Here is a 57,671-nt window from a genome sequence, read left to right on the forward strand (position 1 = left end):
AAGGGAAACAAGATGAAGGTGAAGACTTGCCAACTTGTGCATTGCGTGAAGTACAAGAAGAAACCGGTTTGCACAATGTAAAAATCGAAGATTTCCTCATGGAAACCTTCCACACCTACATGCACAAAGGCAAACGTACCCTTAAACATTCTTATTGGTACAAGATGTTGTTCACCGGTACTGAACTAACGGTGGCACAAATCGAAGAGGATATTATTGATATCCAATGGGTGCGGAAAGAAAATGTATCGAAGTATATCCCTTATTCGTTCCGTAATATCGGGGCTGTGTTAACGAAGGGATTGGGTTTATAAGAAGAGCAACGAATGCGTATAAAAGGAAAAGGATGCTTTTGCAAGCATCCTTTTTTTATGACTGTTGTTCAGCAAATACTTTCTTTAATATAGCTACCGTTAACCTGCTTACGCACACTAACTTGTGTTCATCGTCGGTAATACGGATATCCCACACGTGCGTAGTACCACCAATGTGCAAAGGTTTTGCAATGGCATGTACATACCCTTCTTTCACGCCGCGAATATGGTTGGCATTAATTTCTAAGCCTACACATATTTGCTTTTCCGGGTTAATAATTAAGGCCGAGGCTACGCTGCCAATGGTTTCAGCCAAGGCTGCCGATGCGCCACCGTGTAATAACCCGTAAGGCTGCTTCGTACGTTTGTCTACCGGCATCATGGCGCGCAAGTAATCGGCGCCGATTTCCGTAAACTCAATGCCAATGTGCTCGCCCATGGTGTTAGCGCCATACTCATTCAACTGATCGATCGATATATCCTTCGAGTACCATATTGGTTTCATACGAGGTAATTTTATTTGTTATCACGTTAACGCCTATACGTTCTTATTTGTTTTGCAAGTCCATCGTTTTAATGGCTGCGGCCACTTCCTTTGGTAAGAATTGGGTAGCATCGCCACCATTCCGAATCACATCTCTCACCAAGGTAGAAGCAATGGTACTAAACTCGGGTGAGCAGGTAAGGAAAATTGTTTCTACGGTAGGGTCAATTTTTCTATTCATATCCGCAATCCCTTTCTCATACTCAAAATCGGCTACATAGCGGATGCCGCGCAAGATAAATTGTGCATTTACTTTCTTACAAAAGTTCACCGTTAATCCTTCATAGGCAGATACCTTGATTTTCGGCTGATGCTTATAAATTTCTTGCAACCATGCTACCCTTTGTTCTACTGTAAACATGGGTACTTTGGTTGAATTCACACCGATTCCAATGATTAATTCGTCGAAAAGATCTACGGCCCGGTCGATAATATCTGTATGTCCTAATGTTACAGGATCGAATGTGCCTGGAAATAAGCAAATGCGTTGCATGAATTAGCTTTTGTGTAATGTAACCTGTTACTTCTTCAGCGATTCCCGGTTGATGAATATGGAGAATATTGTAGTACCATAATTCCGCTCATCGCGGTAATAGCTAAATTCTTTATAGTTATTGCGCGGTGTATGTTCTAATACGAACCAACCTTCCGGCTTCAATAAGTTCTTCTCGAATACTATGCGTGGTAAATCATCTATTTCGGCCAAGGCGTAAGGTGGGCCGGCGAAGATGAAATCAAATTGTTCCTTGCATTGGTGCAAGAATTTGAATACATCCATGCGCACCAATTTCAAATGGTTGATACCCAGTGATGCGGCTGTTTTTTGTATAAAATCTGCCATCTGCGGGTCGCGCTCAACAATCGTTTGATCTGTTGCGCCGCGGGATGCCAATTCATAACTAATAGCACCGGTACCCCCGAAAATATCGAGTACTTTCAGGGTGTCGATTTCTAAGTTATTCTCTATAATGTTGAACAATCCGCTCTTAGCAATGTCCGTAGTAGGTCGCGTATGCGGCATGTTCGACGGCGGGTTGATCCGCCTTCCTCCTAACTCTCCTCCTATTATACGCATAATGCGAGTGCATAAAGGTTTTGAAAATGATGTGATGGTAATTCCTGCATTTTGGGTAGGTATAAAATGCCCGATGGGCGATCTATCCATTCCATCTGCGGAATAAACTTATTTAACTCTGTATAAATCACTGAATCGTTCGACAATGCGCCGCCCAGTTTCACTTTTACTTGTTGCTCGCTCAGTTGTAATTGTCGTAATGCATTAATCGTATAATACACTACATCCAATCCCGATTGGTAGAAAAACTGCTGCTGCAGTAATAATTTACCGTTCTTGAAGATGGTGAGTACAAACTGGTGTGCTTGTATATCAATAAAGGCCACGCCATCGAATCGATGGATATCGGCGCTTTTACTGTACGATTTCATAAGGGCGGCATTGGTATGCACTACCCTGTCGCTGCTGAATTCTTTGCGCAAGAAACCCAGTACATCTTTGTCTACGGCGTATACATGTACAATGCCCATTTCTTCTACTATGTCGTACAACACGGCTTCGTGCATTTTCTCTGGGTGTACAACGTGCAAATACTCTTTCTTCAATTGCGGATCGAAGAATTCTGAAGGTACCAGTGTATTGTCTTGCGTATCAAAGGCCAGCAATACTTCTTTGAACGCGGTGAACAACAATTTATCGGCATCAAAGATTTGTTCGATCATTTCTAAATCTGCTACCGCCAATGTTTTCGGCACATAGCTATACGATTTAACGGCCAAAAATTTACGATGCAAGGGGTTGAAAACGGCGTAATTGAACGTGCCACTGCCAATTAGTATAAGGAGGTGACAAGTAGTAAGGTCGGTTTCCAACAAGGTATCGTCATCGATTGCAAAAGCCGGTTGTATTGTATAAGCCATATGGCGGTTATCAGTTAGTTAGAGCACAATAATAACTATTTTTCCTAAATATGTACGAGGCCATTTACGCCGTATTCCTTTACACGCGTACAAAGCCTTATCTTTGCGAGCAATCTTACGCCATTCAACCCGTTATGCAAGTAGTAGTCAATACGCGCCAAATTATCAAAATAGCCGCCCCTATCAGCTTGGCGCTCATCGTTCCACAAATTAACCACATGACCAACACGGCTTTCATTGGTCGTTTAGGTGATTTTGAGCTGGCAGCCAACGGGATAGCCGGTATTTACTACTTGGTGATGTACATGATTGCGTACGGTTTGAACAATGGTATACAAGTAATTATCGCCCGCCGTGCCGGTGAAAAGAATGAAAGTGGTATTGGGCAGGTGTTCTCTAATGGTATATCGCTGTGCTTATTGTTCTCGCTGGTGGCGGTGAGTATTACGTTTTTCATAGCCCCTTGGGTATTCCGCCATACCTTGCACGACCCGCATATTTTAGAAGCGGCCCTTTCCTTTATATATACGCGTATTTGGGGGTTGCCCTTTTTGATGTTGCTGGGCTTGGCGAACTCCTTTTATATAGGCAGTGGTAATACCCGGATATTAGCCGTTACCTCGTTGTTCCAAGAAGTAACGAATATCTTCTTCGATTACACCTTGATATTCGGCGCATGGGGGTTCCCGGCTATGGGTTTAAACGGTGCAGCGGTTGCCAGTATTATTGCAGAAATAACCGGTTGTGGTGTGGCTTACAGTATGATTTTCCTATTGGGCTACCATAAGCGTTTCAGCTTATTCCAGTATTTGCGTCCCCGCTTGGAAACGGCGAAGCATATACTAGTGGTGTCGGCACCGTTGATTGTACAATACTTGTTTAGTATTGGCAGTTGGATGGTATTCTTTGTTTTTATTGAGCATTTGGGTACCCGCCCGCTCGCCATTTCCAACATGATGCGCAGTATTTTCGGCTTCTTCGGGATCTTCACGTGGGCCTTAGCGGCTACTAGCAATACCATGGTGAGTAACCTCATTGGCCAGGGTAAGCAAGAGGAGGTATTCAAAGCCATCCGTAAAATTGCCTTGATTAGTATTGGTTGTGCGCTGTGCGTATGTACCATCTTAAATATATTCCCTTACACCCTTTTACATGTTTATACCCCTGATGCGGCGCTTATTGAAGAGGCGCTTCCATCAATTAGGATACTTACTATTAGCACCGTGTTAACCTCGGTGGCAGCCGTTGTATTTAACGGGGTAACGGGTACGGGCAATACGAAAGTGAACCTACTTATCGAGTTTACGGCGGTAGTGTGTTACTTGTTGTATTGCGAGATTGTTATCGACCAGTTGAGAAAGCCGCTGCATTGGGCTTGGGGCAGCGAGTTTGTTTACTGGATGGTGATCATCGTTATGTGTTTGTGGTATTTGAGTACAGGGAAATGGAAGAATAAGAAGATTTAGTTATTGCATGTCTTCTACTAATTTCTTGCAGTTTAAGCGGGTTTGGATATCATCGAAATACACGGGGCGCAAACTGCTTCCTTTTTTCAATATTTCAATGGCAGCTGTATCGTCGCCCGATTGGCGTAGTGCTACACCTAAGTCGTAGTAATTTAGGATATAACCTGGGCGTAATTTTCTACATTTTTCGTAATTGGCAATCGCTTCTTCGAGGCTGGCTTTGGGCATGCCACCGAATAATACTTTGGCGGCAGCTTTTTCCACGGTATTCATATTAAACACTTCGTAATTCCATTTACCGAGCAGGTAATACGCTTCGCCGTAGGTGGTGTCGAATTTAATGGCGAGTTCGGCATATTTCTTTGTATCGCGGGAAGCGGCTACACGCTCCTTGGTACCCAAGATAAGGCCCATTCTACCGGTTGCTACGGCGGCGGCATAATAAGCACGCGCATTGGCATTATCGATATTAATGGCTTCTTGCGCGTAGTTTTGCGCTTGGGTGAAGTACGCGAGTTTTTCGGATTTATCTTTCTTGCGGTTGCCTTCCATGGAGCTGAGTAGGCTGGCGGAAGTTAATACCTGTACGTCTTTCGGCTGTATTTTTAAAATCTCCTTGTATTGTTCGAGTGCTTCGGGTTCTTTCATTTCTTTCTCGAATTGCTTCGCTTTTGCCATCATGTCTTCTAATGATTGAGCATGCCCTACCATGGATGTTGCGCTAATGAAGAGTAATGCCAAGACTAATTTCCTAAGCATAGATACGGGTTTTAAAAGGTAATCGCCTATTGATTTTGAACGTTACTAAAATTACGAATCGCTTGAAAGCAAAAAAAATAATTTCGGATTTTTTTTGATTTCTAACGGGTTGATTCACAAATAGAGGTTAGCTGGTTCGCCGATGCAAGAAGGAGGGAGGGGGTATGAACAAACGTATGTTTTCTAATGAAGCCCCCGTTGCCACGCTCGCTTCAACGTTCGATGCGGAAGGGACTTGTAGAAAGGTTATTTAGGATGGTTGTAACTGCTGTACAATGCTTCATAGCACCACCACACTTCAAACGTGCGACGCCTCGAAAGCGCCGTAGCGTGTGATCGACCACCTAATAATTCTTCTCCAACACCACCAATGAATTGCGAATAGGCGCGCCCATTGGGGGGTGCATTTTGCGCAAGGCTACTTTGCTATATAATACTTCGGGGTGGTTCTGTTTAATAACGGTCGAAATATTGGCCACTACTTGTTCCAACAGTTCTGTAGGCACGCTCATGGCTTCGTTGGCGATTTCGTGTAAGTGAACGTAGTTCACCGTTTCGTCGAGTTCGTTCATGTGTTGCGGTTCGGCGATTTTCACGTAAATATCGAGGATGAAGTAATTACCGAGGACTTTCTCTTGCGGGTAAAGGCCGTGGTAGGCGAAGTATTCCATAGATTCCAAGGCGATCGTGAGCATGGGTTTGGGCGTTTTTATTGATAAAAAAACCAGGTAAGCAAGCCTACCTGGTTAAATATATTGATTCCGATTGGATTAGTGGAATTTTGCAGATAAGTATCTTTCAGCATCCAAGGCAGCCATACAACCGCTACCTGCAGCTGTAACCGCTTGGCGGTAGATTTTATCTTGTACGTCGCCACATGCAAACACACCTTCCACGTTTGTTTTAGATGAACCTGGGGTGGTGATGATGTAACCTTCTTTATCCATATCCAACTGGCCTTCGAAAATACCTGAGTTAGGTTGGTGACCAATTGCTACGAAGAACGCGCTTACTGGAATGTCTTGCGTTGTGTTCGTTTGGTTATTACGTACGCGCACTGCTTCTACTTTCTTTTCACCCAATACTTCCTCTGTTTCAGAGTTCCAGTAAACGATGATGTTAGAAGTTTTCAATACGCGGTCTTGCATTACTTTAGAAGCACGCATTTCGTGTTTACGCACGAGCATGTGTACGTTAGAGCAAAGTTTAGATAAATACAACGCTTCTTCTGCTGCTGTATCACCTGCACCAACAATAGCTACCTCTTTACCACGGAAGAAGAAACCATCACAAACAGCACATGCAGATACACCGCTACCGTTCAAACGTTGCTCAGATGGCAAGTTCAACCATTTAGCGGAAGCACCTGTAGCAATAATAATAGCGTCGGCAGTTAACGTTTTCTCTTCGTCGATTACTACTGTATAAGGTTGTTTAGAAAGATCTACGGATGTAGCCATACCGTAACGAATGTCGGCGCCCATGCGGGTCGCTTGCTTTTCGAAGTCGACCATCATTTCTGGTCCTTGGATACCTTCAGGGTAACCTGGATAGTTTTCCACCTCTGTAGTGATGGTTAACTGGCCACCTGGTTGGATACCTTGGTATAGTACAGGTTTCAAATTAGCTCTCGACGCGTAGATCGCGGCCGTGTAGCCGGCTGGTCCAGAACCTATGATTAATAGATGTACGTGTTCGTTTTGATTGTTCGTTTCCATGCTGTTGGTTTATTGATTTGGTATTGTAATGTATTGTTCATCACGTAGTAATAAGTATACAGCGGTTACTTGTTACTACCTGCCGGGGCAGTATGCAAAAATAGGAGGAATTGACTTCTGAATGTTATTGTATTTATTTATATAAGCATAGAAGTATAGTACGAACCGAATTTTGCACCGGATTGCAAAAATAACGGGTTGTGATGTAATATTTGCAAACTTCTTAAAACTAAAGCACCGACCATGTAAAAAACAGGCCGGTGCAGTACAAAATAAATATGTTAGAATATTATTAACCCAAGTAGGACTTCAGAGCACCGCTATAACGTGCTTTTTGCAAACGTTTAATGGCTCTTTCTTTAATTTGACGAATCCTTTCTTTCGTTAAGTCATATTTTTGCCCTATTTGTTCAATAGTGGCGCCGTTTTCTCCATCCAGACCAAAATACGCATTTACGATTTCTGCTTCGCGGGGACTTAATGATTTAAGTACGCGGCGAATTTCTTCGCGCAATGAATCGCGCATAACATCGTCATCAGTAATATCACCACCTTCTAACAAGTCACCCATTGCTACGTCCTCTGCTTCGTGAACAGGGGCATCCAAACTCATGTGGCGGGTGTTGCTTTGGAAGATGTTATTAATTTCTGATTCTGACATTTCCAGGATTTCTGCTAGTTCCTCGGTAGAAGGTTCACGCTCGTTTTCCTGTTCGAAGGCCATATAAGCTTTGTTAGCTTTATTATATGTACCAATTTTGTTTTGTGGCAAACGAACCAAACGGCCCTGTTCTGCCAAAGCTTGCAGGATAGACTGACGAATCCACCATACTGCGTAAGAAATAAACTTGAAACCTTTTGTTTCATCAAAACGTTGTGCTGCTTTAATCAAGCCGAGATTGCCTTCATTGATAAGGTCGCTTAGGCTTAAGCCTTGGTGCTGATATTGCTTTGCAACAGAAACAACGAAACGTAAGTTACCTGTCGTCAATCTTTCGAGAGCCCTCTGGTCGCCCATTTTAATGCGCTGCGCGAGAGTCGTCTCTTCTTCCGGAGTTAACAAAGGGATTTTCGAGATTTCTTGCAGGTATTTTTCTACCGCCTGAGAATCACGATTGGTGATCTGGGTGGCAATTTTAAGTTGCCTCATAATTTAAAATATTAGTTTACGAATATATTAACGCTCCACGAAATAATTTTGTTCGGTTTGGATAATTGTCTTACCTTACAAGATTATCTAAAATAAGTCTGCAAAGATCGTGCTAATCCCCCACTCTTCCAAATAATCATTTTCTCCTCTTTGCTTCCTTGAACTACCTTTAACAAAGTACTCATAATTAACGAAATTTAATAGCGTTTTAGTTCTTATTTTTGATGGGTTTATGTAAATTTTAACAATTGATAATAAATCACATTCAGATTAACAACTTCTCTAATTCAATAGAGAAAATCTTATATTTTCTTTAATGTCATGATTGATTTCCGCAGCGATACTTTTACAAAACCAACACCCGCCATGCTTGCAGCGATGTCGGCCGCTCCCGTTGGCGATGATGTATTTGGGGAAGACCCAACCGTTAATTTATTAGAAGCCAATTTGGCGGCTTATTTTGGCATGGAGGCAGCCCTTTTCTGCCCTTCCGGCACAATGAGCAACCAAATTGCCATTAAGGTACATACCCTGCCCGGCGACGAAGTGATTTGTAGCGACCTCGCCCACGTTTACATTTACGAAGGCGGCGGCATTGCCTTCAATGCAGGCGCACAAGCACGCCCTTTACATGGCGACCGCGGCATGATCAGGGCTGCACAAGTAGAAGCTGCCATTAACGATATAGACGACGACCACAAAGCGCGCACCTCCCTCGTTTGCCTCGAGAATACCTCGAACCGGGGTGGCGGTTGCTGCTACGACTGGCAAGAAATCTTACACATCCGCGAGGTATGTTCTACCCACGGCCTCCAACTCCACCTGGACGGTGCCCGCCTATTCAATGCCCTCGTGGCTACTGGGCAAGACCCGAAACAATACGGCGAGGTATTCGATAGTATTTCCGTTTGCTTCAATAAAGGCATGGGCTGCCCCATGGGCTCTGTGCTGCTAGGCTCTAAAACGTTTATCCGCGAAGCCCGCCGGGTAAGGAAGAAACTAGGAGGCGGCTTGCGCCAAGTGGGTTACATGGCCGCATGCCTGCAATATGCCCTAGACCACAACGTGAAGCGCCTCAAAATCGACCACGAACATGCCAAGATTATCGCTACCGCGCTTATCGAGAACGATTACGTGGGTAAAATGATGCCTGTTGAAACCAATATCCTCATCTTCGAAGTAAAAGGAATAGCCCCTAAACGCTTTGCCGAGTTACTGAAGCGGCAAGACATCTTAGTATCGGTAGTTTCGCCTACCCAAGTAAGGATTGTGACACACATGGACATTACGGCAGAGATGGTACAAAGAACCTGTCATGCCATTTTAAACATGGAAAATCATCCTTAACGGTACGCCAGCACAGCACTGCTATCTTTGAAATTGTTTACCATGGCTGGTTATAGCCTTGGCAAGTGAAATTTCTGTGGATAGCGCGCAATTTTGGGTTTTCTCATGCATCTAAGTTATTTTTGCTCCTCAACTGTTTTTTTATAAAGTATATGGAATTATCGAAGAATTATCAACACGCCAGCCTCGATGATAAGTGGTACAAACACTGGATGGATAAACAATATTTCCGCTCCGTTCCCGACGAACGTCAGCCTTATACCATTGTGATTCCTCCACCGAACGTCACCGGTATCTTACACATGGGGCATACGCTCAACGAAACCATCCAAGACATCCTCATCCGTCGTGCCCGTATGACCGGGTTCAACGCTTGCTGGGTCCCTGGGTCTGACCATGCCTCTATCGCTACTGAAGCGAAGGTCGTGGACATGTTGAAGCGTGAGAAAGGCATTGAAAAAAGCCAGTTGACACGCGAAGAATTCCTCAAACACGCATACGAATGGAAAGATAAATATGGTGGCATTATCTACTCTCAAATTGCAAAGCTTGGTTGCTCTTGCGATTGGGATAGGGTAACGTTTACCATGGACGATCATTATTATAAAGCGGTTATTAAAGTATTCGTTGACTTATACAACAAAGGCTTGATCTACCGTGGCGCCCGCATGATTAACTGGGACCCGGTGGCTAAAACAGCGTTGAGCGACGAAGAAGTAGAATACCGCGAAGTAACGGGTAAACTCTTCCACCTTCAATATAATATCGAAGGCAGCGACGAGAAAATTACCATCGCTACCGGTCGCCCTGAAACCATTATGGGTGATAGCGCGATCTGCGTAAACCCGAACGACGAACGTTACCAGCATTTGAAAGGCAAGTACGCGGTTGTTCCATTGATTAACCGTCGTATCCCTATTATTTTCGACGAGTACGTTGATAAAGAATTCGGTACCGGTGCATTGAAAGTAACGCCGGCGCACGATTTGAATGACTACAACTTGGGTTTAAAACACCACTTGGAAGTTATTGACACTTTGCATGAAGACGGTACTTTGAATGCCAATGCGCAAATCTACGTGGGTGAAGATCGTTTCGCTGCCCGTAAGAAGATCGTAGCGGAATTGAAAGAAAAAGGCATATTAGTAAAAGAAGAAGAATACGCTACCAAAACAGCACAATCGCAACGTACCAACGCGGTAGTAGAGCCTCGTATCTCTACCCAGTGGTTCGTGAAAATGGCTGATTTGGCAAAACCTGCCTTAGACGCGGTTGTAAATGGCGATGTGAAAATCCACCCGGGTGATCGTTTCTTGGCGACTTACCGTTACTGGATGGAGAACGTGAAAGATTGGTGTATTTCTCGCCAACTATGGTGGGGACAACAAATCCCGGCTTGGTACGATGCGAATGGTAAATTCGTAGTAGCCGCTACATTAGCAGAAGCAGAACAATTATACATTGAAACCCATGGTCCTTTAGGCGATACGAAGCTTACACAAGACGAAGATTGCTTGGATACGTGGTTCTCTTCTTGGTTATGGCCAATGGAGGTATTCAATGGTATTTCACAACCCGGTAACGCGGAAGCGAAATACTACTACCCTACATCGGTATTGGTAACCGGCCAAGATATTATCTTCTTCTGGGTGGCCCGTATGATTATGGCAGGTATGGAATATGAACAAGAAATTCCATTCCAAGACGTGTACTTTACCGGTATGGTACGTGATAGCCAAGGAAGAAAAATGTCGAAACAATTGGGTAACTCACCCGATTTGTTAGAAATGATCGGCCATTACGGTGCAGATGCAGTACGCTTCGGGGTAATGATTACCGCACCGGCGGGTAACGACTTGTTATTCGACATGGCTACTGTAGAGCAAGGACAGAAATTCACAAACAAGATTTGGAACGCTTTGAAATTGGTGAAGATGTGGAACACCACCCCATCTACCAGCGAAGCGCCAACACACTTTGCCGTAAAATGGTTTGAAAGCCGCTTAGCGCAAGTACAACAAGAAGTAATCGATCTTTTCAAAGACTTCAAATTAAGTGAAGCCTTGAAAACCATCTATAGCTTAATTTGGGACGATTTCTGTAACTGGTACTTGGAATGGATTAAACCAGGCTACGAGCAACCGATTGATGCGAATGTACATAGCAAAACCATCGAGTTCTTCGAGCAATTGATGCAATTATTGCACCCGTTCATGCCGCATGCTACAGAGGAAGTATACCACTTGTTGCGTGAAAGAGCAGCAGGCGATGATTTGATCGTGAAACAATTCGCTACACCGGGTGCTATTAATGCAGCCGTATTGGCGGAAGCAGAATTGGCGAAAGAAGTAATTACCGGCTTACGCGATTTACGTAATAAGAGCCAGTACAAGCCGAAAGACGTAATTGAAGTATTCATCGAAACGCAACAACAAGGTGCTTATGCTGATATCCAAGAGATTTTAGCGAAGCAAGTAAATGCGACATCGATTTCATTTACGAACGACGTGGTAGAAAAATCTATTGCTTGTGTAATTGGCAAGGATAAGTTTTACGTGAAATCTGAGATCGAAATTGATCCAGCAGCACAGAAGGAATCATTGTTGAAAGACTTAGCTTATTTACAGGGCTTCTTAGTATCGGTAGATAAGAAATTGAGCAATGAGAAATTCGTAGCGAATGCGAAACCGGAAGTAGTAGAAGTTGAGCGTAAGAAGCGTGAAGATGCGGAAGTGAAGATCAAAGCGATCGAGGAAAGTTTGAAACTATTGTAATTTTTACATACTTTTTCAATGGCCCGACCCGTTAATAGGCCGGGCCATTTACTTTATATAACTATGAGATACACCCTTTTCATCTTTACTATTTGCGTATTGGGGATGTTGCAAGAAAGTACTGCGCAACAGAAAACGCCCGTGAAAAAACCAGCTACCACTACTGCCAAACCTGCTACAACCGGCGCAAAGCAAGCGATTCGATTCAAGAGTTCTTGGGGCTTAAACTTAAGCGACTCAATTCCTCGTCCTTTAGCATTAAGCTTATTGGATTCTGCATTGCGCGTGCGCGATCAAACGAATACTTTGTTCCCGGTACAATCATTCGAGTTTACATACGTGAAGAAAGAGCCGTATATAAATGATACAACGGAGCAAATATCTTTTTATACGGAAACGACGGGTGATATATTTAAAGGGGCTAAGTTGGATACGTTATGGCAAGGGCATTTAAGAAGAAGTTTAGAGAAGGGGGATGAATTGTGGTTCAACGACATTATTATTAAATACAAAGAAGACAAACTATACAGGGTTCCATCCTTGAAGTTTGAAGTTAGATAATTACAAAGCGGGTGCATCGCCATGCGATCGCCCGCTTTCTTTTATATGATATAATATTATCCTACCACCCTCTTTTCCTCACTCATTCACCACAATAACCCCAAGTGTCAATTTTCACTCCAATCAAGCTAATTTATTTCCTAGCTACAACAAGACTTCAAAAATCAATTTTAAGGACATTTTAAGCCTTAAATTTGACATAAAAATCATTTTTGACATATTGTATCAAAAACAACAAAATGTGGTCTTAAATCGCCTTATTTTGACAATTTCGCCCAAACCATTATCCAATCAGACTTTAACCCCAAAACGTCGACTATTTGGACCTAAAAGCTTATCCACAAAACCTTTTAGCGGAAAATGTCGACAAACACTTGGGAAATGCCTTACTGAACCCTTACAAACACTGGGGAAATGTCGGAGAACTGTCGGTGAAAAGCCGGTGAATAGTCGGTGTTGAGTCGGAAAAGGGCTTACAAGTACTCGGCAAATGCTGGCAAAACGGCTACCAGTCAATAAAAGCAGTAGGGGAAAAGACGAAAAAACCCCGGATTTTAGCCCGAGGTTTCCGCGAAGAGAATATGTTAAAATACTATTATTAATAACTAAATAACTGCTGCAACGGGATGATAAACTCGAATTTATTCCGTAACCCGGCATCTTGCGGATCGGGGTCCAGCAGGTGACTAAAGCGGGCACCGAAAGTAAACGGAATGGTGTTACCAATTTTCGTATCGAAGAATAATTCGCCGCCGGTACTATTGTATTGGCCGTGACCATTGTAGGTAACATTCGTTGTTCTACTATAATCGTAGAAGAGGTTGCCCCGGATACGCATAAAGTAGAGCAAATTCGCGAAACCCCAATCGGGGTAAGCAATAGGGAAATGGTAGTTCACCCCTATCTTGTAGATTTTGCTATAGAATGGCTTGTTATACCCCCTTGCATACACGAAATTATCTGTAAAGCGGTAAGCGCTGGCCGTGTCGATATATTGATATGCTGTATTGATAACGATATTGTGGTTGCGCATAAAGCCAGGTAGGTACAAATCTAGTTTCGCGTATAATTGCTGTGCAGCAGCATTGCTTACAGAGCGGCTGTATTGTACTAAGAAGTTTTGCCCGAAGTGCGAGAACAAGTTTTGCCTTGCCTTCATGCGTTGTTGGTTAAACGTGAAAGCTGTGGAGAAATATTGCAGGTTATTGTATTTGAATTGATATTTCGAACCGCTGGCCTCTGTGCGTTGCACATAATTGTAGCTACCCGATAATCCCATACTGCGGCCAAACTTGCCCGACGATAAATTGAATGGCAACGCAACGCCTACGTTCGCATTGGTTTCATTCCACACTAATTGTTCCGTTCTGCTTACTTGGATATGCCTATTCGCCGTATAATTCAAACCCGCCGAGAGATACGGGAATAATTGGGCATACACCAAACTGCCTCCTACTTTATGACTTTGCTCGTTGTTATTATAGGTATAACTCAACGCTGTTTGCGTAGTATTTAAAATGTTGTTGCCGTAAATGGTAAAACTATATTCAGGATCGTCGAACGTGGGAATCCATGAATGCAGGTTGATGAATTTGCGGAATTGTGAATATTTCTTCGTGGTGAATGTGCGTTCCGGCAGATGGCTAACGATAAGCGAATCTTCGCCAAAAGTGGGTGCTAAATAAGGTGCGTGTGTTGTGTTGTAAATATTGAAGGGCGTTGCACTTTGTATAGACGATGCGAAGATTTTATCGCCTTGCGATGTAAATTCCGAGAAGCGGATTTCTCCATTTCTTGCCGCGATGGCATTTACGTTATTTGCACGATCGGTTAATTGTACCACTTGTTGTGTGCCGGGCAACAGCGCAAAACCATTGCTCACATCTTTATAATTCGCCGTAAAAAGGATCGTATCGCTTATTGGGTTTACGGCTCCTAAAACGTTGGCCGTAAAGGCTACCAGCGTATCTACTTGGTCGGTGTAAACATTTTGCGCAATCATACCCATGTTTCCATTCCTATCGCGCACGGTACTTACAACTGCGCTATCGTTTTGCATATAGCGCGGATAGGTGTAGTACCAATCTGCTGGGTTGGCAAGGGTTTTCTTCCGTTCACCGCTGTTTGCATCTACGATATCGAGGTACACTTTCATATCATTTTCTTGCCTTACTGCTACGATATTTTGTACATCGTGCGATAAGCTGGGCGAGAAGTATCTTGATTTTGAAGTAAGCTTGCGCGTTTTGCCGGTATTAATGTCATGCAAACGAATGATAGAATAGTTTTCATATCCCCAGCGTGGATGGTTCCTGCTTTCGGTATACACGATCCAATTATCTTGTACGTGAAAGTAATCGTCGAAGTTGTAGCCGGGTGCGAATATTTTTTCCTCCTTGCCATTGTCGTGTAAACGGTAGAAGGCGGGGATGGTTTTATACGTATTCTTTACTACGATCCAGCCGTTGTTTGTAGCATTGATCCAATTGTAGTTGGCAACTTGCTTCTCCAACGGGGTAATGGTGTCTACTTTTGTAGAGGATAAGTGAGCAGCGGCAGCGGTCCATTGTGCTTGGTACGAGGCTAGGGCGGCTTTATAGAAATGAGCAGCGTTCATGCCGGTATGGCGCTTCAGGCTTTGGGAGAAGGGGTAGAATACGCCTTTGAAACGAACAGCTTCATCCATTACTTTAGGCCAAAAGTTTTGGCCGTATTGCGTGCGGCCGTAGGCTGTCATTATATAACCGTATGCATAGTGATCGGGCACGTAATCGCGGTACGAGCCGTTACGGATTTTCATGTAGTTATATTGCTTACGAGAGAAGGTGAGTCCTCTAAAGCCTTTATAAAAGTTGGATAAGCGACCACGGCCGTGTAAGCTGAGTGCGGTTTCTGTTACTACGGCATCGCCTTCCCAGAACCAATTAGGGAGCGCTATATTGGTGATGGCAGCTTGACCTAATTGTCCACCCAAATAAGAAAACACGTTGGATATTCCTTTCCGAGCATTCGCGTTTTGCAGCACGTGCCTGAATTCGTGGATAGCTAATTGGTCGGTCCAGTATAAGGCGCCTAGATCTTGCGAATTAGGTGGGGGTGTCATATAGAATTCTGAACGGAATGGGCCGAGTTGTACATAGCCGTTGGCCAATAAACTTTCGTTCTGTAGTACGATATCCACCTTTCTGCGCATAGGACCTATGGTAGAAGGTTTGGCAGCGATATAGCTTAATAAATTGGCTACATGTTGACCATCCTTATACAAAGCCTTTGGAAATATTACCCGTAGCGACGAGGTATCTATTTGCATCCAACGATGTGCGGGCCTGTTACCGCCGAATTGTTGGGCCCATGCCGGGATAGAGAAAAGGATCAAAATATATACAAACAGGGATCGTTTGGGCATAAGAAAAGAAATATGAGCACTCAATATAATACTTCCTGGCAAGAAGTAAATACGTGGACCGGGAAGTTAATATAAAACCGCTATACACAAGTTTTACACAGGGCCAACACGGCGATTAGCATCCAAAGGGTATAAATGCGTATTTTTGTGATAGAATTTTATAACATGGACATTACAACTGCACCTGTATTATTAACTGCCGGCGCCATCAAAGAATTAAAGCGTTTGATGAGCGAGGAAAGTTTTGATCAGAAGAACGTATTACGCGTAGGCGTAAAAGGCGGTGGCTGCTCGGGCATGTCATACGTTTTGGGATTCGACGAACCAGCCGAAGATGATTCTACCTACGACATTGAAGGTATACCTGTTGCGATGAAGAAATCACACGGCATCTATTTATACGGTATGGAGATCGATTTCCAAGATGGTTTAAACGCCCGTGGATTCACTTTCCAAAACCCGAATGCTTCGAGCACTTGTGGTTGTGGAACATCCTTTGCCGTATAACCAACCGGCCATCCAAAAATAATTTTGCAACAGCTCTCTTTACGTTTGTAAGGAGAGCTGTTGTGTTTTTAGCGCACATTCACAATCCCTTCCGCATCTTGTCCTATGATATTTACGGAACCTTTTTTCGTAGCGGGGTTGCCGGGCATATCATATGTTTTACCATTGAGCAATACGCGAATACCTACCGTGGTAGCAGATTCGTAAACGGTATACGTAGCATTTTTGTTTGTGAAAGTGAGGGTGGTTTCTTTGCCAAAGGGTTCGTACGAAAATACGAGATCTTTCTCCTCCCCTTGTGCACGGAATGGGTAGGAGAACTCTACGCTATCGGAATTGGCTTTGAGTAAAGCGTAATGCAACACATCGCCTTGTCTGAATAGGACTACTTGCTTGTTGTTCTTTTGCAGGTTGACGGAGAAGAAGGGTTTAGCTTCAGCTGTTACCAATTCAAAATATGCATTCGTTACCATTTTATGGTTCACACGTTGCTGTATCGTAACTCCTGCATAAGGAAACGTGGTGGCATCTTCTTCTATGATTTCCCATTCAATGGGTTCGTTGCCTTCTACTTTGAACGTACTAAATTGGTGCCAGCAGCAACCGCTTTTCGTCATGGTGTGAATCTCTTTTTTCTTCGCATCTATTTGGAACATGCCGCAGTAATCTTGTGCTAAGCGGGTAAAACTTTCGCTGTGTTGAAAGCCGTTTGTAGTGGCGAGGTATACTTGGAAAGAAGGGCCACCGTAGCAAGAATTTTGCCCATCACACAGTGCAAAATCTTTCTTCCCATCGAAGTTCACATCTTCATAAATGAGTACACTTTGTTCCCCGTAAGGCAGTTCCTTTATATTGGCAACGGCTTTGCCTTTGTGTAACCATAAAGCGAGTTGTTCACTTTCTTGGGTGAGGATGCGTTTGTTATTGGCTTTTGAGAAGATTTCCACTTTCCCTTCACCACTGCAATAGCCGGAAGAATCGCATTCGGCAACGGCAATTTTCGCGTAGTAATCTTTTGAGAAATCGTCGAGTTTGAATACTTTTTGGGCGTTAAGTTGAAGGCCGAGAAGGAGGCAAACGAATGGGAGAAGGTGTTTCATAGATAGCTAGATATGTTAGCTGCAAAGTTAACGCATTATAGAAAATTGAAGGACTATCAAACTAATCTATACTCCGCTATAAATTAAAATCATTTCGTACATTCAAGAAGTATAATTTAAACCATAGCTTTTCGCCTAAAAAAATTACACGTACATGAGTACAATTGTATTGCAACTACTCGGTGCCTGGTTCATTGTATTTGTTCCTCTTGCGATGATTTACCTTTTCTCAAGATCGGCCAGTGAAGTAGATAAAGACATTAAAGACACCTTAGCAAATTACGGATTCAAAGTATTATCGATTAAAGCCACTTACAAGCAATTTCCTTATACCCCCCATGATGCCAATATAAACATGGCGGCATTGGAGTACCAAGTTGCTTATAAGGAAGTAACGTTTCAAACCCCGCGCGGCAAACAATCTTCTCTTGTAGCCATCGAATACGAAATGTATGATAAACCAATCCTCCATTTCGAAGTAGATTACAAGCAATTGGCTTCATAATCAATAAATATTTAAAAGATTTCTCCTAGTTTTGTATACGATTCGCAACTGTTAACCCGTTAGCTTCCAAAGGAACATTTCCGAATAAGACATACCGATATAAACATTTAACCTATGAAGGATAGAATCATCCGTGCCTCGTACGACGAGGAAACTATTACTGTGTACCAAGCTTTCAATACACACATTGCCCAAGCTGCCGTGAGAAGAGGCACCTTTTGCGCCCCTTTCAAACGCGACCGCATGACTTGGATTAAACCATCTTTTTTGTGGATGATGTACCGCTCTGGCTGGGCCACCAAGGAAAACCAAGAGCATATCTTAGCCGTCAAACTAAAACGCGCCGGCTTCGAAGAAGCCCTTTCCATGGCCACCTTAGCCACCTTCAACACCTTCATCTACACCACAAAAGAAGACTGGCAATCCCAATTACAATCTACTCCCGTTCGCGTACAATGGGACCCAGAAAAGGACCTTCATCTAAACCCGCTCCCCTACCGATCCATCCAAATCGGCCTCAGCGGCGAAGCCGTCCACCGATACCTCGACAATTGGATTGTAGATGTACAAGACATCACGCCCTTCTGCAAAGAAGTGCACCACCTTGTTCAAACCAATCAACTCGAAGCCGCCCAACAGGAACTTCCCGCAGAACTGGAATACCCTCTCCCCTTCAAAATCGGCGAAACCATTAACCTTTCAGTATAAAAGAAAACAAAAGCCCTTGTCACAACTACAAGGGCTTTTGTTATATCATTAAACTACAAGTCCATACTAAAACACTAAACAACACTCTCCCCACAGCAGCGCCCCACTGCCCTTCACTACAGTAGCAAAGAAGCCCCATCTCTGCCCCGATCCAACGGCTACGAAGTACATTAGCCGTTGGTCCTCCTTTCTTTGGTTACTTTCTTTGGAGAAGCAAAGAAAGTAACAAATAGGATCAATGCTAACTATACAAGGCCGCCGCCCAAGCGTAAAATAAAAAACGGTCTCTACATAATTGTAAAGACCGTTTTTATAGCTGAATAAAATTAGAAACTATTTCTTAGCTGGAGCAGCAGTTTTTGCTGCTGAAACTTCCAAAGCATCTCCTTCATCCATTAATTTATTCTTCTTATCGAAGTCTACCAAGATAGGTGCAGCTACGAAGATAGAAGAGTAAGTACCAGTGATTACACCGATCAACATCGCGAAGGCGAAACCGCGTGTAACGTCGCCACCGAAGATGAAGAGAACCAAGATAGTGATGAATACTGTGAAAGAAGTCATTACTGTACGGCTCAATGTATCGTTAATCGCCAAGTTGATGATTTCATCTCTTGTACCTGGTTTACGATTACGGAAGTATTCACGGATACGATCGAATACGATAACGGTATCGTTCATAGAGAAACCGATAACTGTTAAGATCGCCGCGATAAAGTGCTGGTCGATTTCTAATGGGAAGCTTACCCAGTTACGGCAGAATGAGAATACCGCCAAGGTAACTGCCACGTCGTGTAATAACGAGAAGATAGTACCGATAGAGTATTGCCATTTGCTGAATCGCAATAAGATATACAAGAAGATCGCTGCGATAGATAAAACGGTTGCCCAAACGGCGCCTGTTCTTAAATCGTTAGAGATCGTTGGAGATACTGTTTGCGTACCCAATACGTATTTAGAGATGAATGTGCTCTTATCTGTATTAGCTGGGTAGTAAGATTTCAAACCGTTGTACAAAGCTTCTACTACTTGATCATCAGCAGCAACGCTTTGTTCTTCGATTTTGTAAGCAGTGGTGATGTTCAATTTGTTTGCTTCACCTACAGTTTTAACAACGGGTGCTTCATCACCGAATACTGGTTTCAATTTCTCACGCACGTCACCTTCTTTCATGTGGGTTGGGAACAACACAGTGTAGCTACGGCCACCTGAGAAGTCAACACCATGATCGAAACCGTTGAAGAAAGAAGCTACACCCAATACCATTACGATAGCAGAGATGATGTAAGCGATTCTACGTTTTCCAACGAAGTCGAATTTAACGTGTTTGAAGATTTTTTGAGAGATCGGTGTAAAGTATTCGAAGTGTTTCTTACGCTTCATCCAGAAGTCGGTTACCATACGAGAAACCAAGATACCACAGAATAAAGAGAGTAAGAGACCAATGATTTGTGTAGTAGCGAAACCTAACACAGGACCTAAACCGAAGTAGAACAAGATCAAGGCTGTGATCAATGAAGTAACGTGACCGTCGAGTACAGGTGCATAAGAGCGTTTGTAACCGTCGTTTACAGCATCGACATAAGATTTACCATGAGACAATTCGTCTTTAATCCTTTCGAAGATGATTACGTTCGTATCTACGGCCATACCGATGGTTAATACTAAACCTGCGATACCAGCCATCGTTAACGTAGCACCTAAAGATGCAAGGATACCGAATGTGAACAACAAGTTCAAGATCAACGCGATGTTAGCAACGATACCAGCGGTATTGTAGTATACTAACATTAATACGAAGATAATTGCGAAAGAGATCGCGAAAGATTTAGCACCGGCAGCTACTGATTCAGCACCTAAGGTAGGACCTACCACTTGGTCTTGCACAATTTTAGCTGGAGCAGGCATTTTACCAGACTTCAAGATGTTAGCCAAATCTTTTGCTTCTTCCAAAGTGAAAGAACCAGAGATAGAAGAGCTACCATTAGGAATTTCTTGGTTGATACCAGGCGCAGAGTAAACGATACCATCTAATACAATCGCTACGAAGTTTCTGTCGTAAGGATTAGCACCGGTTGGATCTTTAGGTTTCAGCTCACCTGTTAATTTCTTCCATTCTCTAGCACCTACGTTATCCATTTGCATGGTAATTTCTGGTGTACCGTTTTGGTCGAAGCTTTGGCGAGCGTCTACTACTCTTTCACCACTCACACGAGGTGCAGGGTTAAGAGGGTTTACTTTTAACGCGTATACTGTTAAGATTTCTGCATTGAGTTTTGCATCTTCAGCACCGTAAGCGAATACTACATCACGAGGCATTACCGCTTTAACAGCAGGGATTTGCGTGATAGCGCGGAAAGCCGCGGTATCTTTCGGCATGATGTAACCGATAGCAGGTGAAGGTTGCGGACGACCTTCTTGGTCGATCATTGGTTGTAAGATAGAGAATAACGGGTTCTCTTTCTTTGCTTGCGCTTGTTTATCGGCGATCGCTTTAGCAGAGTCGGAAAGACCAGCTTTAGATTTATCGTTCGCTAAGATATCGTTTAAGCTACCAGTTTTAGAAGTATCGTTTGGTGAAGCAGGCGTTGCAGCAACAGCAGCAGAATCTTTCTTCGCTGTAGTGTCGGCAACTACGCTTTTACCATTCAATGCTAAGGCAGCCGCTTGGTTCATATTTTGCAAAGTACCGATGAATTCAGCGTTCTTGTGAACTTCTCTAAATTCGAGGTTAGCACTTGCTTGTAAATACTTACGTACGCGATCTACGTCATCAACACCAGCCAATTCAACAGAGATAATACCTCTTTTCTCGTCTAAGTTGATGTTTGGTTGCGCAACACCAAATTTATCAATACGCTTCATTAATACTAAGTAAGTATTCTTGATAGCACCTTTCGCTTCGTTGCGAATGATGTTCAATACTTGCTCGTTTGAAGTGTTGAAATTGATGTCTTTTTGGTAAGCATTACCAAAGATGGTTGCTAAGCTACCGCTTGGTGCGATCTCTTTGTAAGATTCACCAAACAAGGTAACGAAGTCGGCTTGACTTGTTCTACGTTTTTCTTTCGCTCTTTCGATAGCTTGGTTGAAAGCTACATCTTTAGAGTTACCAGATAATGCGCGGATAACGTCTTCAACGCTAACTTCTAACACTACGTTGATACCACCTTGTAAATCCAGACCCAGGTTCAGTTCTTTTTCTTTGGCTTTGTTGTAGGTAGTGAACCATGGGAAACCCGCAATTTCTAGGTTCCTGGTGCTGTCTAAATAGGCCTTTTTCCTGTCTGAGATCAAATCGTCCAGCGTGTCTTGGTATAACGCTTGTAGTTCCTTATCGCCAGGATATTTCACTGAGGCAGAAGGGAATTCTTTGGCCACTTCATTTTCGGCCTGCTGCTTAATCTTCTTCTCATAGTTCCGCACCACAAACGTGAAGGACAATTGATACAAAGAGATAAGGATCAGTGCGACGGCAAAAAATCTAACCAGTCCTTTAAGTTGCATATTGTTTCGGGTTTATAATAAAAATTTTTTAAGAGTTGCAAAGATAGAATTTAAATTGATATATTAAAGCCCTGTAGAAAACTCATGAAAAACCGCTATATGATTGATTTTGAACAGTTCCAGGAAATTTAATATACAACCTATGTGCTACTATCGTTTGTACGCCGTTGCAATATCAGTTTTTTTTGCAATTGCGTGTAATACCGCTAAAAATATGGAAAAAAATAGTTTCCCTCCAAATCGGAACAGTAATTTATTACATGATCTCATGCGTGATCCCCGGTTGGATACAGTTACGCACCACCTTCATAAGTATAGGCTGCAGGTGATTTACACAAAAATCGACCGGGATGCGCAAAATAATCCAACTTTTACAGATTACCACTATAATGTTGATACAAATCGATATTTCTATCCAGCCTCTACTGTGAAGCTTCCGGCAGCGTTACTAGCCTTAGAGAAGTTAAATGATATGAATATCAAAGACTTAGACAAGAATACACCCATGTATACGGCCGAATTACCGGGTATCTCACCGGCTGTTAAATTTGATGTAACTGCACCAGGAAATGCCCCATCTATCGGGCATTACATTAAAAAGATCTTCCTTGTGAGCGATAATGATGCCTTTAACAGGTTATACGAATTCGTGGGGCAACAGCGTTTTAACGAGGGTTTATGGCAAAAAGGCTACCCTGGTGTTCAAATACGGCATCGTTTAGATGTTGCTTTGCCACCGGCAGCCAATGCTCGTACAAACGAGGTGTATTTCATAAAAGATGGAAAGGAAATCTATCGCCAGCCGGCACAAGAAAGCCATATCGTGTTTACAGAAAAACATGATTTAATTGGGCTGGCCTATTATAATAATAAGGGAGAATTGATGAAGGAGCCGATGGACTTTGCTTTGAAGAATGAAATTAACTTGGTAGACTTGCATTCTATACTTCGCAGTATAATTTTTCCTGGAAGTGTAACATCTGCGCAACGATTTCGTTTAACAGACAACGACTACCGATTTTTATACCAGTACATGTCGCAGTTGCCAACGGAAACAAGTGTTCCTAAGTACGATACCAAGGAGTTTCACCATGCCTATGTGAAGTTCTTATTATTCGGGGGAGATAGCACGGCGAACATACCACGTGGCATACGGATATTCAACAAGCCGGGATGGGCTTGGGGCTTTATTTCGGATGTGGCGTATGTAGTGGATTTTGAGAACAAGGTAGAATTTCTATTGTCGGCAAACCTGTATGTAAATGAGAACGGTATATTGAGCGGGGAGCATTATCAATTTGACGAAGTAGGGAAACCATTTCTAAAAGCATTGGGAGAGATCATCTACGAATACGAGTTGCATCGTACAAAGAAGTATCAACCGGATCTATCGCGTTACCGGGTAACGTATGATCAATAAATAAAAAACATCAATCATTCAATAAACACAAGAGAGCAACATGTTAACAAAAAAGTTTCGTCTTGCAGCTGCTTTGGCTGCTTTCGTGGGAATTGCAGGCTTTTCTTCATGCTTAAAATCTAATGACACAGGTTCTGTTAGTTACGCTTCTGCTGTACAGTTTTTCTTTGCAGCACCAACCGGTGACAGCTTAAACGTATACGATAACAACAAATTATTGAATACAAGCGGCAGCATCCCGGCGATCGTAACAAGCATCGTACCTGGTGGCTTCGATCCAGGTAATCACTTGATCCAATTCAAAACTAAAGCAGGTGCATCATACCCGGATGCAGACGCTTCTTTGGCAATCGACTCTACAAGAAGCTACTGGGCAGTAGTATTATATGATAACGCGCCAGTACGCAGCGAATCTTGGAAAGAAGACTTCTCAAAAGCTAGCACTACCAAAGCAAACATCCGCTTCTGGAACCTTTGCAAAGGCATGCCGGCAATAGATCTTTACTTAGGTACTAATAGAATCGTAGAAAGTGCTGAATATGCAAATGTACGTAGCGCCTATGCTCGTCAATTTACGAATGTTGATGCTGTATACAGCAACGTAATCGTAAAAGACCACAATGCCGACACCGTTATCGCTGAATTGAAAGGCGTACAATTTGCCGCTGGTTACATCGACAACTTCGTACTTACAGGTAAAGTAGGTGGTACAGGTAACACCGCTATCAAATTAAGCAGAATGGCCCTTCAATAATAGGTACACAGCTTATATAAAATATACAAACAACACCCCGGTATGCTTGCATGCCGGGGTGTTGTATTATTATTCCTCCTCCCCCCCAACAAAACACGCCCCCCAAAGACCTAACGCCCTTCACCACAGTAGCACCCAAGCCCCATCCACATCCCGATAAAACGGCGACGCAGTCTTTCGCCGTTTTTCCTCCTTTCTTTGGTTACTTTCTTTGGAGAAGCAAAGAAAGTAACAAATAGGATCATAGCGAATAATACAAACCCGCCGCCGTCCACAAGCTGCTAACTCAATTCATTCAATAAATCTATATTTGAAATCCCTTCAAACCTTGTGCATTCAACTTTTTGCAGTAGGTTTGCCCCGGTCAACCCATAAAAACATTCAACATGAAACTGGCAGAAAGATTATCACGCATCTCGGAGCCGCAAACCATTAAGATGGCGAAGCTGAGCCGGGAGCTGAAAGCACAAGGGATCGATATTGTCGACCTCAGCATCGGTGAACCCGATTTTGATACCCCCGACCATATTCGCACCGCAGCAAAAAAGGCAATAGACGACGGGTTTACACATTACACACCCGTAGCCGGCATCGCGGAATTGAAAAAGGCAGTCGCGCAAAAATTCAAACGCGATAACAACCTGGATTACACACCGGAACAGATCGTTGTATCGACAGGTGCAAAACAATGCTTAGCCAACGCGGTATTAAGTATTGTAGACCCTGGAGATGAAGTGATCATTCCTACCCCGTACTGGGTAACTTATTCCGAATTAGTAAAGCTTTGCCAAGGTGAAGTGGTATTCGTGCCATGCAGCCTTGAAAATCAATACAAAATTACGCCGGAACAACTGGAAGCGGCCATCACGCCTAAAACAAAGCTTTTCATGTTCTCCTCGCCTTGTAACCCAACAGGTTCTATCTACAGCAAGGAAGAATTGAAAGCATTGGCTGATGTATTCGAAAAACATCCCGAGATCTTTATCATTTCCGACGAGATCTATGAATATATTAACTACGTAGGCGAGCACGAAAGCATTGCACAATTTGGCACGTTGAAAGATCGTACGATCATTATCAACGGGTTAAGTAAGGGCTTTGCCATGACAGGCTGGCGACTTGGGTTCTTAGCAGCACCGCTGGAAATAGCAAAAGCGTGCGATAAGATCCAGAGTCAATTTACATCTGCCACGTCATCTATCACGCAACATGCCGCTGTAGCAGCTTTATTGAACGATAAGGCAACGGCTACTGCCATGGTAGAAGAATTCAAGAAACGTCGAACCTTCATTCACAATGCCTTGAGTGAAATCCCGGGCCTCGTGTTAAACAATCCTGATGGTGCATTTTACATGTTCCCAGATATTAGCGCGTACTTTGGTAAATCGTTTGAAGGTGAAACCATCCATAATGCCGACGATCTTTGTGCTTACCTTCTTCACAAAGCACACGTTACAACCGTTACGGGTAGTGCGTTTCAACAGCCTAATTGCATCCGCATGTCGTATGCAACCAGCATGGATAAATTAGAAGAAGCAGCGAAACGTTTAAAAGAATGGTTAGCGAAATTGCAATAATTGTAATTGCTCCTATGCAACTATACATTACTAAAAACCCTTCCAGTAAGCATTGGAAGGGTTTCTTTATTTAGAGACTTGTTGAAGACTATCGAGGAATTTTGTTTGCGACACTTTGATATAATTCAATAAATCGTATGGTGCTGCATCTTGTAAAAACTGGAAGCTAGGCCGGTATTGCCGAATAAATTGTTGTAAAGTATCGCCTCTGAAACCTGTACGCGCTGCAATCATGTCTTCCGAGAAGTTATGATCTACATATTTCTCCTGTTCGTACGTTAGCAAACGTTTTTTGAACGTGAATTTCTTCTTATTGGTTTGAAATTGGAGTACGCGGTAAAGGTTATTAATATTCACTGCCGGGGGAATAATATTTACCACCCTTGTCCAGTGAGGCAATTTATACGTCATCATATTGCCGTATTCTTTGCGCCGAAGAATGGAGTCGGTTTCGTAGCTTTTGCCGGTAATTTGTACCGGGCGTAAGGTGAAGGCGGTTTCTGCCATTATAATCATGGCAGCTTGAAGGTTCCGTACGATGTGCTGCTTAGGTTCAAACCCCATCCTAATAAACAACAAAGTATCTCCCACCTTTGCATCGATGGAAAAGGTGCCTGTTACACCGCTGATGGTACCTTTTTTAGAATGTAGGTTTTGTATACTAACGGCATCGATCGGAGCACTGGTTTTGTCCATCACCACCCCTTGTACTTGGGATTGTGCATGTATTTCAGCATATAAGCAGCTGCATAATAGCAATAGGATAACAGGTAAAAGTCGCATCATAGAATGTTCATAGAATAGCGCCTTAAAACTACAAGCAAAACTCTTAATGTTACGTTAAACTATCCTTTCAGTAATTGCTCATGAATGGCTAAAACTTGCGGGATAACGGCTTGTTGCTCGTCGTTGTAGATCACGTAATCCGCTAATTTTTTCTTGATGTTTTCGTCCATTTGTTTGTACATACGTGCGTATACATCGTTTCTCGACACACCATCGCGTTGCATAACGCGGTGAATACGTAATACTTCCGGGGCGAACACGGTAATCACTTTATCGGTATGATGGAATGATTCGCTTTCGAAGAGTAAAGCGGCTTCTTTTAGTACGTAGGGGGCGTTTTGTTCCTTTGCCCAACGTTCCGAATCGCGGATAGTGGCTGGGTGCACAAGGCTGTTGAGTACATCGAGTTGCTCTTGGTCGTGAAACACGATATTGGCGATGTATTTACGGTTTAGCTTGCCTTGGTCGTCGTAGGCGTTGCCACCGAAATAGTCGCGGATTTGGGAAACGAGTTGGGGATCTGTTTCCATAATATTCTTTGCTGCCGTATCGGCGTAATAAACGGGGATTCCCAATACTTCGAAAATCTTTGCCACGGTGCTTTTACCCGAGCCAATGCCACCTGTTAATCCAATGATTCGCATAAGGGTATGGTAAGTTCTGATTTGAACTGTTAAGATAAAAAAAATCCAAATACGCAACGTATTTGGATTTCTTTCTTATATCGAAAAAAGATTATTTCTTTTCTGCTGTAGCTGCTGCATTAACAGTAGCTGAGTATTCTTTAGAAATAGCCACGCGTTCGATGGTTAAATAAGTACCTGTAGATACTTCGATTGTCAAGGTATTATTTTCAGGATTGATTTTCTTGATTTTACCATGGATACCTGCAATAGTAACGATTTTATCGCCTTCTTGTAAGTTATCGATGAATTGTTTTTGCTCTTTCGCTTTCTTAGTTTGAGGGCGAATCATGAAAAGCCACATCACTAAGAACATACCTCCTAAAAACAATAAAGAACCAAAGCCGCCGAAACCGCCGCCTTGCGCTTGACCAAGAACGGTCGCATTGAGCAAGTTAATGTACATCGTAATAATAGTTTGTTGTTGTTATAATTAATTCTCCGCTACGATCGTAGCTGTAATCTTTGCTCCTTGGAACAAAGGTTCTTCTGTATTTGCTTTGATCGTAATGTCTTTTTCTTGATACCCCGCTTTGCCTTTACTGTCGAAACGCACTTTCAAATACTCTGTTTCTCCTGGTTTAATAGGGCGTTTCGGCCATTCTGGCACGGTACATCCACAACTCGTTACCACGTCTTCAATGATCAAATCCTTTGTACCGTTGTTGGCGAATTTAAAATTATATTCTACCACTTGGCCCGGTGTAATGTTTCCAAAGTCGTGCTCTGGATTTTCAAAGGTCATTGTCGGGAATCCTTTAGCGGTATCAGCTGTTGCAGCTGTACCTTCGGTTGCGGGCGTACTTTTAGTGTTCGACTGGCACGCTGCCAGCATCACGCAACACGCTAAAGTGTAAAAGAAAGTTTTCATATGCACAGGCAATTTTGCGTAAAAAATATTGGGCTAAAGTCGATTCCGTTCCAAAATACGGGTTCGACGGCCGTAAAAGTAATGTTATATCGCTAGTTGCAATAACAATTCTTCTATTTTTTTGCGCGGTCGACCTTTTTCACTTGGTGAGCCGTTTCGAGGTCTTTCAGGATATTATCCAAAATACCGTTTACGAATTGGCCACTTTGTGGTGTGCTATAAGCCTTTGCGAGGTCGATATATTCGTTGATAGTTACTTTCGTAGGAATCGTAGGGAAGTACAAGAATTCGCACACGCCCATTTCCATCAGTAACATATCTACAGCCGCGATACGTTCCGGGTCCCAATTTTGGAGTTTTGGCTTGATGAGTTCAAGGCAATACTCTTTTTTGTCGATCACGGTGGCTAATAATTCCCTTGCATAGTCGATTTTCTCTTTGCTGATCAGCTGGAGGAAATTGAATAATTGGGGTTTATTGAAGTAATTGTTGACTAACAATGCCATCATACCGGCATCATCGCCCCAATGGAGGAAGGTATCTTCCATGTGTTGCATGAATTCTTCGCTTTTTTCCAAGATTTCCTTGAAAATATACTCGAGGATATGCTTTTCACCTGCTTTATTGCGAGCAGGCTCGGCAATATAGGTTTGATAAGCCTCGGATTCAGTCAACTGCGTATATAGTTTGCGCGTCAACTCTGGGTTGGGCAAAGTTTTCAGTTTCCACTGGTCGAGGTTCACTTGGAACCCTTTATCGTTTAGTAACTGGTAGATGTACTCGTTACCTGCGATTTTTGTGTTCACGTTGAGATCAGCTTCGCTCGGCAGGTGTTTTGACGACCTGGTGAGGGAATCCGTTTCTGCATACAGCGCAACGCTGGCAACGGAATACAAGAGGTAGGTGAATACCATGCTTGTTTGATCTAACTTTTCGTTAAGCAAACTTGTGGCAGTGCCCGGTTTTACCGTGCCTGGCTCCATTGTATCGAGTGCATACAATGTTTGCATAACCTTAACCCTGATGTTTCTTCTACTAATCATGTACGCTAAAGGAAAATGGCCGCAAATCTACGTTATAATACTTACTTGCAAAAATTTGGTTTTAGAATGGTTTGTTAAAATGATGATTTTGTGGGGTTTACGATTTTTGGGGAGGGCGAGGTGACTGGAATTTTGGCAGATGGGAGAATTAGGGCCTGACATTTTTGGTAATGTATGCCAGACATTTCTACATTTGTGCCTTATTTCTATCTTTGCGAACTGCAAATTTGGCTCTATCGTGCCATTGGCATAATTCTCGTGCAAGCGAGAGACATTCAACTATACTTTGTTTAAAACTGTTTTAAAACAACAATAATATGGCTAAGAAATTAAGTATTAAACCTTTAGCTGACAGGGTGATCGTAAAACCTGCAGCAGCAGAAGAGAAAACCGCTGGTGGCATCATCATCCCAGATACTGCAAAAGAAAAGCCGCAAAGAGGTACAGTAGTTGCTGCTGGCCCTGGTAAAAAAGACGAGCCGGTTACTGTTAAAGTTGGCGACACTGTATTATACGGTAAATATGCAGGTACTGAGATCAGCCTTGAAGGCGTAGATTACTTAATCATGCGTGAATCAGATATTTTAGCGATCGTTTAATTCCACACGGAAACCAGCTAAAAACTACTCCACAATTCAATCTTAAATTATTACAGATCATGGCAAAACAAATATTCTTCAATATCGACGCTCGTAACAAAATGAAAAAAGGCGTTGATACTTTGGCAGATGCCGTTAAAGTTACCCTCGGACCAAAAGGCCGTAACGTAGTTATCGAGAAAAAATTCGGTGCACCAGGTGTTACTAAAGATGGTGTTACGGTGGCAAAAGAAATCGAATTAGAAGACCCAATTGAAAACATGGGTGCGCAAATGGTGAAAGAAGTAGCGTCTAAAACTGCAGATATCGCAGGTGACGGTACAACTACAGCTACAGTATTGGCGCAAGCTATCATCGGCGAAGGTTTGAAAAACGTAGCTGCCGGTGCTAACCCAATGGATTTAAAACGTGGTATCGACAAAGCGGTTAAAACAATCGTAGCGAACCTCGCTAAACAATCTGAAAAAGTTGGTAACGACAATAAAAAAATCGAACAAGTAGCTACTATCTCTGCTAACAACGATAACGAAATCGGTAAATTGATTGCGCAAGCCATGCAAAAAGTTACCAAAGATGGCGTTATCACTGTAGAAGAAGCAAAAGGTACTGACACAACTGTAGAAGTTGTTGAAGGTATGCAATTCGATCGTGGTTACCTTTCTCCATACTTCATCACGAACAGCGAAAAAATGCAAGCTGAATTGCAAAATCCTTACATCTTGATCTACGATAAGAAGATCAGCGCGATGAAAGACATTTTGCACATTCTTGAAAAAGTTGCACAACAAGGCGCTCCATTAGTGATCATCTCTGAAGATTTAGAAGGTGAAGCTTTAGCTACTTTAGTAGTTAACAAATTACGCGGTACTTTGAAAGTGGCTGCTGTAAAAGCGCCAGGTTTCGGCGACAGAAGAAAAGAAATGTTGCAAGATATCGCTACCCTCACTGCAGGTATCGTTATCAGCGAAGAACAAGGTTACAAATTGGAAAATGCTGACTTAACTTACTTAGGTCGTGCTGAATCTGTAACAATCGATAAAGACAATACTACAGTTGTAGGTGGTAAAGGTAAAAAAGCCGATATCCAAGCTCGTATTGGTCAAATCAAAGGTCAAATCGAAATTTCTACATCAGACTACGATAAAGAAAAATTACAAGAACGCCTTGCTAAATTAAGCGGTGGTGTGGCTGTATTATACGTAGGTGCTGCTACAGAAGTAGAAATGAAAGAAAAGAAAGATCGCGTAGACGATGCTTTACACGCTACTCGCGCTGCCGTTGAAGAAGGTATCGTACCAGGTGGTGGTGTTGCTTACATCCGCGCTATCGAATCTTTAGATAAATTGAAAGGTGATAACGAAGATGAAATGACCGGTATCGCTATCGTTAAACGTGCGATCGAAGAACCATTACGCCAAATTACTGCTAACGCAGGTATCGAAGGTTCTATCGTAGTACAGAAAGTGAAAGAAGGTAAAGGTGACTTCGGTTTCAACGCTCGTACTGAGAAATACGAAAAAATGCTTGCTGCCGGTGTTATCGATCCTACTAAAGTTAGCCGTATCGCTTTAGAAAACGCTGCCTCTATTGCAGGTATGTTGTTAACTACAGAATGCGTTATCGCTGATAAACCAGAACCTAAATCAGCTGCTCCTGCAATGCCAGGCGGTCATGGTATGGGTATGGATTACTAATCGACGATCCTCATCAACTATACAAGGCGCCCGTTTCTTACAGCGGGCGCTTTTTTTATGCAGTTTTTCGTACTATTTTCATATTGGCGTGTAACTTTATTTAGTTGCTCCACGTTTCAACATAGAACACATGTAAACGTATTTAACGGTAACTCTTATTTCGATGAAAAGAATTTTATTCCTGCTAGTTGTTGCCTGCCTTACTTTTACGAGCTGTATGAAGAATGAAAGCGCAGTGATGGATTATAATGATCCCGGGCAAGCTGGCGATACCGCTATCATGAAATATATCCAATCCAAGAACATTGAGGGTGTATTGCGCGATTATTCCGGTTTGTACTATAAAGTAATCGAGGAAGGCAATGCCGGTGAAATGGTGAACTCCAACAGCGTCGCCATCATTTCATATAAAATGGTACTTATCCCTGAAAATAAAGAGATTGAAAACTCGCAAGGGATTCCCACTTCTTTTAACAACCGTAAACTGAAAGATCATATTATTGGCTGGCAAATCGGGTTGCGGAAAATTGGGAAAGGTGGCGTAATTTGGTTATATATTCCCCCCTATTTAGCTTTTGGGAATGTAGGGGTGGATGGACTCGTACCTCCCAATAACAGTTTATTCTGTGAATTAAAACTGATAGACATTAAATAAGCAAACATATTTTTATTATCAAAATCAGCATTATTGTATGAAGCATTTCTTTTGGATCGTTGGGCTCGCCATGGCCACTTTATTTGTTGCCTGTAACAAGAATGATTATAACGAACAAGACCAAATCCGTATCGACAACCAAAAAATCGAAGAATATTTCACTGCTAAAAATATCACCGGTTTCACAAAAGACCCTGCCGGCTTCTACTATAAAGTAATAGAACCAGGTACAGGTGCTACCATTATCGATTCTTGCGAAATTAACTACGGCTACAGAAGTACCTTAGTAGGTAGCGAAACGAACATCGAAAAGGTTGATAGTGCTGTTAACTACGTATTCACCATCATCCGCGGCTTACGCTTATCTTTCCCTAAAGTAAAAATCGGCGGTAAAATCCAAGTGTATGTACCTTCGCCTTTAGCTTTCGGTCAAACCGGTAATGCTAAATACCCTGGTAAAACACCTCTTTTCTTCGAATTAGAAGCTAAAAAACTCGTTTCATCTTTCAATAAAGAAACACAAATCGCTATTGAAGATGTAGCGATCCAAAAATATATTACTGACAATAAGTTGACAGATAGCTTAACAAAAGATCCTAAAGGTTACTACTACCAAATTAAAGATCCTGGTACGGGTGCGGCTATTTCTGCTACTTCTACCGTTACTGTTAACTACACAGGTAAATTATTCAGCGGTTCTACGTTCGATTCTGGCACCGGTAAAGAATTCGGTTTGTCGGGCTTGATAGAAGGTTGGAAACTCGCTATTCCTAAATTAAAAGTAGGCGGCGAAATCTACATGATTCTTCCTAGCCCTTACGCGTATGGCCAGTATGGTGCCGGTTCTATCCCGCGCAATACACCACTTATCTTCACGGTGAAAGTAACCAACGCGAAGTAAATTCTTACAAGGTTTTATACATCATACATAACAGCGGTCCAGCATGCCTGGGCCGCTGTTTTATTATAATCTTGTCATTTTTTATCATATACTTTTGTTCGAACGCCCATAATACCTTTATTTCACATCTCTTTGCATAGGTAGAAGGTAAACTATGCTTACATTTGAACAACAATAAAATCTAATTCCCGTGGCACACGAGTGCATTTCTGTTTTCGATATTTTCAAGATCGGCGTAGGCCCGTCTAGCTCGCATACGTTAGGTCCATGGCGCGCCGCCATGCGATTCCTGCAAAGCTTAGAAGCTAAAAATAGGTTGACCGACGTCGTCCAAGTTAAAATCTTGCTCTACGGTTCATTGGCTAAAACAGGCCATGGGCACGGAACCGATATTGCCGTGCAATTAGGTCTTGCCGGCGACGATCCTGTTACTTTCGATGTGAATATGATCGACTCCAAGATCAACGATATCCGGAGAAACAAGAAGTTAGTATTGAATGGTCGCCACGAAATTGATTTTGATCCCTTAATCGACCTCGAGTTCTTATACGACGAATCGCTCCCCTTCCACCCGAATGCTATGACATTGCTCGTTAGCTTTTCGGACGAAGAGCAAATTGCTGAAACATACTACTCCATAGGCGGTGGTTTCGTGGTGCAAGAAGGCGATAATGGCGGAGCTTCCCAATCGGTTGACCTTCCCTTCCCCATCGATACGGCCCAACAACTGCTACAATGGTGTATCAAAACCGGCTATTCTATTTCGGAAGTGGTGATGGAAAACGAAAGCGCTTGGCGCTCTGAAGCAGAAACCCGCGCCGGCGTACTAAACATTTGGAAAGTAATGCAAGCCTGTATTTACCGTGGCTGCCATACTACCGGCGAATTACCCGGCGGGCTGAAAGTAGCACGTAGAGCAGCTGCCCTGAACAAAAAGCTCCTTCAAGGCAGAACATATTCCGATTATACTACCTGGGTACAAGCCATCCGCGATGGTGGCAACCACTTTGCTTATACACTAGATTGGGTAAGCTGTTTCGCACTAGCCGTGAACGAAGAAAACGCTTCTTTCGGGCGCGTAGTAACAGCTCCTACCAATGGTGCTGCAGGTGTAATCCCAGCGGTTTTACAATATTATATTACCTTCTGCGACGGTTTAAACGATGATAAAATCTTGCAATTCATGCTAACCGCCTCAGAAATTGGTAGTATTTTCAAGAAACGTTCTACTATATCGGCCGCTATGGGCGGTTGCCAAGCGGAAATCGGCGTATCGTCGGCCATGGCTGCAGCTGCGCTTACAGAAGCATTGGGTGGTACCCAACGTCAAACCTTAATGGCCGCAGAAATTGCGATGGAACACCACTTGGGATTGACTTGCGATCCAATTGGCGGGCTGGTACAGGTGCCTTGTATTGAACGCAATACAATGGGCGCCATTAAAGCCATTACAGCGTCGCAATTGGCATTACATACCAACCCAGAGCTCGCAAAAGTATCATTAGATGCTGTGGTTAAAACAATGTGGGAAACCGCCTTGGATATGAACTCGAAGTACAAAGAAACATCTGACGGAGGTTTGGCTGTGAATATCCCGATTAGTTTGCCAGAATGCTAGGATTTTTTATTAATAATTGAAAATTCAAATAGTAAACATAATAAATTACAATTATATTTGTTGCCGAACTAAGTATACCATACCAAATGAACTCGCAAACTTTATTGACAATCGTACTGACTGCTGGTGCCTGCTTCTTCCTTTACACCATTGTAAAAGACTTCATTGTGAAGAAAAAAGTAGATGCTCCAACCCCTACCCCGAGTCATAACGGAAGTGATGACAAAAACAAAGTGATCTTGCCTTTGCAATTAGCTGCTTATGAAAGATTAGTGTTATTTGTTGAACGTATCACGCCACAAAGCCTCATTGGCCGCGTGTATACCCCGGGTTTGACAGTTGTAGACATGCAAATTGGTCTAGTACAAACCATTAAAGCCGAGTTCGATCACAATATTGCGCAACAGATTTATGTTACACCAGGCGCTTGGGAAGCTGTTAAAACAGTCAAAGAGCAAATGATCTCTATCATTTACCACATTGCCAACAAAATGCCTTCAGATGCACCAGCTGTTGAATTTAACAAGCAATTGATAGAAGTATTCATGAACTCTACAGAAGCATCGCCTTCGGATATTGCTGCTAATATCCTAAGCGTGGAAGCGAAGAAGTTGATGCACGCATAAGATTTCAATTAAATAATATATTAGAAAGGGCTTTCTCTATTTGGAGGAAGCCTTTTTTTTTGCCGAGGGTGAGCGATAAGTTATGCCGTTTTATCGGGGCTATGATTGGTTTCTTCAAAATAAATACGGCCACCTTGGAAGGAGGCCGTTTTAAATGTGGTTAGGGGAGTTTATTTGTAGTTTTCAATTCTAATGTAAGCAGCATTTGGGAAATAGGGTGTTAAGTGGCTGTTAAACGCTAGGTTGTTTGTGTATATTTGCGGCAGAATGAAAAATGCGAAACAGCTGGAACGTAATTGGACGCTTGCCTTTCAACAATCGAATTTGGTAGATGGTGTAACAGGGAAATTTAATCCTGTATTTGCGCAACAACTTTTCTATGGAAAGCATAACAATGATTACCCAGCACAGTTTCCGCATCATTTTAACGAGTTGTATACTACTTATTTGGAGCTGGATGAAAGTGAGGCGCTGAGGCAATTGATTGTATTTTGGGAATTTATAGGGATACAGATTTCTTTCGAAGAAGTAAGCGGGTATTTACAAGCTTATCCAAACCAATTAAGCCAAATCTTCAAAAAGACTTATTACATTCTTAAAACATTAGCACATCGAACAGCGGAGTTGGATATTACCAACCCGTATGTCGAAAACCGCAATGATATTTTCTATTTGCTGAATATCGTTTTACACAAGGCGAATAACAACGATCAGCAACAACTACAGTTGTTCGAAGATGTGGATTTACCTACGTTATATAACCGGTATGTAAATATCCCGGAGGGATACGAAAAAGATCCCATCATTCAACATCTCTTCAACACGATCGAAAAATCGAATACCTCGTTTTTTATCACAGGGAAAGCCGGTACTGGTAAGTCTACCTTCTTACATTACTTCGCACAACAATCGAAGAAAAATGTATTAATGACCGCCTTTACTGGTATTGCCGCGATTAATGTGGGCGGTGTTACGTTGCATTCTTTTTTCAAGTTCCCACTAAAACCTTTGTTGCCGGGAGACGAAGAAATCCCCATTTTCAGGCAGCAAGCGCAAGCGCGGAAAATCATTGAAAAAACACACACCATTGTTATCGACGAGGTATCTATGCTGCGCGCAGATATTTTACAAGCCATCGATTATTCCTTGCGCATGAATGGCGGCAACCACAAGTTGCCCTTCGGTGGTAAACAAATTTTGTTGGTAGGTGATATCTTCCAGTTACCTCCCGTGGTAAATCACCAGGACGAAGTAGAGAAGCTGATCTTTACGGAAGTGTACAAAAGTGAATACTTCTTCGACGCACCAGCCTACGCAGATCTCAATCCTACGTTCTTTGAATTCAAAAAGATTCACCGGCAGAAAAATGACCAAGCTTTCATTAACCTGCTAAACGAAGTACGTGCCTGCGAAACCACGGGCGATACGATTAATGCCATCAACAAGCAATACGATCCCACTTATTCACCACAACAAGATGAATTCGCGATCACACTTACGAGTAACAACCCAATTGCTAACACGGAAAATGCACGTAAACTAGCGGCGCTGCCCTACTCTACTTACAGGTTCGAAGCTACAATCCATGGCGATTTCCGCGAAGATCGTTACCCTACGCATAAAACTTTAGAACTGAAGAAAAATGCACAGGTCATCTTCATTAAAAATGATGTATCACCCGATACACCACGGCGTTGGGTAAATGGTACAATTGCCAAGATCGATTTTATCTCCGACGACCTACTTGAAATTCGCTTGCAAGATGGCTCTACGCATAAGCTAGTACCCGAAACTTGGGAAAATAGGCAATATAAATACGATCGTGAAAAACGGAGAATTGTGTCGACGGTGATTGGCACTTTTACTCAGTACCCAGTAAAGCTCGCTTGGGCTATTACAATACATAAAAGCCAAGGCTTAACGTTCGATAATGTGATTATTGACTTAGGTCGTGGTGCTTTTGTAAACGGGCAAGTATACGTAGCATTAAGTCGTTGTAGAAAACTCGAAGGCATACATCTTCGCCAGCCACTACGTACAGAGGATATTATTGCTGATGAACGGATTATACGCTTCTACCGCACGCAAGAAAATGCGGTGCACTTATTCATTTCGTATGAAGATTTCTTCTTAAAGCATCCTGAATTTGCATTACAATACATTGCTTTACATGCACCACTCACGGAAGAACAAATCGAACTACATTTTAACAAACTAACTTCGGGAAAAGCTTATTACTCGCATTTCTTAGACGATTCCCAAGAAATCGTGCCATCCGATTTGGGCCTTGCTTACAATCCAAATATTCGTTGGACACCTGCATTACAAAGTAAGTTCAGTATCGGCCTTCCCCACCCCGTTACGCAAGTATTAAAAGGCGTTGCCGAACAACTTCCTTTACAATTGGCACATGAATTACAGATGCTTAACAACAGCTTATGGGCCTTTGCTATGAGCCAAGGATATGTGAAAGAAGAAGCAAAAGACCAAGTAAATTTCGGGTTACATGAGCACCTGCTTCAACCACCATTATTTGGTAAATTAAGTCTTGAAGAGATCGCCACTTTATACGTTACGCAAAAGAACATGTTACTAACGAACCCATCAATATGGGGAAACACGATGGAACAGGTATTAACGCCGGCGTTAGTGGAAACTTTGCTGAATGGGATTGCATAAAAACAAAACAGCCCCAAACATTTGTTGTTTGGAGCTGCCAATTATGTTTGCGCTGTCTTTACTGCACACCATACACGATAAATCCTTTCCCGAAATTACCTGGATCGTGTTTAACAGTTAACTTGCGTGTACGTATTTGCTCTTCTCCCGCTACCGTTTTACCCATTTCGTACACGGAATCGATTGATTTATACACAGCTGCATTAATAGGAGAAAGGTATTGAAGATCGTAAAATAGGCTATCATTGCGCTTCGATAGCAATGACATACTTGGATAAGACCCTGTATTTAAGATACTTACATTAAAAGGCTGTGCGTCTTCAAATTTATACTTATGTATGGTACTTGTGTACTTAAAGTAGTAAGATGGAGCATCCATTATTCCACTGGGTGTTTTTACCACCTTCGCATTAATCACATAAAAATATCCCAGTTCACGGCCAGGGAAGTCACTTACATAAGTGTAATACTGGTTGCTTCTATTTTTATTATCGAACACCCTAAAATTAGTTCCTTCCTTATAATGATCTAAATATAACACTACACTTTTCCCATCTTTGGGATGACTAGGATCAAATTCTTTGGAACAAGCGAGGAACAATAAAGGCACAAAAAGGAGTAATAGGGTAATTTTTTGCATGATGTAGTTGAGTTAGGAGTAAATGGAATAATGTATGGCACTTTCCTTCCGTTTGAAAAGGCTTCAACAAGATAGAAAAATTTGCTGACATTATACAATACTTCCACCCAGCTAAACCAAGATATAAGCCATAGCGTAATCAAGTAGTTGCCCTACCGCCACCCTCTTCCCCCAAACACATACGATGCGCCAATCATTGGGCCATTATAGCCCCATTTTAGGGTTCCATTAAAGCGGTCGCGTTCAGCATCCACTTTTATGTTTAAGCCCGTAAAACCGGCGAAAACTTGCAAATGTTCAATTGGTTGGAAAAGTACGGATACCGTGCCTGCTAATATCCGGCCATGGTAATCGTCAATCGTGAGGGCTAAGTAGTTAAATTCGGCATTTACAGCCCATTTGGGGCTGAATGCGTAGCCACCCCATATCCCGAAATTGGGCAAAGGTGCCGTTACATCGTAATCCGTTTCTTTTTCAAGACTAGCATTCTGGCCATATACGCCTATACCTACCTGTGCTCCTACAATGTGGGCACCTATGGAAGCTCCTATCTCAAACTTCTCCTTCTGCACAAAGGCGTAGCCATAGCTTACCCGGAAGATATCTGTGTTGAAGAAGGCATGCACGTGGCTGTTCACGTTATAGGTTTCGTCTTTGAAAGATATGTCGCGGTTGATGTAATAGTCGGAATTGCGGTATAACCTGTAATAACTCGCATCTAATCGAGACCGGCGAGAAATACGCCATTGAAAGTTACCTAGAAAGGTGACGGAGTTATTGTTAAATCCCAAATCATCCTCGAAGTCGATCTCCGTGCCGAGCCGACCTCCTGTGCCATTTACTTGGATATTGGTATTATTCCAAGGAACATATAGAGCACCCGTCACTTTAAACCGCGTAACATACCAAGGCACTTCATGTGGCTTCTTACCGCCACCACCTTCTGTTTCGGAGGTCAGTTGCTGCTGCGCAAACGTGAGATGTACTGGAATTAACAATGCACACGTTAAAACTATACGTGCCATTGTGCGAAGGGCCAACTGTAACATAGTAATTAAGTTTACTACCTTCTATAACATTATAGCAGCCATTTGGTTAAATAAGGTTGGTTTCCCTGTTACAACACGCTTTCTATGGCCTGTTTTTCCGATGAATTACTTCATTCAATAAATAGCCTTTCCCATCAAAATGTATATACAATGGCTTGCCCCGGTACCAAGGTTGCCCTCCCTCTTTTTGATGTACCTGGATATGTAAATGCGGCTCCGTACTAAACCCCGAATTGCCAACACACCCAATAGGATCACCCTCTTTCACATGATCACCCTCTTTTACAAATACACAATCCTGCCGTATATGCCCCATAAACACATTATAGGTAGTCGTTTCAATCACCACCATGTTCGTATTCTTCGGCCCACGGTTCATGTTGGGGGGAATGTTATCAGGGTTCTCACTTACTGCACGGGTAATGACGCCTTCACAAGGACTGTAAATCGTATCGTTGAAGATGATGTAATCATCCAATTTCTTCGAGAATATCTTATTCGCGCGGCGCCCATCATTATCTAATTTCACAATATCCATCGCGTATATAGCACCCCGCAAACTGAAATGAAACAAGTTTGTTGGCAAGCCCTTGCCACCTTGTAGTACAAAGTAGTTACCAGGCTTGAAGGGAAACCGCAACTCCACGGTATCGGGCTTACCCGTTGTACCGGTGAAATACAATACTATCAACACCACGAAAATCGCCGTTAAGAATAAGCGCGCAAATACAACAAAAATATTCGTTGGCAAACGCGGCGGCTCTTTCTTCATTCTCCACAAAGCAAGTCCCGCTTGCAATACGTACACAATGCCAAACACGTACTTTGCATAAATACTCAAATACACCCATGTACCATACAGGTAAATAAAAGCTGCCATGGACAATGATAATGCAAACAATAAACTTTTCCCTTGCCCGCGCCTATGAATGCCCATCCAAAAAATCCTAGCACTCAAAAAAGCAATTAACAAGGTCACACATAACAGTAAATAAATAATCATAATTCCTTCGTATAGCCTTGTTCGTTATAATGTTTATTGAATTTACCGAAAACCCGGGTATCGAAAAAATTATGTTACTATTAATTCACAAAAAAACCGGGACATCCTCAAAGGCGCCCGGTTCTAACTTTTCGAAATGAGAAAACCCCGCTCCTGTTTGTTAGAAACGGGGATAATAATTTATTTGATACCATCTTCCCAATTAGGATTCTGGGATAAGTTACTGTTCAATAACCTTTCTTGTGTAGGAATTGGATACAAGTAGTCGCGTAATTCGTTGAACGTTTTATCGATGTTCTTGTTCACCAAAATCAAGCCCTTGTTGTTCTCTAATACCACTTCACTACCTAATTTCAAGTATTGAATGCCTTTCTCCGTTGGCTTCGTACCCTCGTAAATTTGTACATCAACAGTGCCGTTGTTGTCTAAATCGTATTTACCTACCCCCGGGAAATACATGCCTTTGAATTGTTGGGCCAATAAATGACCTTCTTTCCAACGCATAATATCGTTGTAACGGTGACTTTCCATCACTAGTTCAATCCTTCTTTCCCTTCTAATTTCTAAAATCACGCCTTTATTTGTACCGGTTACATTTTTGTATTCAGCCCCTAAATATGGATCAGGTGTTGCATTCGCTGCGGCTAGGTTCAGGCTGGGCATCTCTACTCGGTCGCGGAGCAATTTGATAGAAGCATCTAAGTCGGCTTGTGTTAAGGTGCCTAGCTCTGCTTTTGCTTCTGCATAATTCAACAATACTTCTGCATAACGGAAGATGGGCATATCGTTGAACGATTTATTATACGAATCATTCGCTTCTTCCGATACGAATTTCACTACTTGGTAACCTGTTGTTGTAGCACCAAAATCGGGTACTAATTTCACGGTGTTGCCAATACGGGTATAACCCGGTGTGCGAATCGTTTGGGCTAAGCGTGGATCACGGTTTTGACATTCATTATAGAAGGTCATGGTATCATAACCCGGCCTGTCGGTAAAACGGGTACCATCTTTCATCAAATAACTATTCACCAATTTCTTCTCTAAACCTGGTTTACCGTAAGAAGCTGTAATGGTATAATAGTTTACGTTGTGATAAATCTGTAAATCGTTGCTGAACCTTCTCGCCAAAATAATTTCCGTTGGATTTGCTTTCGCAGCAGCGAATAATTCCAAGTACGATTTTTCCGGTGTGCTCTTGTAAATCGCGTAACCACTTTTCATCAATTCCGCCGACGCATCTGCTGCTAACTGTAAGAAACGGTTCGCGTTGGGTAAGTTGAATTCTGGATGGTATTTCCTAAAGGTTCCTTCAAACAAACAGAAGCGCGATTTCAATGCCAAGGCCGTCCATTTCGTTACTTCTTCCACGTTTTTATTTACACTACAATACATGATAGCGCTATCTAAATCGTTGATGATTGAATCTACCACAACGGTGCGCGGTGTACGTGCTTTGTTTAATAATTCCGTATCATCTACACTTAAGGCTGTATTATACCAAGGTACATCCCCAAAACGCATCACTTTATTTTGATAGAAATACGCACGGTAAAACCTTGCAATACCCATGTATTTATTTGTAACGGCAGGCTGCAATAGGCGGTTATAGTTTTGCATGAAGTAGTTTACTTTACGCAATTCTGTCCACGACCAGCCCCCACCTGTAACTGGTATCACACGCTTACCGGTTACAATTTCTGGCAAGGTTGTTTTCACTACGTTATCGATATCCTCGTTGTACACGTCTTCTGCACTGGGGAAAGTGGTGTTAAGTGAGTTAATATAGAGTTTGAGATCGTTTTCGGTACGGAAGAAGTTATCCGGTGAAATTTGCGATAAGGGCTCTCTATCTAAGAAATCGCTACAGCTGCTGAACGCGGCCATGGCAGATAGTAAGAATATGCTGAGTTTTTTCATGTTAGTTGTTTTTAGAAGGTGATGTCCAAACCGAATGAGAAGGTTTTGCTAACCGGGTACACACGGCCGTTTGCTTCTGCTGCTGCCATTTCAGGATCGATATACTTCGTATCGAACTTCGTGAACGTTAACAAGTTTTCGCCGCTGAAATAGAACCTAGCACGTTCCATTTTCACACGTTTCATCCATGTAGCCGGTAAAGAATAACCAAGTGTTAAGCTTTTCAAACGGAGATATGCCAAATTCTGCAAGTACTTATCATTCACTTCTGTTAACTCTCCTTTCGCGTTTAACGCTACATAACCACGTAATCTCGGGAAGTACGCATCCGGGTTCTGTTCACTCCACACTTTGCTTTCAAAGTCTTGGGGAAGGAAGCTGTAATAAGGACGAGAGTAAGGACCCCAGAATTTATCGGCATTTGCACCCGGGTACCAGTTTTGTTTACCAATACCTTGGAACAATACATAGAAATCAAACCCATTCCAGCTAGCACTACCATTAATACCGTAAGAATAACGCGGTTGCTTATTTCCAATTACACGTAAATCGCCATGATCCGCCAATGTATTCTTGCCTTTGCTGATGTTCAAGTCACCATTCAAATCCACGAATTTCATATCACCGGCTAATAATTTACCCCATTCGCCCGGTGCAGAGAAAATTTGTGCATGCACGCTGCTCAAGTCTTTCATCATGGCTTGGTAGTCGGCGGCTTCTTTATCCGTTTTGAAATAACCATCTACACTATACCCCCATATTTCACCTAATTCTTGACCAACATAATAATCGCTTAATGTACCACTTGGGTTATCAAACCTCGTGATCCGCGATTTGTAATCGCCCACGGCTACACCTATGCTGTAATTGAATGGTTTACCACCCACTTGCTTTTGATCGGCCCATGCCAATGCCAACTCAAATCCCTTTGTTTGTAAATCCGCGGCATTTTGTTTCGGTTCAGCAGCACCATATACGGCCGGTAAGGTTTTCGACTTGGTTAACATGTCGGTTGTATTACGCACATACCAATCGAATGAACCCGTTAAACGACTCTTAAACAATGCCACGTCAACACCTAAGTTGGTAGAAGTAGATTTCTCCCATGTTAAGTTCTGTGTAGTAGGCGCCGGTACAGTCAAGTACTCTGTTTTAGCACCATTTACTATGTAATTCGATGTACCACGATCCATCAAAGGAATGTAAGGATAGTTAGCACGGATATCGGTGCTTACTTGTTGGTTCCCCAACGTACCGTATGAAGCACGCAATTTCAAATCGTTCACAGTATTTTTCACTGGTTCGAAGAAACGCTCTTCACTTACGCGCCATGCACCTGAAACAGATGGGAAGAAACCGTATTTATTACCTTTCGGGAAACGGGAAGAACCATCGTAACGACCGTTCAATTCCAATAAGTATTTACCTGCATAATCGTAGTTTACACGGTAGAAGAAACCGAGCAACGCCCATTCCGATTGGCGGCCACCAATAGTTTGATCACCACTACCTAAATCGAAATCATTCAAGTCTTGTGATAACAAGTTCTTACGCATCCCTTTCGTTTGCTTATAACGTTTCAACTCTTGATTGTAACCCACCATTGCTTTGAAGTTATGCTTCGCTAATGACTTCGTGTATTCACCGTATAAGTTTACGATGTGGTATTGATCCATGTTAGCTTCTTCATTGTATTGGTCGTACCCAACATAAGAGATTACCCCTGGGAATACACTCCATGGCGACTCTACGCGGCGAGAGAAAGAAGAATAAGGATTTAAATCGAAGGTGTAGTTACCGATGATATTGAAATCTTTCGTGGCTTTGATGGTAGCACCGAAAGTATTCGAGAAGTCGAAGTTCTTCGTGCCACCTTTGGATTTACCATACAGCAAATCGGCATACACACCATCACCAATTGTATAGTTATTCAACTCCGTTCTGTAAGTAGCTGTACCATCGGGGTTACGTGGTACGTACGATGGTAAAGCATGTACAGTAATGGATACAAAGTTATCGTTCACACCCCAACCTGGATAGGTATAATTGTTAGCACTAAATTGCGTATTGCTCGATAAGGTTAACCATGGTGTTACATTGGCATTGATTTTCGCACGCATGTTGTATGCATTGAACTTGTCCTGGTTGATACGCATCATACCTTTCTTTTCATACCAACGACCACTTAACATGTAATCCACTTTCTCGGTGCTACCACTGAAGGTTAAAGCATGTTCCATAGAAGGTTGTACATCGCGGAACATTTCATGCCACCAATCGGTATTACCGTAATAGATGTACATTTCTTTGTTGTTACGTACATCTTTCACTACGCTCGGCAGCGATTTATCTGTTTCGCGTTTCAACAATTCTTCATAATCTTTATCAGTATAGCGCGTGTATGTATTACCGGTTGCACGTAAAAAAGCCTCATCATTCAACTTTGCAGAGCGGTAGCCACTGGTAATAAAATCGGTGCTAACAGTAGAAGTTGCATAGCTGAAGTTGTTGCTATAATTTACTGTTGCTTTCCCTTTCTTCGCTCTTTTAGTAGTAACGAGAATTACACCAAAAGCACCGCGGGCACCATAGATAGCCGAAGAAGCAGCATCTTTTAATACAGAAATAGTTTCTACATCGCGCGGGTTCACCAGGTTAATATCACCTGGTACACCATCAATTAACACCAATGGCGAACCACCGTTAATAGAAGTATTACCACGGATGTTGATGTTACCACCTTTACCCGGCGAGCCATCACCAAAAGTAACGTTTAAGTTAGGCACCGCACCTTGAATAGCTTGCGTGATGTTGGCCACTGAACGTGTGCCAATTGTTTTGCTATCGAGTTGACTTACAGCACCGGTTAAGTTTACTTTCTTCTGCGTACCATAGCCCACTACCACCAGTTCGCTCAAGTGTTTATCGTTCTCTTTCAACTGTGTTGAAAGCGTTACGTTTTCATTTTTAATAGGAAAGCCTTCTACCGTTTTAGTTTCATAACCAAGGAAGGTGAAAATAATTTGTGCCGTAGCATTCGCAGGAAGTTTGCCGATGGAATATTTACCATCGCCGCCTGTTGCTGCACCGAATTTTTTCCCTTCTACTTGCACCATTACAGTTACGCCAGGCAAGTACTCGCCTTTTTCGTTGGTAACGGTGCCGGAAAGAACGACCGTGTTAGATTGCGCCATGAGCGACATGGGCGTCACTACAAAGCATAGAAAGAACAATAGCCAATGTAATATTGGCTTTAACCAAGTGGTCTTTTGCATATCAGTGAATTAAGTTGAAAGATTGGGCAACAGGATTCCCGTTGCGTAAAATGGATTTTGCGCTAATAGTTAGTAATAAGTTTAGTTTGTATTTTTCCTTACAGCCTGTACACACAATACGCAGCACATGGCGCTATACCCCTGCCCTTAACATATTGTTAACAGTGGCAATTAGACTGCTTCCGTGGGTTGAGGTTGTTGTAAGAGGGAACGTAATTGATGATGTGCTTTCGTGATATGATCTTCTACGGTTTTAATGGATATGGTGAATTGTTGGGCAATTTCTTTGTTAGAGAAACCTTGTATGCGCATGGTGACGACCATTTTACGCACCTTGGGTAGTTTATTCAGTGCTACGCGGAGCATTTGTTTATTTTCGAACCCAGTGGTGCCTCCTTCCTCTAAATAGGGAAACTCTTCGTGAATGCTGGTACCGGCATCGAAGATCTTCTTCGCTTGGTTCTCCTTTCTCCAATAATCGATAAACGTGGTTCGGGCAATACGGAAAATTTGTACACGTAACGAGTGTTCACCAGAGAGTTTTCCCGATACGCGCCAAAGCTTTATAAAAGTTAATTGCACGAGTTCTTCGGCAGTTTGTTTACAAGCGGTGCGTTGGGAAAAATACTGTAATAATACGGGTTGAAATTGTTCAAAAATGCGTGCAAAGGCTTGCTCGTCGCCACTTTTGAGCACTACAATAGAGTTCATGTCGGTTTTCGCAATAAGTTTCGCAATAAGTGTTTGGCTACAAATCGAGCTGCAAGTTGTAAAATATACGCTTTATTATGTGTTAACAAACTGTAAACGAATTGTTACCTATCCTAAACAAGCCAGCACACCATTTCTTCATCGAAAAATCAGTAACATTTCGTGTATTCATCGCCGTTAGCAGGTGTAAATAATTTTACTATTCCCGGCGAAACTGCCGGTACAAAAACCTTTTCCCCACCCATTTTCGAATAGCTAAATTTCATTAACATTGCATTTATGGAAAAGATCGTTACAACTGATGCCGGTATAGTTATTAAACCTGTCTATACTACGCCTGTTCCCATGCCAGAAACACCGGGAAAGTTTCCTTTTACCCGGGGTATCCATGAAACTATGTACCGCGATAAACTGTGGACAATGCGTCAATACGCAGGTTTCAGTACCGCGGAAGCTTCTAACCAACGTTATCATTACCTCTTATCTCAAGGTGTAATGGGCTTAAGCGTGGCCTTCGACCTGCCTACCCAAATCGGCTACGATTCCGATCATGCCATGGCAGAAGGTGAAGTGGGTAAAGTGGGCGTAGCGATTGACTCTTTGGAAGACATGGAAATTTTGTTCAAAGGCATCAACTTGGAAACGGTATCTACTTCCATGACGATTAATGCTACAGGTTATATTCTCCTCGCCCTTTACATCGCGTTAGCGAAGAAGCAAGGGGCCGATTTGAAGAAGATTTCAGGCACTATTCAAAATGATATTTTGAAGGAATACGCGGCGAGGGGTACGTTTATTTACCCGCCGAAACCTTCTATGCGCTTAATCACGGATATATTTGATTTTTGTAGTCGTGAAGTGCCGAAATGGAATACGATTTCTATTTCCGGGTACCACATCCGCGAAGCGGGCGCTAATGCTGTTCAAGAATTAGCATTCACCTTGGCCAATGGGAAAGCTTATTTAAAAGCTGCTATTGAGAAGGGGTTAGATATAAATGTATTCGCGAAACGTTTGTCGTTCTTCTTCAACGCGCATAACCATTTGTTCGAAGAAGTAGCCAAATTCCGCGCTGCTAGGAACATGTGGGCGCACATTACGCAATCGCTCGGTGCTACAGATACCAAGGCACAAATGCTCCGTTTCCATACGCAAACAGGCGGTTCTACCCTTACAGCACAACAGCCACATAACAACATTGTGCGTGTTGCAGTGCAAACATTAGCCGCTACATTGGGTGGCACACAATCTTTACACACCAACGGCTTCGATGAAGCCATTTCTTTACCAACAGAATCTGCTGCACGTATTGCTTTGCGTACACAACAAGTTATTGGCTACGAAAGCGGCATTGCCGATACTGTAGATCCACTAGCCGGCTCGTTTTATGTAGAAGCGCTTACAAAAGAAATTGAAGAAAAAGCCTGGGCATTGATTGAAAAAATTGATGCAATGGGTGGTGCCGTAAGCGCCATTGAACAAGGATTTGTACAAGACGAGATTGCCAAAAGTGCTTATAAATATCAACAAGATATTGAGAACGGTGAGAAAATAATTGTGGGTGTAAATAAATTCGTTGTAGAAGAAGATGCTTCCACAGAAGTATTCCGCATTGATGACAGCATCCGTAAAATTCAATCGGAAAGGTTGCAATCACTCCGTGCACGCCGCGATAATGAGAAAGTAAATAGTATTTTGGCGAGCTTGGAAGCGAAAGCCCAAACCACCGAAAACCTAATGCCTACGGTAATTGAGGCTGTTGAAAACTTAGCTACCTTGGGTGAAATCGCAGATACATTGCGTAAAGTGTTCGGCGAATACCACTAAAATCGCCTAGGCTAGTTATACAAGGGTACTTTCTTTTTTTACCCGGATCATTTAACTTCGCCGCTTTATTGAATGTATTTTAATTTTAATACCTCCGGGAAATTTCCCGTGCATGTTTTGTAAAACAATGAGCGTCACCCACTATTCAAAGTGCCCGGTTTGCAACAGTGATAAAATTCACCCGCAACTCTCGGCAGAAGACTATACCGTATCACATGAAGTATTCGACATATGGCATTGTGATGCCTGCACAGCCCGGTTTACGCAAAATGTACCTGTAAGCAGCGAGATTGGTCGTTATTACCAGTCGCAAGAATATATTTCGCATAGCGAAACAAAGGAAGGCCTTGTGAATCGCCTTTATCATAGCGTGCGGAAAATTACCATGCGCTCGAAACAGAATTGGGTAAAATCGGCTGCCAACCTAAAAACCGGCAGCTTACTCGATGTCGGCTGTGGTACCGGTGCCTTCATTCATTACATGCAACAAATTGGTTGGACCGTTACCGGCTTAGAACCCGATGAGCGCGCACGCGAAAATGCAGCTAAGCTTTACAACCTGCAACCATTGCCACCTTCAACCTTGTACGAACTACCCGCGCAAAGTTTCGATGTAATTACCATGTGGCACGTACTCGAACACGTACACGACCTACATCAATACCTCGACCAGCTCAAACGTTTAGTAAAACCCGGTGGCGCTATCCTTATCGCCGTACCAAACTACACTTCGCTGGATGCTAAACATTACGGCAAATACTGGGCAGCCTACGATGTACCACGACATTTGTACCATTTCTCCCCGAAATCCATGCAAATATTGTTGGAACAACACGGCATCCAAATCAAGCGTAAGCACCCGATGGTATTCGATTCCTTCTACGTAAGCCTCCTCAGCCAGCAATACAAAACCGGCAAAGGCGGCCTTATCGGTGGTGCATGGAACGGCTTCATTTCCTACTTAAAAGCATTAAAGTACGTCGACCAATGCAGTTCCGTTGTATACGAATGCAGCATCGACTAACATCATACTAATACTATTTTAACAAAAGGCGATCCTCCACAGGGTCGCCTTTTCTATGACGAAGCTGAAACATAGTAAAATCAACACTTTTCTAATTTTTCACCGACACTTCTCCGACTTTTACCGGCACAACCCCAGTACCAGCAAGGGTCGTTCCGACAGTTTGTCGACATTTTGTCGACATTTTCCTTGTTTTTCGCCCATTTTGCAAGGCTTCAGTAAGCTTTTCCTCGACATTCAGTAAGCAACCACCCAGTCTTTAGTAAGCAAAAACCGGTAAAAAGCGGCATTTTCCGGCACAACCCGGCATATTCCGGCATTTATCGGCATAAACCGGCATTTTCCGGCAAAAAGCGGTCAAAAGCGGTTAAAAGCGGCACTTTCCGGCACCACATTTTTTCAACTCGCTAGTTCGAATTACTTTCGAGATGTAAGCAAGCTAGCAGCTTATACAGTTCTTTGATCGATTGTATTTGTATATCCCGTGAAGGCAGGAAATGTAGGTGAAAATTGGGTAACACCTTAACAATGAATCCTTCACAACACCACTAATTAGCGCCAAATTTGGTAAACTATTGATTTATAATATTTTAATTAGGGGGGAGATAGGCTTAGGATAGGCTTTAGATAGGCTTAGGATAGGGTCGAGATAGGCTTTAGATAGGGTGAGGATAGGCTTTAGATAGGGATCCGTTAGGTTGAAGATAGGGTTAACGCTTATAGGAGAAGAGGAAAGTAGGGCATTTTTCAGTAGTAGATTTGTAGAAATATTATCATTTCAAAGCCTTGCCAGTGTTGCGTTTCAGAATCTGACCGGGATTCCCTATATTTACAACCATGAGAAAAAAGTATGTGCAGTTTACCATATCCTTCTTGCTAATTTGGCTGGCTAGCCAATCTGCAAGTGCGACTGCGCGTGCATTTGATCACCCTCTTCCTGCCAAAGTTAAAGTAGCTTCTATTACGAAAGTGAGTAAGTATAAAGCTTACAGTCCATTCGGTCACCACGACTTTGAGATGGCTTACTTATCGATTGGGCAACAGTACCTACATGGATGCATGTGTAAACGGGCGGGTGAAAATACTATCTCATTTCTGCCAACCACGCCACAAAGGCCCGAGAACGAGCCTTTTATTACACAATGCGCTTCATTGCATTTAATGTTCCGCAGCGGGATGATATTCCCCGTGCATTTCTTTTGGTGATACGCGTTACAGACAGGCGCCCTAGCGCCCCATGCCAACAATATAGATAACAAATGACATCGCTTTAACGGTGCGTTGTTTCTTTCGTATTTAAACCATAATGCATTTTATTTAACGGATGATTCATTTACCACATTTAGTAGTAGACTTAGGGTTGATTTTAGGAGCGGCAGGTATTATTACGCTTTTGTTTAAAAAACTGAAACAACCCCTCGTTTTAGGGTATATTCTAGCGGGCTTATTAGTAGGGCCGCATTTCACATTATTTCCAACCATTTCCGATATCGAGAACGTAAAAGTATGGGCCGAAATCGGGGTTATCTTCTTATTATTCAGCTTAGGGCTTGAATTCAGTTTCAAAAAATTAGTGAAAGTTGGCGGCTCCGCCGGTATTTCAGCGGTCGTGGAGGTGATCGTCATGCTCTTCCTGGGCTATGTAACCGGCCAAATTATGGGTTGGTCGACCATGGATAGTATTTTCCTGGGAGGTATTCTTTCCATTTCCTCTACCACCATCATTATCCGTGCATTCGAAGAATTGGGGGTAAAGAACCAGGCTTTTGCGAGGCTCGTGTTTGGGATTTTGGTGGTGGAAGACTTAGTAGCCATCTTATTACTCGTATTATTATCCACCTTGGCGATCAGCCAGCAGTTCGCCGGCGGTGAAATGGCCTGGTCGGTTGGTAAATTGAGTTTCTTCTTGATCTTGTGGTTCTTAGCCGGGATCTTCCTCATTCCTACCTTTTTGAAAAAGACGAAGAAATTGATGAGTAATGAAACCTTGTTGATTGTTTCATTAGGCTTATGTTTATGCATGGTTATCTTAGCCACTAAAGTGGGCTTTTCGCCGGCTTTGGGTGCCTTCATCATGGGTTCTATTTTAGCGGAAACCACTTCTGCAGAAAAAATCGAGCACCTTACCCAAGGGGTAAAAGACCTGTTCGGTGCGATCTTCTTCGTATCGGTAGGTATGTTAATCGAACCTCAAATGTTATTAACCTACGCGGGGCCTATTGCTATTTTGATAGTAGTTACCATCGTAGGTAAAACCTTTAGTACGGGGCTTGGCGCCTTGCTATCGGGTCAAAGCTTGAAGCAAAGTTTACAGGCAGGTATGAGCTTGGCACAAATCGGGGAATTCTCCTTTATTATTGCCACATTGGGTATGACCTTGAAAGTAACCAGCGACTTCCTCTACCCTATTGCTGTAGCCGTTTCCGCCTTAACCACATTCACGACTCCATACATGATCCGCTACGCGGAACCTTTTTATAACTGGGTAGAAAAACGGTTACCGAATCGTTGGAAACGTAAACTCGTACGCTATTCCAGCGGTACCCAAACCATTCATAAAGAAAATGATTGGCGCGATATGTTGCAATCGTACGGTATTCACGTGGTGGTATTTAGCGTAATTCTCATTGCCATTATCGTATTATCGAGCAACTTCCTAGCACCTTTCATCGCGAAGCATATTACCAATGGAATGACGGGCACCGTGATTACTTCCGTGATTACGTTTGCTATTATGGCGCCGTTTTTATGGGCCTTGTCGTTACGCCCGGTGAATAAGCAGGCAAGGGGTAAGATTTGGTTGAACAAGCTGCACCGTGCACCATTGTTGATGCTGGATATTTCGCGTATTGTGTTTGCGATTTTCTTCATCGGCTTCTTCTTAGATCGTTTCTATTCTACTAAAACAGCGATTATCGTATCGGCATTAATTGCATTGGCGTTGTTGTTATTGAATAAACGATTACAGAAGTTATATAACCAAATTGAAGAGCGTTTTATGCTCAACCTCAATGCCCGCGAAATCCAAGCCGCTAAAAAGGCTCATCATAATATCACCCCTTGGGATGCGCACCTCACTACCTTCACGGTGCCGGCAGAATCCGATGCAGTAGGCCGCACCCTTATAGAAATGCAATTGCGCGAGAAATTTGGCGCCAATGTAGCGATGATCGAAAGGGGCAACCTCGTAATTATGCCTCCTAGCCGCGACGAGCGACTATTCCCCGGCGATAGAATTTCTGTGATTAGCACGGACGATCAGCTCCCTGCTATCCAGAACTTCCTAGAAGTACCGGTGGCCTCCCAAAAAGTAGGCGCACCAAAAGAAGATATCACCCTCGAACACTTCAAAGTAACCGACCGCTCCCCGCTACTGGGTAAAACCATCCGCGAATCGGGCGTACGCGAAACCACGCAAGGTTTGATTGTAGGTATTGAAAGACGCGGTCACCGCTTACTCAACCCCGAATCGACCTTCATCTTCGAAGAGGGCGATCATGTGTGGATTGTAGGTAGTAAAGCGAAAATTAAGCAACTAACAAGAAATGATGTAGATCCAGGGAAAGAGAAACCTGTTACTGCTACTACATAATCGAATGAAAGGGCCTGCTGCAAAGCAGGCTTTTTTGTATAAAAAAAACGTCGTGGTAGACACCACAACGTTTTAACATAAGCATGTATTCGATTGTAACATAAAAAGTTGCACAGGCTACACCTCTACTGGCAATTTGCCGATTGGGTGTTTATGTGTTGTAATATTTTGTTTGAATGGCACATTCAATAATGTTAAATATTGCTGCGTAATGTGTTGAATATTGTGCTGCGTAGCGGCGAATTGATAGGCGCGGGCGGCCATTTTTTCTCCCATTTCTGGGTTGTCTAACAAGGTATTCATGTTGCGCGCTAAAGCTTTGGCATCGCCTACGCTGCTCATCATGCCCCTGTTTTCACCTACTAAATCTTTCAAGCCACCTGCATCTGTTGAAACAACAGGCACTTTATAAATAAACGCATCCAACACGCTGCTGCCTAATCCTTCTTGCGAAGAGCTCATAGCAAACACTTTCATCACGCTGAAAAAGTCTTCTACTTTATCATGGAAGCCCATGATTTTGTAAATGCCTTGCAAGCCAAGCTCCTCCAATTTCTCACGCACTACGTCTTGCATATCACCCTTTCCGAAATGCAAAAAAACGAAATCATTTCGCAATTTTGCGAGTTCATTTATAGCCGCCACCATCATCAGTGGATCTTTATGCCCAACTATGGCCGATGTAGTAGCTATAATTTTTGTTCTTGGCGGTAGGTTCATCTCGCGCACCACGTCCCTTGCACGGTCGATATCGAGTTTCTTCGGTACAATAGCACTTGAAATATGCACTACGTTCTTTACCCCGAAATTGGTCACAATTTGCTGAATGGCTTTAGATATAGCCACCACATGATCACTTAGTTTATACTTTAAGCGGGTCATGCGACCTTTCGGTACAAAGTCAATCCGTCTTGTAAACACCACTTTTGCGCGGTGAAAAGGTTTGGTAACGATACAGTAAGTAAGGATATGAGAAGTTTGTGCATGTAATACATCGTATTTTCTTCCTTTCGTCATTAGAAACCAAATAGCGCCGAAAACATTTTTAAATGCTACGGTAGGAATGCCCTGTTCTTTCGCTTTTTGTTCTAATGGGAAGTTTTCTCTGCATAAAACATCCACTTTTATACCCGCATCAATAAATCCTTGTGAGTTATACAAGGTCTGTCTTTCGCCCCCACGCCAAGTTCTCTCGAAATTTAATTCGAGGATTCGCATTAGTTTCGCTTTCATGTGCTGCTCGATTTTTCTCCTGCATGCGCCAGGTGATAGACACTTTAGACATGCTAGTTACCAAAAGTTTAATTGATAAACCAAAGTGTTAACACTAGTTAACAGTTGCAACATGGATTCCTACGGGTTTGGAGGGAAAATAGTACAAGTAGACGGGGAAGAAAGGTAGTCCGTAGAAAAAATTTTTTTATCTAGTATATGTATTCTTTTTTATGAAGATTATATCTTCACGACGATTTGCTAGCTGTAAAGTACAATAAAATACTAGCAATTACTATATTTTATAGAATGAATATCCTTTTTGCCGGAAAGTTCGAAGCCGACTATAATCGAACAAAAATCATTATCGACGGGCTTCAACAAACACCGGGCGTACAACTATCTACCTACAACTTTTACACCCGCTCACGTTGGAACATCTTCGCGTTGCGGAAAGCCTGTGCCAAGGCGGATGTAGTGTTTCTACCCTCCTTCTCGCACCGCGATGTAGCTTGGGTAAAGTTGTGGACCCGCAAACCCATTATTTTCGACCCGCTTATTTCGCGCTACCTCACCAAGGTATTCGATTACAAAAAAGTAAAAGAACATTCCTTCCGTGCGAAAAAGAACTTCTTGAAAGACAAAGTTTCGCTACAAGCCGCAACAAAGGTTATTTGCGACACGCAAGCACACAAACAATATTTCCACGATACCTTCGAAGTACCACTCGAAAAAATGCATGTAGTTGAAGTAGGTGTTAACACTGGGGAATTTTTTCCACAACAACACCCGCAGTCGAACAAGTTTGTAGTAGGTTTTTACGGCGGCTTCATTCCCTTACAAGGCGCCCGCTACATCTTGGAAACCGCGAAAGTTTTAAAAGACTACCACGATATAGAATTCCAGTTAATCGGGGAAGGATTCGAGTACAAAAAGATGCGTGCATTAGCAGAAGAATATGGTTTAACAAACGTAGTATTCAAAGGTTGGGTAAAATACGACCAACTAAATGCAGCTGTGAATACATTTGATATTGCACTCGGTATTTTCGGCGATGGTTTGAAAGCGCAACTCGTCATCCCCAATAAAATCTACCATTACGCGGCCCTACAAAAAGCCATTATAACAATGGACACACCGGCCATGCGCGAAGTATTTACCGGCGATACGAATATTGTGCTTACCTCGCAAGACCCGGTTACCATTGCTGCGCAAGTGCTTGCCCTGAAAGAAAACCCACAACGCCGTGAAACATTAGCAGCCGCAGGGTTCAAGCTAATCACAGAAAACTACAACCAACAGAAAATAGCGGGTAAAGTAGTTGCTATCGCCCAGCAATTATTACAACCATAAACGCACCTTCATACAAACGCCCTTTTATCTTCGTACGAGTACATGCTATCTTACGAAGATAAAAGTGTGTTTTATTTCTCCTTAATACGCATTATCTCCACCGAAATCTTATTCTACCCACTGCCTTTCCCTAGCGCCCACTCCTGTTATCTTCAATAAGGATTCCTTATAAATATTGTTAACACAGTCCTTATACATTCATCTCAAAATCTACTTCAAATGAAAAAATTTCAAACCTTATTCATCTTAGCATCTGTATGCTTATTATTTAGTAATATACAAGCAGCGAATAGCCACCCAGCATGGGATATTAAACAAACATTTTTCAAGGATGCCCCTGCCAAACGTTTTTCCTCTGTATCTGTTCGGATAAACGTAGTAGGACTACTTGGGCTACCTATCAATGTTTGCTCTGTAGCAGGACAACTACTTATTGGTACTACTTATGCTTATGTTGATGGTACGGTTACCATCCCTACCGCCGTTCAGTGCTATAGTAACGAACAAACGCCCCTCTTGTTAGACGTTTCTGAGGGTAGTAGAATTGTTATATGGGGAACGGTATTAAGTACAGGTTTACAAGCATCGGCAATTAAAACAGTTACAGCGGGCGACATAAGTGCCGGCGTAGTAACCGTGAACTTACTGTTGTAATAGTATCCTATATAAACAAAACGGGTGTACCGACTAGCGATACACCCGTTTTGTTTGCATTATATGATAGTTACTTATGCTCTCTTTTGTTGTACAGTAGCCGGTTTTACTTTAGCACCTTTTTTAGGGTTTACTAATTTCATTTCGTCTACCAAGTGTTTCGCACCGGCGAATTTATCAATCACGAATAATACGTAACGGATATCCACCATGATGTTTCTACAGATAGAAGCATCGTAGTTAATGTCGCTCATGGTACCTTCCCAAGTACGGTCGAAGTTTAAGCCGATGAGGTTACCGTATGCGTCCAAAGCTGGGGAGCCCGAGTTACCACCTGTAGTGTGGTTAGAAGCGATGAAGCACACAGGTAGTTTACCGTTTACGCCGTAACGGCCATAGTCTTTCGTTTTATATAACTCGCGTAATTTTTCCGGCACATCGAATTCGTAGTCGCCTGGTTTGTATTTCTCCATCACACCTTCTAAAGTAGTGGCAATGTCGTAATGTACAGCATCGCGTGGTTCGTAACCATCTACTTTACCGTAAGTAATACGGAGCGTGCTGTTGGCATCGGGGTAGAAGCGACGATCTTTTAATACATCCATTTGCACTTGCATGTACTCGCGTTGGAGTTTCACCAAAGGCGCTTGGATTTCTTCGTATGGTTTGTTAACATTTTCAACGAAGCCATTGCGTAAGGCGATATAAAAACGCGTGATGGGGTCTTTATAGATCGCGGTAACCAAATCGTTATATGGTTGTGATACGAATTTTTCTAATTGTTCATAAGAAACCAAAGCAGATGAAGCGTACATTTTGTTGGCTGTAGTACGACCATCTTTATTTGTTTCCATCCAAATTTGGTAGCCTTCGCCGCCGATGTACCTGCTATGTACATTTTGGAAATATAGATCCAATAAAGCCGTAGCTACATCTTGGTCTACTTTCGCGTTGATGTTTTGGTACAAAGGTTTCATTTTATCGAGGAACGCTTTGCGTTGTGGATCATAGCTATCGGCACCTTTTTGTTGTACTTCGCTGAGGAAGCCGACTAATTTATCGGCAACAGAGAAGGTTTCTACGTTTCTTGTAAGCTCCATGTAGTATTCGCGGGCGTTGGCGTATGGTGCTACGTTTACGTAAAGGGCGTTGAGTGTATCGAGTACGCCGGCGTATTGTGCTTTCAGCGCAGCGTCTTTATTCA

General features: G+C 42.6%; 48 protein-coding genes (2 of these 48 cut by a window edge). 24 read left to right on the forward strand and 24 right to left on the reverse strand.

Annotation, left to right across the window (positions count from 1 at the left end; genetic code table 11):
* Positions 1-314 carry the 3' portion of an NUDIX hydrolase gene (locus LX64_RS15980; protein ID WP_111598691.1) on the forward strand. 313 nt of this gene lie to the left of the window's left edge, so the window shows 314 of its 627 coding nt (coding positions 314-627); the start codon falls outside the window, past its left edge; it ends in the stop codon at positions 312-314.
* A 55-nt stretch (positions 315-369) separates the two neighbouring features.
* Here LX64_RS15980 and LX64_RS15985 read toward each other — a convergent pair whose 3' ends face one another.
* Genes LX64_RS15985 through LX64_RS16000 form a run of 4 tightly spaced genes read right to left on the reverse strand, consistent with a single transcriptional unit; the run spans position 370 to position 2,793 of the window.
* A complete protein-coding gene (locus LX64_RS15985) occupies positions 370-819 on the reverse strand; it encodes a hotdog fold thioesterase (protein WP_111598692.1) in 450 nt (149 codons plus the stop codon).
* A 43-nt stretch (positions 820-862) separates the two neighbouring features.
* Positions 863-1,351, reverse strand: coding sequence for a pantetheine-phosphate adenylyltransferase (coaD, locus tag LX64_RS15990; protein ID WP_111598693.1), 489 nt, complete (start codon positions 1,349-1,351; stop codon positions 863-865).
* Positions 1,352-1,378: 27 nt separating this feature from the next.
* Positions 1,379-1,933, reverse strand: coding sequence for an RsmD family RNA methyltransferase (locus tag LX64_RS15995; RefSeq protein WP_111598694.1), 555 nt, complete (start codon positions 1,931-1,933; stop codon positions 1,379-1,381).
* A complete protein-coding gene (locus LX64_RS16000) occupies positions 1,924-2,793 on the reverse strand; it encodes a DUF3822 family protein (RefSeq protein ID WP_111598695.1) in 870 nt (289 codons plus the stop codon). The genes LX64_RS15995 and LX64_RS16000 overlap by 10 nt, the downstream gene beginning before the upstream one ends.
* Positions 2,794-2,843: 50 nt before the next feature.
* On the opposite strand from LX64_RS16000, the gene LX64_RS16005 reads away from it, so the two are divergent.
* Positions 2,844-4,259: an MATE family efflux transporter gene (locus LX64_RS16005; protein WP_111598696.1), complete on the forward strand. Its 1,416-nt coding sequence runs from the start codon at positions 2,844-2,846 to the stop codon at positions 4,257-4,259.
* On the opposite strand, the gene LX64_RS16010 is transcribed toward LX64_RS16005, so the two are convergent.
* The 4 genes from LX64_RS16010 to LX64_RS16025 form a co-directional block, all read right to left on the reverse strand.
* Complete coding sequence (locus LX64_RS16010) at positions 4,260-5,018, reverse strand: hypothetical protein (RefSeq protein ID WP_148707346.1); 759 nt, start codon at positions 5,016-5,018, stop codon at positions 4,260-4,262.
* A 344-nt stretch (positions 5,019-5,362) separates the two neighbouring features.
* Positions 5,363-5,713 carry a dihydroneopterin aldolase gene (locus LX64_RS16015; protein WP_111598698.1) on the reverse strand — a complete coding sequence of 117 codons (351 nt, stop codon included), beginning with the start codon at positions 5,711-5,713 and terminating at the stop codon, positions 5,363-5,365.
* Positions 5,714-5,788: 75 nt separating this feature from the next.
* Positions 5,789-6,736, reverse strand: coding sequence for a thioredoxin-disulfide reductase (gene trxB, locus LX64_RS16020; protein WP_111598699.1), 948 nt, complete (start codon positions 6,734-6,736; stop codon positions 5,789-5,791).
* A gap of 292 nt (positions 6,737-7,028) precedes the next feature.
* Positions 7,029-7,886: a sigma-70 family RNA polymerase sigma factor gene (locus LX64_RS16025; protein ID WP_098194248.1), complete on the reverse strand. Its 858-nt coding sequence runs from the start codon at positions 7,884-7,886 to the stop codon at positions 7,029-7,031.
* A gap of 321 nt (positions 7,887-8,207) precedes the next feature.
* Here LX64_RS16025 and LX64_RS16030 point away from each other — a divergent pair, with 321 nt between their 5' ends.
* The 3 genes from LX64_RS16030 (at position 8,208) to LX64_RS16040 (ending at position 12,568) form a co-directional block, all read left to right on the forward strand.
* Entirely contained in the window at positions 8,208-9,233 is a 1,026-nt protein-coding gene (locus LX64_RS16030; RefSeq protein ID WP_111598700.1) for a threonine aldolase family protein, read from the forward strand.
* A 152-nt stretch (positions 9,234-9,385) separates the two neighbouring features.
* Positions 9,386-12,007, forward strand: a complete 2,622-nt coding sequence (locus LX64_RS16035; protein ID WP_111598701.1) for a valine--tRNA ligase — start codon at positions 9,386-9,388, stop codon at positions 12,005-12,007.
* A 63-nt stretch (positions 12,008-12,070) separates the two neighbouring features.
* Entirely contained in the window at positions 12,071-12,568 is a 498-nt protein-coding gene (locus tag LX64_RS16040) for a hypothetical protein (RefSeq protein WP_148707347.1), read from the forward strand.
* 598 nt (positions 12,569-13,166) lie between these two features.
* Here LX64_RS16040 and LX64_RS16045 read toward each other — a convergent pair.
* A complete protein-coding gene (locus LX64_RS16045; protein ID WP_111598703.1) occupies positions 13,167-15,974 on the reverse strand; it encodes a hypothetical protein in 2,808 nt (935 codons plus the stop codon).
* Positions 15,975-16,139: 165 nt separating this feature from the next.
* Here LX64_RS16045 and LX64_RS16050 point away from each other — a divergent pair, with 165 nt between their 5' ends.
* Positions 16,140-16,481 carry a HesB/IscA family protein gene (locus tag LX64_RS16050; RefSeq protein WP_211324829.1) on the forward strand — a complete coding sequence of 114 codons (342 nt, stop codon included), beginning with the start codon at positions 16,140-16,142 and terminating at the stop codon, positions 16,479-16,481.
* A 68-nt stretch (positions 16,482-16,549) separates the two neighbouring features.
* On the opposite strand, the gene LX64_RS16055 is transcribed toward LX64_RS16050, so the two are convergent.
* The gene (locus LX64_RS16055; RefSeq protein ID WP_111598704.1) at positions 16,550-17,581 is read right to left on the reverse strand and encodes an XAC2610-related protein; all 1,032 of its coding nucleotides are present in this window, start codon (positions 17,579-17,581) and stop codon (positions 16,550-16,552) included.
* Positions 17,582-17,735: 154 nt separating this feature from the next.
* Here LX64_RS16055 and LX64_RS16060 point away from each other — a divergent pair, with 154 nt between their 5' ends.
* Together LX64_RS16060 and LX64_RS16065 are read left to right on the forward strand one after the other, a co-directional pair.
* The gene (locus LX64_RS16060; RefSeq protein ID WP_111598705.1) at positions 17,736-18,086 is read left to right on the forward strand and encodes a hypothetical protein; all 351 of its coding nucleotides are present in this window, start codon (positions 17,736-17,738) and stop codon (positions 18,084-18,086) included.
* A gap of 114 nt (positions 18,087-18,200) precedes the next feature.
* Positions 18,201-18,794: a DUF4291 domain-containing protein gene (locus LX64_RS16065; RefSeq protein ID WP_111598706.1), complete on the forward strand. Its 594-nt coding sequence runs from the start codon at positions 18,201-18,203 to the stop codon at positions 18,792-18,794.
* 333 nt (positions 18,795-19,127) lie between these two features.
* Here the strand turns inward: LX64_RS16065 and secDF are convergent, their stop codons facing one another.
* Entirely contained in the window at positions 19,128-22,301 is a 3,174-nt protein-coding gene (gene secDF, locus LX64_RS16070; RefSeq protein WP_111598707.1) for a protein translocase subunit SecDF, read from the reverse strand.
* 214 nt (positions 22,302-22,515) lie between these two features.
* Between secDF and LX64_RS16075 the strand changes: the two genes are divergently transcribed.
* The 3 genes from LX64_RS16075 to LX64_RS16085 all read left to right on the forward strand — a co-directional run bounded on the left by LX64_RS16075 (position 22,516) and on the right by LX64_RS16085 (position 26,052).
* A complete protein-coding gene (locus LX64_RS16075; RefSeq protein WP_158538642.1) occupies positions 22,516-23,721 on the forward strand; it encodes a serine hydrolase in 1,206 nt (401 codons plus the stop codon).
* 40 nt (positions 23,722-23,761) lie between these two features.
* A complete protein-coding gene (locus LX64_RS16080; RefSeq protein ID WP_111598709.1) occupies positions 23,762-24,475 on the forward strand; it encodes a DUF4397 domain-containing protein in 714 nt (237 codons plus the stop codon).
* A 386-nt stretch (positions 24,476-24,861) separates the two neighbouring features.
* A complete protein-coding gene (locus tag LX64_RS16085; protein WP_111598710.1) occupies positions 24,862-26,052 on the forward strand; it encodes a pyridoxal phosphate-dependent aminotransferase in 1,191 nt (396 codons plus the stop codon).
* A 66-nt stretch (positions 26,053-26,118) separates the two neighbouring features.
* Here the strand turns inward: LX64_RS16085 and LX64_RS16090 are convergent, their stop codons facing one another.
* The 5 genes from LX64_RS16090 to nusB all read right to left on the reverse strand — a co-directional run bounded on the left by LX64_RS16090 (position 26,119) and on the right by nusB (position 29,402).
* The gene (locus tag LX64_RS16090) at positions 26,119-26,838 is read right to left on the reverse strand and encodes a hypothetical protein (RefSeq protein WP_111598711.1); all 720 of its coding nucleotides are present in this window, start codon (positions 26,836-26,838) and stop codon (positions 26,119-26,121) included.
* A 59-nt stretch (positions 26,839-26,897) separates the two neighbouring features.
* A complete protein-coding gene (gene coaE / locus LX64_RS16095) occupies positions 26,898-27,482 on the reverse strand; it encodes a dephospho-CoA kinase (protein ID WP_111599091.1) in 585 nt (194 codons plus the stop codon).
* 91 nt (positions 27,483-27,573) lie between these two features.
* Positions 27,574-27,927, reverse strand: coding sequence for a preprotein translocase subunit YajC (yajC, locus tag LX64_RS16100; protein ID WP_111598712.1), 354 nt, complete (start codon positions 27,925-27,927; stop codon positions 27,574-27,576).
* A 27-nt stretch (positions 27,928-27,954) separates the two neighbouring features.
* Positions 27,955-28,392: a DUF1573 domain-containing protein gene (locus LX64_RS16105; RefSeq protein WP_111598713.1), complete on the reverse strand. Its 438-nt coding sequence runs from the start codon at positions 28,390-28,392 to the stop codon at positions 27,955-27,957.
* A gap of 113 nt (positions 28,393-28,505) precedes the next feature.
* Positions 28,506-29,402, reverse strand: a complete 897-nt coding sequence (gene nusB, locus LX64_RS16110) for a transcription antitermination factor NusB (protein WP_245952708.1) — start codon at positions 29,400-29,402, stop codon at positions 28,506-28,508.
* A 350-nt stretch (positions 29,403-29,752) separates the two neighbouring features.
* On the opposite strand from nusB, the gene LX64_RS16115 reads away from it, so the two are divergent.
* The 7 genes from LX64_RS16115 to LX64_RS16145 all read left to right on the forward strand — a co-directional run bounded on the left by LX64_RS16115 (position 29,753) and on the right by LX64_RS16145 (position 38,207).
* Positions 29,753-30,034 (forward strand): co-chaperone GroES, encoded by a 282-nt coding sequence (locus LX64_RS16115; protein ID WP_111598715.1) that lies wholly within the window; start codon positions 29,753-29,755, stop codon positions 30,032-30,034.
* A 59-nt stretch (positions 30,035-30,093) separates the two neighbouring features.
* Positions 30,094-31,728: a chaperonin GroEL gene (gene groL, locus LX64_RS16120; protein ID WP_111598716.1), complete on the forward strand. Its 1,635-nt coding sequence runs from the start codon at positions 30,094-30,096 to the stop codon at positions 31,726-31,728.
* Between the two features lie 163 nt (positions 31,729-31,891).
* Entirely contained in the window at positions 31,892-32,383 is a 492-nt protein-coding gene (locus LX64_RS16125) for an FKBP-type peptidyl-prolyl cis-trans isomerase (protein WP_111598717.1), read from the forward strand.
* A 37-nt stretch (positions 32,384-32,420) separates the two neighbouring features.
* Positions 32,421-33,284 (forward strand): FKBP-type peptidyl-prolyl cis-trans isomerase, encoded by an 864-nt coding sequence (locus tag LX64_RS16130; protein WP_111598718.1) that lies wholly within the window; start codon positions 32,421-32,423, stop codon positions 33,282-33,284.
* Positions 33,285-33,474: 190 nt separating this feature from the next.
* Positions 33,475-34,902, forward strand: coding sequence for an L-serine ammonia-lyase (locus LX64_RS16135; protein ID WP_111598719.1), 1,428 nt, complete (start codon positions 33,475-33,477; stop codon positions 34,900-34,902).
* Positions 34,903-34,988: 86 nt separating this feature from the next.
* Entirely contained in the window at positions 34,989-35,528 is a 540-nt protein-coding gene (locus tag LX64_RS16140) for a DUF7935 family protein (protein ID WP_111598720.1), read from the forward strand.
* A gap of 267 nt (positions 35,529-35,795) precedes the next feature.
* The gene (locus LX64_RS16145; RefSeq protein WP_111598721.1) at positions 35,796-38,207 is read left to right on the forward strand and encodes an ATP-dependent DNA helicase; all 2,412 of its coding nucleotides are present in this window, start codon (positions 35,796-35,798) and stop codon (positions 38,205-38,207) included.
* 58 nt (positions 38,208-38,265) lie between these two features.
* Here LX64_RS16145 and LX64_RS16150 read toward each other — a convergent pair whose 3' ends face one another.
* The 6 genes from LX64_RS16150 to LX64_RS16175 all read right to left on the reverse strand — a co-directional run bounded on the left by LX64_RS16150 (position 38,266) and on the right by LX64_RS16175 (position 46,805).
* The gene (locus LX64_RS16150) at positions 38,266-38,847 is read right to left on the reverse strand and encodes a hypothetical protein (protein ID WP_111598722.1); all 582 of its coding nucleotides are present in this window, start codon (positions 38,845-38,847) and stop codon (positions 38,266-38,268) included.
* 152 nt (positions 38,848-38,999) lie between these two features.
* Positions 39,000-39,896 carry a hypothetical protein gene (locus LX64_RS16155; protein WP_158538643.1) on the reverse strand — a complete coding sequence of 299 codons (897 nt, stop codon included), beginning with the start codon at positions 39,894-39,896 and terminating at the stop codon, positions 39,000-39,002.
* Between the two features lie 82 nt (positions 39,897-39,978).
* Entirely contained in the window at positions 39,979-40,776 is a 798-nt protein-coding gene (locus LX64_RS16160; protein WP_158538644.1) for a M23 family metallopeptidase, read from the reverse strand.
* Positions 40,777-41,079: 303 nt separating this feature from the next.
* Positions 41,080-42,819, reverse strand: a complete 1,740-nt coding sequence (locus tag LX64_RS16165; protein ID WP_111598725.1) for a RagB/SusD family nutrient uptake outer membrane protein — start codon at positions 42,817-42,819, stop codon at positions 41,080-41,082.
* Between the two features lie 11 nt (positions 42,820-42,830).
* The gene (locus LX64_RS16170; RefSeq protein WP_111598726.1) at positions 42,831-46,094 is read right to left on the reverse strand and encodes a SusC/RagA family TonB-linked outer membrane protein; all 3,264 of its coding nucleotides are present in this window, start codon (positions 46,092-46,094) and stop codon (positions 42,831-42,833) included.
* A gap of 171 nt (positions 46,095-46,265) precedes the next feature.
* A complete protein-coding gene (locus LX64_RS16175) occupies positions 46,266-46,805 on the reverse strand; it encodes an RNA polymerase sigma factor (RefSeq protein ID WP_111598727.1) in 540 nt (179 codons plus the stop codon).
* 279 nt (positions 46,806-47,084) lie between these two features.
* On the opposite strand from LX64_RS16175, the gene LX64_RS16180 reads away from it, so the two are divergent.
* The 4 genes from LX64_RS16180 to LX64_RS16195 all read left to right on the forward strand — a co-directional run bounded on the left by LX64_RS16180 (position 47,085) and on the right by LX64_RS16195 (position 53,248).
* Positions 47,085-48,632 carry an acyl-CoA mutase large subunit family protein gene (locus LX64_RS16180; RefSeq protein WP_111598728.1) on the forward strand — a complete coding sequence of 516 codons (1,548 nt, stop codon included), beginning with the start codon at positions 47,085-47,087 and terminating at the stop codon, positions 48,630-48,632.
* Positions 48,633-48,759: 127 nt separating this feature from the next.
* Entirely contained in the window at positions 48,760-49,656 is an 897-nt protein-coding gene (locus LX64_RS16185) for a class I SAM-dependent methyltransferase (RefSeq protein WP_111598729.1), read from the forward strand.
* An 837-nt stretch (positions 49,657-50,493) separates the two neighbouring features.
* Positions 50,494-50,862 carry a hypothetical protein gene (locus LX64_RS16190; protein ID WP_111598730.1) on the forward strand — a complete coding sequence of 123 codons (369 nt, stop codon included), beginning with the start codon at positions 50,494-50,496 and terminating at the stop codon, positions 50,860-50,862.
* Positions 50,863-50,980: 118 nt separating this feature from the next.
* Complete coding sequence (locus tag LX64_RS16195) at positions 50,981-53,248, forward strand: cation:proton antiporter (protein ID WP_111598731.1); 2,268 nt, start codon at positions 50,981-50,983, stop codon at positions 53,246-53,248.
* 117 nt (positions 53,249-53,365) lie between these two features.
* Here LX64_RS16195 and LX64_RS16200 read toward each other — a convergent pair whose 3' ends face one another.
* Entirely contained in the window at positions 53,366-54,481 is a 1,116-nt protein-coding gene (locus LX64_RS16200; RefSeq protein ID WP_111598732.1) for a glycosyltransferase family 4 protein, read from the reverse strand.
* A 288-nt stretch (positions 54,482-54,769) separates the two neighbouring features.
* Here LX64_RS16200 and LX64_RS16205 point away from each other — a divergent pair, with 288 nt between their 5' ends.
* Positions 54,770-55,813: a glycosyltransferase gene (locus LX64_RS16205; RefSeq protein ID WP_111598733.1), complete on the forward strand. Its 1,044-nt coding sequence runs from the start codon at positions 54,770-54,772 to the stop codon at positions 55,811-55,813.
* Positions 55,814-56,032: 219 nt separating this feature from the next.
* Complete coding sequence (locus tag LX64_RS16210) at positions 56,033-56,467, forward strand: hypothetical protein (protein ID WP_111598734.1); 435 nt, start codon at positions 56,033-56,035, stop codon at positions 56,465-56,467.
* A gap of 74 nt (positions 56,468-56,541) precedes the next feature.
* On the opposite strand, the gene LX64_RS16215 is transcribed toward LX64_RS16210, so the two are convergent.
* Positions 56,542-57,671 carry the 3' portion of a S46 family peptidase gene (locus tag LX64_RS16215; RefSeq protein WP_111598735.1) on the reverse strand. The gene runs 1,081 nt beyond the window's last position, so 1,130 of the gene's 2,211 nt are visible here — the last part of the coding sequence; its start codon lies off the right edge, out of view — the gene reads right to left on this strand; its stop codon occupies positions 56,542-56,544.

Origin of the sequence: Chitinophaga skermanii, assembly GCF_003259335.1 — a bacterium.
Classification (GTDB): Bacteria; Bacteroidota; Bacteroidia; order Chitinophagales; family Chitinophagaceae; genus Chitinophaga; species Chitinophaga skermanii.

Bases quoted from the DNA above. Each gene is read 5' to 3' on its own strand.
- LX64_RS15985 (WP_111598692.1), bottom strand. From the start codon at position 819: ATGAAACCAATATGGTACTCGAAGGATATATCGATCGATCAGTTGAAT.
- coaD (WP_111598693.1), bottom strand. From the start codon at position 1,351: ATGCAACGCATTTGCTTATTTCCAGGCACATTCGATCCTGTAACATTA.
- LX64_RS15995 (WP_111598694.1), bottom strand. From the start codon at position 1,933: ATGCGTATAATAGGAGGAGAGTTAGGAGGAAGGCGGATCAACCCGCCG.
- LX64_RS16000 (WP_111598695.1), bottom strand. From the start codon at position 2,793: ATGGCTTATACAATACAACCGGCTTTTGCAATCGATGACGATACCTTG.
- LX64_RS16005 (WP_111598696.1), top strand. From the start codon at position 2,844: ATGTACGAGGCCATTTACGCCGTATTCCTTTACACGCGTACAAAGCCT.
- LX64_RS16010 (WP_148707346.1), bottom strand. From the start codon at position 5,018: ATGCTTAGGAAATTAGTCTTGGCATTACTCTTCATTAGCGCAACATCC.
- LX64_RS16015 (WP_111598698.1), bottom strand. From the start codon at position 5,713: ATGCTCACGATCGCCTTGGAATCTATGGAATACTTCGCCTACCACGGC.
- trxB (WP_111598699.1), bottom strand. From the start codon at position 6,736: ATGGAAACGAACAATCAAAACGAACACGTACATCTATTAATCATAGGT.
- LX64_RS16025 (WP_098194248.1), bottom strand. From the start codon at position 7,886: ATGAGGCAACTTAAAATTGCCACCCAGATCACCAATCGTGATTCTCAG.
- LX64_RS16030 (WP_111598700.1), top strand. From the start codon at position 8,208: ATGATTGATTTCCGCAGCGATACTTTTACAAAACCAACACCCGCCATG.
- LX64_RS16035 (WP_111598701.1), top strand. From the start codon at position 9,386: ATGGAATTATCGAAGAATTATCAACACGCCAGCCTCGATGATAAGTGG.
- LX64_RS16040 (WP_148707347.1), top strand. From the start codon at position 12,071: ATGAGATACACCCTTTTCATCTTTACTATTTGCGTATTGGGGATGTTG.
- LX64_RS16045 (WP_111598703.1), bottom strand. From the start codon at position 15,974: ATGCCCAAACGATCCCTGTTTGTATATATTTTGATCCTTTTCTCTATC.
- LX64_RS16050 (WP_211324829.1), top strand. From the start codon at position 16,140: ATGGACATTACAACTGCACCTGTATTATTAACTGCCGGCGCCATCAAA.
- LX64_RS16055 (WP_111598704.1), bottom strand. From the start codon at position 17,581: ATGAAACACCTTCTCCCATTCGTTTGCCTCCTTCTCGGCCTTCAACTT.
- LX64_RS16060 (WP_111598705.1), top strand. From the start codon at position 17,736: ATGAGTACAATTGTATTGCAACTACTCGGTGCCTGGTTCATTGTATTT.
- LX64_RS16065 (WP_111598706.1), top strand. From the start codon at position 18,201: ATGAAGGATAGAATCATCCGTGCCTCGTACGACGAGGAAACTATTACT.
- secDF (WP_111598707.1), bottom strand. From the start codon at position 22,301: ATGCAACTTAAAGGACTGGTTAGATTTTTTGCCGTCGCACTGATCCTT.
- LX64_RS16075 (WP_158538642.1), top strand. From the start codon at position 22,516: ATGGAAAAAAATAGTTTCCCTCCAAATCGGAACAGTAATTTATTACAT.
- LX64_RS16080 (WP_111598709.1), top strand. From the start codon at position 23,762: ATGTTAACAAAAAAGTTTCGTCTTGCAGCTGCTTTGGCTGCTTTCGTG.
- LX64_RS16085 (WP_111598710.1), top strand. From the start codon at position 24,862: ATGAAACTGGCAGAAAGATTATCACGCATCTCGGAGCCGCAAACCATT.
- LX64_RS16090 (WP_111598711.1), bottom strand. From the start codon at position 26,838: ATGATGCGACTTTTACCTGTTATCCTATTGCTATTATGCAGCTGCTTA.
- coaE (WP_111599091.1), bottom strand. From the start codon at position 27,482: ATGCGAATCATTGGATTAACAGGTGGCATTGGCTCGGGTAAAAGCACC.
- yajC (WP_111598712.1), bottom strand. From the start codon at position 27,927: ATGTACATTAACTTGCTCAATGCGACCGTTCTTGGTCAAGCGCAAGGC.
- LX64_RS16105 (WP_111598713.1), bottom strand. From the start codon at position 28,392: ATGAAAACTTTCTTTTACACTTTAGCGTGTTGCGTGATGCTGGCAGCG.
- nusB (WP_245952708.1), bottom strand. From the start codon at position 29,402: ATGCAAACATTGTATGCACTCGATACAATGGAGCCAGGCACGGTAAAA.
- LX64_RS16115 (WP_111598715.1), top strand. From the start codon at position 29,753: ATGGCTAAGAAATTAAGTATTAAACCTTTAGCTGACAGGGTGATCGTA.
- groL (WP_111598716.1), top strand. From the start codon at position 30,094: ATGGCAAAACAAATATTCTTCAATATCGACGCTCGTAACAAAATGAAA.
- LX64_RS16125 (WP_111598717.1), top strand. From the start codon at position 31,892: ATGAAAAGAATTTTATTCCTGCTAGTTGTTGCCTGCCTTACTTTTACG.
- LX64_RS16130 (WP_111598718.1), top strand. From the start codon at position 32,421: ATGAAGCATTTCTTTTGGATCGTTGGGCTCGCCATGGCCACTTTATTT.
- LX64_RS16140 (WP_111598720.1), top strand. From the start codon at position 34,989: ATGAACTCGCAAACTTTATTGACAATCGTACTGACTGCTGGTGCCTGC.
- LX64_RS16145 (WP_111598721.1), top strand. From the start codon at position 35,796: ATGAAAAATGCGAAACAGCTGGAACGTAATTGGACGCTTGCCTTTCAA.
- LX64_RS16150 (WP_111598722.1), bottom strand. From the start codon at position 38,847: ATGCAAAAAATTACCCTATTACTCCTTTTTGTGCCTTTATTGTTCCTC.
- LX64_RS16155 (WP_158538643.1), bottom strand. From the start codon at position 39,896: ATGTTACAGTTGGCCCTTCGCACAATGGCACGTATAGTTTTAACGTGT.
- LX64_RS16160 (WP_158538644.1), bottom strand. From the start codon at position 40,776: ATGGCAGCTTTTATTTACCTGTATGGTACATGGGTGTATTTGAGTATT.
- LX64_RS16165 (WP_111598725.1), bottom strand. From the start codon at position 42,819: ATGAAAAAACTCAGCATATTCTTACTATCTGCCATGGCCGCGTTCAGC.
- LX64_RS16170 (WP_111598726.1), bottom strand. From the start codon at position 46,094: ATGCAAAAGACCACTTGGTTAAAGCCAATATTACATTGGCTATTGTTC.
- LX64_RS16175 (WP_111598727.1), bottom strand. From the start codon at position 46,805: ATGAACTCTATTGTAGTGCTCAAAAGTGGCGACGAGCAAGCCTTTGCA.
- LX64_RS16180 (WP_111598728.1), top strand. From the start codon at position 47,085: ATGGAAAAGATCGTTACAACTGATGCCGGTATAGTTATTAAACCTGTC.
- LX64_RS16185 (WP_111598729.1), top strand. From the start codon at position 48,760: ATGAGCGTCACCCACTATTCAAAGTGCCCGGTTTGCAACAGTGATAAA.
- LX64_RS16190 (WP_111598730.1), top strand. From the start codon at position 50,494: ATGAGAAAAAAGTATGTGCAGTTTACCATATCCTTCTTGCTAATTTGG.
- LX64_RS16195 (WP_111598731.1), top strand. From the start codon at position 50,981: ATGATTCATTTACCACATTTAGTAGTAGACTTAGGGTTGATTTTAGGA.
- LX64_RS16200 (WP_111598732.1), bottom strand. From the start codon at position 54,481: ATGAAAGCGAAACTAATGCGAATCCTCGAATTAAATTTCGAGAGAACT.
- LX64_RS16205 (WP_111598733.1), top strand. From the start codon at position 54,770: ATGAATATCCTTTTTGCCGGAAAGTTCGAAGCCGACTATAATCGAACA.
- LX64_RS16210 (WP_111598734.1), top strand. From the start codon at position 56,033: ATGAAAAAATTTCAAACCTTATTCATCTTAGCATCTGTATGCTTATTA.